53 protein-coding genes are annotated in these 57,671 nt (G+C 59.6%); 19 read left to right on the forward strand and 34 right to left on the reverse strand.

Going from position 1 to position 57,671, the window contains the following annotated elements; genetic code table 11:
* Nucleotides 1–100 precede the first annotated feature (100 nt).
* Entirely contained in the window at nucleotides 101–1,810 is a 1,710-nt protein-coding gene (recJ, locus tag IAI51_RS19855; protein ID WP_187679996.1) for a single-stranded-DNA-specific exonuclease RecJ, read from the reverse strand.
* 55 nt (nucleotides 1,811–1,865) lie between these two features.
* Nucleotides 1,866–2,408: a YaeQ family protein gene (locus tag IAI51_RS19860; protein ID WP_007908961.1), complete on the reverse strand. Its 543-nt coding sequence runs from the start codon at nucleotides 2,406–2,408 to the stop codon at nucleotides 1,866–1,868.
* Between the two features lie 146 nt (nucleotides 2,409–2,554).
* Between IAI51_RS19860 and IAI51_RS19865 the strand changes: the two genes are divergently transcribed.
* Nucleotides 2,555–3,754 carry a CaiB/BaiF CoA transferase family protein gene (locus tag IAI51_RS19865; RefSeq protein WP_187679997.1) on the forward strand — a complete coding sequence of 400 codons (1,200 nt, stop codon included), beginning with the start codon at nucleotides 2,555–2,557 and terminating at the stop codon, nucleotides 3,752–3,754.
* Complete coding sequence (locus IAI51_RS19870; RefSeq protein ID WP_187679998.1) at nucleotides 3,681–4,661, forward strand: TIGR02285 family protein; 981 nt, start codon at nucleotides 3,681–3,683, stop codon at nucleotides 4,659–4,661. The genes IAI51_RS19865 and IAI51_RS19870 overlap by 74 nt, the downstream gene beginning before the upstream one ends.
* Nucleotides 4,662–4,839: 178 nt before the next feature.
* Here IAI51_RS19870 and IAI51_RS19875 read toward each other — a convergent pair whose 3' ends face one another.
* The 13 genes from IAI51_RS19875 to ffh all read right to left on the reverse strand — a co-directional run bounded on the left by IAI51_RS19875 (nucleotide 4,840) and on the right by ffh (nucleotide 16,208).
* Nucleotides 4,840–5,121: a DUF3509 domain-containing protein gene (locus IAI51_RS19875; protein ID WP_187679999.1), complete on the reverse strand. Its 282-nt coding sequence runs from the start codon at nucleotides 5,119–5,121 to the stop codon at nucleotides 4,840–4,842.
* A gap of 164 nt (nucleotides 5,122–5,285) precedes the next feature.
* Nucleotides 5,286–5,693, reverse strand: a complete 408-nt coding sequence (locus tag IAI51_RS19880; protein ID WP_187680000.1) for a response regulator — start codon at nucleotides 5,691–5,693, stop codon at nucleotides 5,286–5,288.
* Nucleotides 5,694–5,810: 117 nt separating this feature from the next.
* Entirely contained in the window at nucleotides 5,811–7,184 is a 1,374-nt protein-coding gene (locus IAI51_RS19885; RefSeq protein WP_187680001.1) for a transporter substrate-binding domain-containing protein, read from the reverse strand.
* A gap of 120 nt (nucleotides 7,185–7,304) precedes the next feature.
* Complete coding sequence (gene thrC, locus IAI51_RS19890) at nucleotides 7,305–8,714, reverse strand: threonine synthase (protein ID WP_187680002.1); 1,410 nt, start codon at nucleotides 8,712–8,714, stop codon at nucleotides 7,305–7,307.
* A gap of 66 nt (nucleotides 8,715–8,780) precedes the next feature.
* On the reverse strand, nucleotides 8,781–10,085 hold the full coding sequence (locus tag IAI51_RS19895) for a homoserine dehydrogenase (protein WP_187680003.1): 1,305 nt from the start codon (nucleotides 10,083–10,085) through the stop codon (nucleotides 8,781–8,783).
* A 131-nt stretch (nucleotides 10,086–10,216) separates the two neighbouring features.
* Complete coding sequence (gene dsbC / locus IAI51_RS19900; protein WP_187680004.1) at nucleotides 10,217–10,948, reverse strand: bifunctional protein-disulfide isomerase/oxidoreductase DsbC; 732 nt, start codon at nucleotides 10,946–10,948, stop codon at nucleotides 10,217–10,219.
* A 163-nt stretch (nucleotides 10,949–11,111) separates the two neighbouring features.
* Nucleotides 11,112–12,008, reverse strand: a complete 897-nt coding sequence (gene xerD / locus IAI51_RS19905) for a site-specific tyrosine recombinase XerD (protein ID WP_187680005.1) — start codon at nucleotides 12,006–12,008, stop codon at nucleotides 11,112–11,114.
* Nucleotides 12,009–12,075: 67 nt separating this feature from the next.
* Nucleotides 12,076–12,489, reverse strand: a complete 414-nt coding sequence (locus IAI51_RS19910; RefSeq protein ID WP_187680006.1) for an acyl-CoA thioesterase — start codon at nucleotides 12,487–12,489, stop codon at nucleotides 12,076–12,078.
* A gap of 148 nt (nucleotides 12,490–12,637) precedes the next feature.
* Nucleotides 12,638–12,988, reverse strand: coding sequence for a 50S ribosomal protein L19 (rplS, locus tag IAI51_RS19915; RefSeq protein WP_003175895.1), 351 nt, complete (start codon nucleotides 12,986–12,988; stop codon nucleotides 12,638–12,640).
* A gap of 45 nt (nucleotides 12,989–13,033) precedes the next feature.
* Entirely contained in the window at nucleotides 13,034–13,786 is a 753-nt protein-coding gene (trmD, locus tag IAI51_RS19920; RefSeq protein WP_187680007.1) for a tRNA (guanosine(37)-N1)-methyltransferase TrmD, read from the reverse strand.
* A gap of 2 nt (nucleotides 13,787–13,788) precedes the next feature.
* Nucleotides 13,789–14,325 (reverse strand): ribosome maturation factor RimM, encoded by a 537-nt coding sequence (gene rimM, locus IAI51_RS19925; RefSeq protein WP_095191188.1) that lies wholly within the window; start codon nucleotides 14,323–14,325, stop codon nucleotides 13,789–13,791.
* A gap of 5 nt (nucleotides 14,326–14,330) precedes the next feature.
* A complete protein-coding gene (gene rpsP, locus IAI51_RS19930; protein ID WP_003185073.1) occupies nucleotides 14,331–14,582 on the reverse strand; it encodes a 30S ribosomal protein S16 in 252 nt (83 codons plus the stop codon).
* Nucleotides 14,583–14,831: 249 nt separating this feature from the next.
* The gene (gene ffh, locus IAI51_RS19935) at nucleotides 14,832–16,208 is read right to left on the reverse strand and encodes a signal recognition particle protein (RefSeq protein WP_008081630.1); all 1,377 of its coding nucleotides are present in this window, start codon (nucleotides 16,206–16,208) and stop codon (nucleotides 14,832–14,834) included.
* A 195-nt stretch (nucleotides 16,209–16,403) separates the two neighbouring features.
* Here ffh and IAI51_RS19940 point away from each other — a divergent pair, with 195 nt between their 5' ends.
* The 3 genes from IAI51_RS19940 to IAI51_RS19950 all read left to right on the forward strand — a co-directional run bounded on the left by IAI51_RS19940 (nucleotide 16,404) and on the right by IAI51_RS19950 (nucleotide 20,098).
* Nucleotides 16,404–17,216 (forward strand): inner membrane protein YpjD, encoded by an 813-nt coding sequence (locus IAI51_RS19940; RefSeq protein WP_187680008.1) that lies wholly within the window; start codon nucleotides 16,404–16,406, stop codon nucleotides 17,214–17,216.
* Nucleotides 17,217–17,229: 13 nt separating this feature from the next.
* Nucleotides 17,230–18,471, forward strand: a complete 1,242-nt coding sequence (locus IAI51_RS19945) for a transporter associated domain-containing protein (RefSeq protein WP_187680009.1) — start codon at nucleotides 17,230–17,232, stop codon at nucleotides 18,469–18,471.
* Nucleotides 18,472–18,781: 310 nt separating this feature from the next.
* The gene (locus IAI51_RS19950; RefSeq protein WP_187680010.1) at nucleotides 18,782–20,098 is read left to right on the forward strand and encodes an MFS transporter; all 1,317 of its coding nucleotides are present in this window, start codon (nucleotides 18,782–18,784) and stop codon (nucleotides 20,096–20,098) included.
* A 94-nt stretch (nucleotides 20,099–20,192) separates the two neighbouring features.
* Here IAI51_RS19950 and purT read toward each other — a convergent pair whose 3' ends face one another.
* From purT to IAI51_RS19975, 5 genes are all read right to left on the reverse strand, one after another.
* Entirely contained in the window at nucleotides 20,193–21,374 is a 1,182-nt protein-coding gene (gene purT / locus IAI51_RS19955) for a formate-dependent phosphoribosylglycinamide formyltransferase (RefSeq protein WP_187680011.1), read from the reverse strand.
* A gap of 100 nt (nucleotides 21,375–21,474) precedes the next feature.
* Complete coding sequence (locus IAI51_RS19960) at nucleotides 21,475–21,942, reverse strand: preQ0 transporter (RefSeq protein WP_187680012.1); 468 nt, start codon at nucleotides 21,940–21,942, stop codon at nucleotides 21,475–21,477.
* Nucleotides 21,943–22,170: 228 nt separating this feature from the next.
* Nucleotides 22,171–22,380 (reverse strand): DUF1289 domain-containing protein, encoded by a 210-nt coding sequence (locus IAI51_RS19965; RefSeq protein ID WP_187680013.1) that lies wholly within the window; start codon nucleotides 22,378–22,380, stop codon nucleotides 22,171–22,173.
* A complete protein-coding gene (locus IAI51_RS19970; protein ID WP_034154816.1) occupies nucleotides 22,377–22,901 on the reverse strand; it encodes a gamma carbonic anhydrase family protein in 525 nt (174 codons plus the stop codon). The genes IAI51_RS19965 and IAI51_RS19970 overlap by 4 nt, the downstream gene beginning before the upstream one ends.
* A gap of 48 nt (nucleotides 22,902–22,949) precedes the next feature.
* Nucleotides 22,950–23,549 carry a CoA pyrophosphatase gene (locus IAI51_RS19975; protein WP_187680014.1) on the reverse strand — a complete coding sequence of 200 codons (600 nt, stop codon included), beginning with the start codon at nucleotides 23,547–23,549 and terminating at the stop codon, nucleotides 22,950–22,952.
* Nucleotides 23,550–23,696: 147 nt separating this feature from the next.
* Between IAI51_RS19975 and IAI51_RS19980 the strand changes: the two genes are divergently transcribed.
* The 7 genes from IAI51_RS19980 to nagE all read left to right on the forward strand — a co-directional run bounded on the left by IAI51_RS19980 (nucleotide 23,697) and on the right by nagE (nucleotide 32,366).
* Nucleotides 23,697–24,248, forward strand: a complete 552-nt coding sequence (locus IAI51_RS19980; protein ID WP_187680015.1) for an NUDIX hydrolase — start codon at nucleotides 23,697–23,699, stop codon at nucleotides 24,246–24,248.
* Nucleotides 24,249–24,297: 49 nt separating this feature from the next.
* A complete protein-coding gene (locus tag IAI51_RS19985) occupies nucleotides 24,298–24,813 on the forward strand; it encodes a murein L,D-transpeptidase family protein (protein WP_187680016.1) in 516 nt (171 codons plus the stop codon).
* A 283-nt stretch (nucleotides 24,814–25,096) separates the two neighbouring features.
* Entirely contained in the window at nucleotides 25,097–25,828 is a 732-nt protein-coding gene (locus IAI51_RS19990) for a GntR family transcriptional regulator (protein WP_370872606.1), read from the forward strand.
* Nucleotides 25,829–25,860: 32 nt separating this feature from the next.
* Nucleotides 25,861–26,967 carry an N-acetylglucosamine-6-phosphate deacetylase gene (nagA, locus tag IAI51_RS19995; RefSeq protein WP_187680018.1) on the forward strand — a complete coding sequence of 369 codons (1,107 nt, stop codon included), beginning with the start codon at nucleotides 25,861–25,863 and terminating at the stop codon, nucleotides 26,965–26,967.
* Nucleotides 26,948–27,970 (forward strand): SIS domain-containing protein, encoded by a 1,023-nt coding sequence (locus IAI51_RS20000; protein WP_187680019.1) that lies wholly within the window; start codon nucleotides 26,948–26,950, stop codon nucleotides 27,968–27,970. The genes nagA and IAI51_RS20000 overlap by 20 nt, the downstream gene beginning before the upstream one ends.
* A 143-nt stretch (nucleotides 27,971–28,113) precedes the next feature.
* A complete protein-coding gene (gene ptsP, locus IAI51_RS20005; protein ID WP_187680020.1) occupies nucleotides 28,114–30,627 on the forward strand; it encodes a phosphoenolpyruvate--protein phosphotransferase in 2,514 nt (837 codons plus the stop codon).
* Nucleotides 30,628–30,650: 23 nt separating this feature from the next.
* On the forward strand, nucleotides 30,651–32,366 hold the full coding sequence (gene nagE, locus IAI51_RS20010) for an N-acetylglucosamine-specific PTS transporter subunit IIBC (protein WP_187680021.1): 1,716 nt from the start codon (nucleotides 30,651–30,653) through the stop codon (nucleotides 32,364–32,366).
* Nucleotides 32,367–32,443: 77 nt separating this feature from the next.
* Here the strand turns inward: nagE and IAI51_RS20015 are convergent, their stop codons facing one another.
* From IAI51_RS20015 to IAI51_RS20025, 3 genes are all read right to left on the reverse strand, one after another.
* Entirely contained in the window at nucleotides 32,444–32,896 is a 453-nt protein-coding gene (locus IAI51_RS20015) for a hypothetical protein (protein ID WP_187680022.1), read from the reverse strand.
* Entirely contained in the window at nucleotides 32,880–33,518 is a 639-nt protein-coding gene (locus IAI51_RS20020; RefSeq protein ID WP_187680023.1) for a DUF6036 family nucleotidyltransferase, read from the reverse strand. The genes IAI51_RS20015 and IAI51_RS20020 overlap by 17 nt, the downstream gene beginning before the upstream one ends.
* A gap of 260 nt (nucleotides 33,519–33,778) precedes the next feature.
* Nucleotides 33,779–34,138 carry a DUF6124 family protein gene (locus IAI51_RS20025; RefSeq protein WP_187680024.1) on the reverse strand — a complete coding sequence of 120 codons (360 nt, stop codon included), beginning with the start codon at nucleotides 34,136–34,138 and terminating at the stop codon, nucleotides 33,779–33,781.
* A 608-nt stretch (nucleotides 34,139–34,746) separates the two neighbouring features.
* On the opposite strand from IAI51_RS20025, the gene IAI51_RS20030 reads away from it, so the two are divergent.
* A complete protein-coding gene (locus IAI51_RS20030) occupies nucleotides 34,747–34,977 on the forward strand; it encodes a hypothetical protein (RefSeq protein WP_187680025.1) in 231 nt (76 codons plus the stop codon).
* Nucleotides 34,978–35,525: 548 nt separating this feature from the next.
* Here IAI51_RS20030 and IAI51_RS20035 read toward each other — a convergent pair.
* Nucleotides 35,526–35,837, reverse strand: coding sequence for a YqfO family protein (locus tag IAI51_RS20035; RefSeq protein ID WP_187680026.1), 312 nt, complete (start codon nucleotides 35,835–35,837; stop codon nucleotides 35,526–35,528).
* A 5-nt stretch (nucleotides 35,838–35,842) separates the two neighbouring features.
* On the reverse strand, nucleotides 35,843–39,739 hold the full coding sequence (purL, locus tag IAI51_RS20040; RefSeq protein ID WP_187680027.1) for a phosphoribosylformylglycinamidine synthase: 3,897 nt from the start codon (nucleotides 39,737–39,739) through the stop codon (nucleotides 35,843–35,845).
* 285 nt (nucleotides 39,740–40,024) lie between these two features.
* Here purL and mltF point away from each other — a divergent pair, with 285 nt between their 5' ends.
* Nucleotides 40,025–41,485, forward strand: coding sequence for a membrane-bound lytic murein transglycosylase MltF (gene mltF / locus IAI51_RS20045; protein WP_187680028.1), 1,461 nt, complete (start codon nucleotides 40,025–40,027; stop codon nucleotides 41,483–41,485).
* Between the two features lie 125 nt (nucleotides 41,486–41,610).
* Here the strand turns inward: mltF and pdxJ are convergent, their stop codons facing one another.
* The 8 genes from pdxJ to lptF form a co-directional block, all read right to left on the reverse strand.
* Nucleotides 41,611–42,354 carry a pyridoxine 5'-phosphate synthase gene (pdxJ, locus tag IAI51_RS20050; RefSeq protein ID WP_187680029.1) on the reverse strand — a complete coding sequence of 248 codons (744 nt, stop codon included), beginning with the start codon at nucleotides 42,352–42,354 and terminating at the stop codon, nucleotides 41,611–41,613.
* Between the two features lie 47 nt (nucleotides 42,355–42,401).
* Complete coding sequence (gene recO / locus IAI51_RS20055; RefSeq protein ID WP_187680030.1) at nucleotides 42,402–43,091, reverse strand: DNA repair protein RecO; 690 nt, start codon at nucleotides 43,089–43,091, stop codon at nucleotides 42,402–42,404.
* Nucleotides 43,092–43,211: 120 nt separating this feature from the next.
* Nucleotides 43,212–44,114, reverse strand: a complete 903-nt coding sequence (gene era, locus IAI51_RS20060) for a GTPase Era (protein ID WP_064586098.1) — start codon at nucleotides 44,112–44,114, stop codon at nucleotides 43,212–43,214.
* Nucleotides 44,107–44,796, reverse strand: a complete 690-nt coding sequence (rnc, locus tag IAI51_RS20065; protein WP_187680031.1) for a ribonuclease III — start codon at nucleotides 44,794–44,796, stop codon at nucleotides 44,107–44,109. Before rnc ends, era begins: the two co-directional genes overlap by 8 nt.
* A 181-nt stretch (nucleotides 44,797–44,977) precedes the next feature.
* On the reverse strand, nucleotides 44,978–45,832 hold the full coding sequence (gene lepB, locus IAI51_RS20070) for a signal peptidase I (RefSeq protein WP_187680032.1): 855 nt from the start codon (nucleotides 45,830–45,832) through the stop codon (nucleotides 44,978–44,980).
* Nucleotides 45,833–45,837: 5 nt separating this feature from the next.
* Complete coding sequence (lepA, locus tag IAI51_RS20075) at nucleotides 45,838–47,637, reverse strand: translation elongation factor 4 (protein WP_187680033.1); 1,800 nt, start codon at nucleotides 47,635–47,637, stop codon at nucleotides 45,838–45,840.
* A 172-nt stretch (nucleotides 47,638–47,809) separates the two neighbouring features.
* Complete coding sequence (lptG, locus tag IAI51_RS20080) at nucleotides 47,810–48,871, reverse strand: LPS export ABC transporter permease LptG (protein ID WP_187680034.1); 1,062 nt, start codon at nucleotides 48,869–48,871, stop codon at nucleotides 47,810–47,812.
* The gene (gene lptF, locus IAI51_RS20085) at nucleotides 48,864–49,985 is read right to left on the reverse strand and encodes an LPS export ABC transporter permease LptF (RefSeq protein WP_187680035.1); all 1,122 of its coding nucleotides are present in this window, start codon (nucleotides 49,983–49,985) and stop codon (nucleotides 48,864–48,866) included. Before lptF ends, lptG begins: the two co-directional genes overlap by 8 nt.
* A gap of 576 nt (nucleotides 49,986–50,561) precedes the next feature.
* Between lptF and IAI51_RS20090 the strand changes: the two genes are divergently transcribed.
* From IAI51_RS20090 to rlmF, 5 genes are all read left to right on the forward strand, one after another.
* Entirely contained in the window at nucleotides 50,562–52,052 is a 1,491-nt protein-coding gene (locus IAI51_RS20090; protein ID WP_187680036.1) for a leucyl aminopeptidase, read from the forward strand.
* Nucleotides 52,053–52,112: 60 nt separating this feature from the next.
* Nucleotides 52,113–52,541, forward strand: coding sequence for a DNA polymerase III subunit chi (locus IAI51_RS20095; protein ID WP_187680037.1), 429 nt, complete (start codon nucleotides 52,113–52,115; stop codon nucleotides 52,539–52,541).
* Between the two features lie 8 nt (nucleotides 52,542–52,549).
* Nucleotides 52,550–52,945 carry a DNA polymerase III subunit chi gene (locus IAI51_RS20100; protein WP_187680038.1) on the forward strand — a complete coding sequence of 132 codons (396 nt, stop codon included), beginning with the start codon at nucleotides 52,550–52,552 and terminating at the stop codon, nucleotides 52,943–52,945.
* Nucleotides 52,946–53,147: 202 nt separating this feature from the next.
* Nucleotides 53,148–55,994, forward strand: a complete 2,847-nt coding sequence (locus tag IAI51_RS20105) for a valine--tRNA ligase (RefSeq protein WP_187680039.1) — start codon at nucleotides 53,148–53,150, stop codon at nucleotides 55,992–55,994.
* Between the two features lie 132 nt (nucleotides 55,995–56,126).
* Complete coding sequence (gene rlmF, locus IAI51_RS20110) at nucleotides 56,127–57,146, forward strand: 23S rRNA (adenine(1618)-N(6))-methyltransferase RlmF (protein WP_187680040.1); 1,020 nt, start codon at nucleotides 56,127–56,129, stop codon at nucleotides 57,144–57,146.
* Between the two features lie 129 nt (nucleotides 57,147–57,275).
* On the opposite strand, the gene IAI51_RS20115 is transcribed toward rlmF, so the two are convergent.
* Complete coding sequence (locus tag IAI51_RS20115) at nucleotides 57,276–57,557, reverse strand: HU family DNA-binding protein (RefSeq protein ID WP_003221909.1); 282 nt, start codon at nucleotides 57,555–57,557, stop codon at nucleotides 57,276–57,278.
* Nucleotides 57,558–57,671: the final 114 nt, after the last annotated feature.

Raw genomic sequence — 57,671 nt, forward strand, 5'->3', positions numbered from 1 at the left:
GTTCAGAGTGATTCTGTGTGTGAAAGTCCGCCTTCGCGAGCAAGCTCACTCCCACAGGGACAACACCGGGCCTGTGGAAGCGAGCTTGCTCGCGAAGGGGTTAGCGCGGTTCGATGTGGGCAATCATCAGTTGCACGGTCTCGTTGCCCCGAAACTCGTTGACGTCGAGTTTGTAGGCCAGCTCGACCCACTTGATGGTCGGGTTCGGCCAGATATCGCGGTCGATGCCGAACGCGATGCCGTCGAGTTTCACCGAACCGCACTCGCTTTTCAGCACCACTTTCAAATGACGCTCGCCAACCACGCGCTGCTCGACCAACTGGAACACGCCGTGGAACAGCGGTTCCGGAAAGTGCTGCCCCCACGGTCCGGCGTGGCGCAGGGCGCGGGCTAGTTCGAGGTGAAACTCTTCAACCGCCAGCGTACCGTCCGAGAGCAAACGCCCGGTGAGGTCTTCTTCGCGAAGTTGCCTACGCACTTCGGCGTCAAATGCCTCGGCGAATAACGGAAAATTCTCTTGCGGCAAGGTCAGGCCTGCCGCCATCGCGTGGCCACCGTACTTGGCGATCAGGTTCGGATGTTGCGCCGCAACCACGCTCAAGGCATCACGAATATGGAAGCCCTGCACCGATCGCCCCGAGCCTTTGAGCAAGCCATCGCCAGCATCGGCGAAGGCAATGGTCGGACGGAAATAACGCTCTTTCATGCGCGAGGCGAGGATGCCGATAACACCCTGGTGCCACTCCGGATCGAACAGGCACAAACCGTACGGCATCGACTCGACGGGCAAATCCTTGAGCTGGGCCAGCGCTTCACGCTGCATGCCCTGCTCGATGGATTTGCGATCCTGGTTCATGCCGTCCAGTTGCGCGGCCATTTCCTGGGCCATATTGGCGTCGGCGGTGAGCAGGCATTCGATACCCAGACTCATGTCATCCAGACGTCCGGCGGCATTGAGCCGCGGGCCGACGATAAAGCCGAGATCCGTGGAGGTTATCCGCGCCGCGTCACGCTTTGCCACTTCAAGAATCGCCTTGATCCCCGGCCGCGCGCGCCCGGCACGAATGCGCTCAAGACCTTGGTGCACCAGAATGCGATTGTTGGCGTCGAGCGGCACCACGTCAGCCACGCTGCCCAATGCCACCAGATCAAGCAGCTCGCCGATGTTCGGTTGCGGTTTGCTCTCGTACCAGCCGAGGCTGCGCAGGCGCGCACGCAAGGCCATCAACACATAGAAAATAACCCCGACCCCGGCCAGCGCCTTGCTCGGAAACTCACAGCCCGGTTGGTTCGGATTGACCAGCGCATCGGCCGCCGGCAGTTCGTCGCCAGGCAAGTGGTGATCGGTGATCAGTACTTTGAGCCCATGACGCTTCGCGGCGGCAACGCCTTCGACGCTGGAGATGCCGTTGTCGACGGTGATCAGCAACTGCGGCTCGCGGGTCATGGCGACTTCGACGATTTCCGGGGTCAGGCCGTAGCCGTATTCAAAACGGTTCGGCACCAGATAATCGACGTGCGCCGCACCCAACAGACGCAGACCGAGCATGCCGACCGTACTGGCGGTGGCGCCGTCCGCGTCAAAGTCACCGACGATGAGGATGCGCTGACGTTGCTCCAGCGCCGTCACCAGCAGATCTACTGCCGCATCAATGCCCTTGAGTTGCTGGAACGGAATCAAGCGCGCCAGGCTCTTGTCCAGCTCCGCCTCGGACTGCACGCCCCGCGCCGCGTACAAACGGGTCAGCAGCGGTGGCAGATCACCGAGAAATGGCAGAGTGGCAGGCAGTTGGCGAGGTTCGATACGCATGGAGTGACGGAGGCTTCTATTGAATACGTGGGATTAATTCGGTGAACGCGCAGGATCAGCCGCGCTCACCTTGCAGCCATTGCAACTGGACTTCGTGCTGACCACGGTCGTCGGTGACGAAGATCGTCCCTTCGCTGATCATCACGTCCCACTTGATGACGCGAGGCATGTCCTTGGCCAGGGTTTCCAACACTTCTTGCGGGACCGCAGCGATGTTGACGTTTTTCAGGTTCTTGATCGCCGGGATGACCTTGGTTTCCCAGACGCGCAGGCTGCCGTAGGCCAGCAGGCTGGTGCGTTCGGTGCGGCGTGAGCACCAGGTCAGACGATCGGCGTCTGGCTGGCCGACTTCGATCCAGTGCAGAACACGGTCGTCTAGGCTTTTTTCCCACAGCGCCGGTTCATCCACGTCCGACAGACCACGGCCAAACGACAACTGCTCGTTGTACCAGAGGGCGTAGGCCAACAGCCGCACGGTCATGCGCTCTTCGGTCTCCGAAGGGTGACGGGCGATGGTCTGCTTGACGCTCTCGTAGACGCTGCGGTCGAGGTCGGTGAGGTTCAGTTCGAATTTGTACGTAGTGGACGGCTGGGCCATGAACGGGCTTCTTGATACAAGGAAAGTCGGCAAGTCTAACCGATGCCGTAGGCAATCATCGAATTGATGGCGATCAACTTTGCGCGCCTGACAGCCGGCTATGTTAAAACGCTGTATCCGCATAACCTTGTCCTACAGGATTCAGTATGCCGTTCGCCAACAAGCCGCTCAGCGGTGTGAAAGTCATTGAATTGGGTACGTTGATTGCCGGGCCGTTTGCCTCGCGCATTTGCGGCGAGTTCGGCGCCGAAGTGATCAAGATCGAATCGCCGGACGGCGGTGATCCCTTGCGCAAGTGGCGTAAGTTGTACGAAGGCACTTCGCTGTGGTGGTTCGTTCAGGCGCGCAACAAGAAATCGCTGACGCTGAACCTCAAACACCCCGAGGGTTTGGCAATCCTGAAAAAACTGCTCGCTGAAGCCGATATCCTGATCGAGAACTTCCGACCCGGCGTATTGGAGAAGCTCGGCCTGAGCTGGGAGATCCTGCACGCCTTGAACCCGAAACTGGTGATGGTGCGTCTGTCCGGTTTCGGTCAAACCGGGCCGATGAAGGATCAGCCAGGTTTTGGTGCCGTCGGCGAATCCATGGGCGGCTTGCGCTACATCACCGGGTTCGAGGATCGGCCACCGGTGCGCACCGGGATTTCCATCGGCGATTCGATTGCCGCGCTGTGGGGCGTGATCGGCGCGTTGATGGCGCTGCGTCATCGCGAGGTCAACGGCGGCTTGGGCCAAGTGGTCGATGTGGCGTTGTATGAAGCCATCTTCGCTATGATGGAAAGCATGGTGCCGGAGTTCGATGTGTTCGGTTTCATCCGCGAACGCACCGGCAACATCATGCCCGGCATCACGCCCTCCTCGATCCACACCAGCGCTGACGGCAAGCATGTGCAGATCGGCGCCAATGGCGATGCGATTTTCAAACGTTTCATGCAGGTGATAGGCCGCGACGATCTGGCCAACGACCCGACGCTGGCCAGCAACGACGGGCGCGATAGCCGCCGTGACGAGTTGTATGGCGTAATTGATCGCTGGGTCAATTCGCTGCCGCTGCAAACCGTGCTCGACCTGCTCAATCAGGCCGACGTGCCGGTCAGCCGGATCTTCAGCGCCGAGGACATGCTCACCGATCCGCAATACCTGGCCCGGGAAATGTTCCTGCACGCCAAGTTGCCGGACGGCAAGCCCTTCAAGATGCCGGGCATCGTGCCGAAACTCTCTGAGACACCGGGCTCGTCCGAATGGGTCGGGCCGCAGCTCGGTGAACACAATGCGCAGGTACTCCACGATCTTGGCTACGACGAACAGCAGATCACTCGACTGCGCGAAGACGGAGCCATTTGAACTGAAAAACCGACAGACATCAGCCGCCAACCGCGCCCATCACTGGTGGACGTGGCGCCTGTTCGGCTTGCTGTTTCTGCTGGGTTTGCCGGCTTGGGCGCAGGCGAAACCGACGCTGATCTGGTTACTGCGCGACATGCCGCCGCTGACGATTTTCGAAGGTCCTAAAAAGGGCCAGGGCGTCATCGATCACCTGATGCCGATGCTGATCGCCGGCATGCCGCAATACGAACACACACTGATGCGGGTCAACCGCGCCCGCGGCATGCAGATGCTTCACGAAGCCTCGTTCACCTGCGACCCATCGTTAATCTGGAGCAAAGAGCGCGCGCAATGGATCGCGTTTTCCATTCCTGCGTTTCGCGCTGTCAGCAACGGGCTGGTGGTGCGTCAGAAAGATCGCGACGTATTGGCGCGGTTTCTGGTGGACGGTGAAGTCGATCTGGCGGCGCTTTTGGCCGATGGCAAGGAAAAGGTCGGCGTCGTCGCGGAGCGCAGTTACGGTGAGCTCGTCGACAACCTGCTGCGCCAGGCACCAAAAGACGCACTCACACCGCATTACGGCAACGACGCCCTTAACAGCCTGCTGATGATGCAGCGTCTCGGACGGTTACAGGTAGTTCTGGGTTATTGGCCGGAAATCCGCTACCAGGCTCATCTGGCAAAAATTGCCGAAGACGAGCTGCTGTTTTATCCGATTCGGGGCAACGCTAAATACCTGTCGGGTTACATCGGATGTTCCGACACCCCACAAGGTCGCCAGGCGATCACCGAGATCAACCAACAGCTGCGTACCCTGCCCCACGATCAGTTGAACCAGCGCTATGCCGACTGGCTCGATCCCGACAGGCGTGAGGGTTACCTCGAACAGGCCCGGACGTTCTTCGAACAGCAGGCGGCGCAGTGAGCAAATTGCAGACAAAAGAAACCCCGAGAAGTGGGGAGACGACTCGGGGTTAAACGTGGCCTGTAAAAAAGACCAGTAGCAGCAAGCGACAAGCACCGGAGCACAATGCTTGATCCTGCTGTTACGGGGTCTGACTGACTCGGATGCAGGAAGGTTCCCACAAAAAACATTTCATTTTTCAAAGCGCCGGACGCTTGTCCAGGGCTGCATTGCGCAATGCTGCGATCACGCAGGGCTCCAAGCGCCCTTCGGCAATCAGGATGTCACGGTGCAAACCATCAACGACATCGGTCAGTTGACGCTTGTCGGTCAACTGCGCGTGATTGAATTGGCGTTCAACCACAATGGCGCCGCTGCTGTTCTTCAAGGTCACCAGGCATTCACCCTGGGCACCACTTGGGGACAACGAAACCTGATACGGGCTCAGAGCCTCACCGAGCAATAGACTGATACTTTCCATCTCGATCTCCACTCAATAGTCCGAAAACATTGTGTCTGGGGCGTGTCCACTGTAAATGACCACCGGCCCGAGAAGAAAGTTCTGCATTTCGGTTGCAAGCACTGCAGCGCCACCGGTCTGTCAGAGCATGCACGGCGAAGATGACAGAAAAATAACCACGCCCCTCAAACGCCAACAGGCTGCGTATGGGCGATCAGGTAGCTGTCCAGCAAACCTCTCATCAGCACCGCCGAGACCGGTGTTTGCAGACGCCCCAGCAGTCGCAACCGATGCTCGCGCAGCAATGAGTCCAGATCGTTCAGCAGACTCGGCGCGACCGCGCCCAAAAGGATCAGCGCACGCGCTTCTTGCTGCTCCGCCAGATGCTGGATCAGCGCCAGGCCATCGCCCCCTTTGAGTTGCGGATCGCAAATAGCGATGTCGACAGCGCCGCGATGCCCCAGTGAACACAGGGCCGATGCCAGCGACGGCGCCGTCAGTACGTCGTAGATGCCAATGGCATTGAGCATTTGATGCAATGCCATCAACTGGAACGGATTGGGTTCAAGAATCAGGACTTTAAGCGAGCGCATGGGCGACCTCTGAAGCGACAATCGCGGACTCTCACCGCAGTTGTCGTTCACTCTAGGGCAGCCGTCTTAAGCCTCCCATCAGAAAAGTAGTCACGTCGTATAGGAGATTTCCCAACTTCAATGCGGACATCTGCACCCGCTCTCCGTCCGGCGCTGAGTGATGTCCGTCCAGCCGCCCAGCAGGCCACGCAATTGGCCGTCGGCACTGTAAAAAGGCACCGTCCACTGATAGACCTCGCGCGGGCCGTTCTTGAACTGCAATTGCCGCTTGCTGAAACGCGACTTGCGCGTGCGCAGTTGCATCATGAACTCGTCGTGCAACATCAACGCCGTCGCTTCGGGTAACGCACCGACCTCGATCAACTGCCGCCCCTGCACCTGATCCAGTCGAACCGAAAGCGCCTCTTCATAGCTGCGGTTGCACATAATCAGACGCCCTTGCAGATCGCGGACGAACACCGGATCGGGCATGGAATCGATCAGTGCATGCTGAAACGCCAGTTGATCGCCAAGATCCTTTTCCGCCTCGCGCCGCAACTTGATCACCGCCGTCAGTCGCCGATTCCATATCAGCGACAACAAACCGAACACGCCGAGCCCGCCCATCATCCAGCAGCCCCATTCGATCATGCGCTGCCACATGGACGGCACAGGCGCCGGTGAAATGCCTTCAAGCCATTTCAGGCGAATGGCCCGCAACTCGGCGGCCGGAAACGCCTCCAGCGCCTTGTTGAGAATGCTCAGCAGCTCCGGCATGCCCTTGCGCACGGCCAGGTTATCGGCTTCCCACTTGCCTTCCACCAGGCCGCCCACCTTGAGCAACCCCAAAGGATAAAGCTGTGCACCAATCTCGTTTTCAATGGTCGCGTAGGCTTCGCCGCTCTCGACCAGAGCCCGGGCTTCGGCATAGGTCTTGACCGAACGTATCTCGATCGCCGGGAAGTCACGCCGAATCACATCCTCCAGCGCATGGCGGGCCGGCAGCACAACCACGCGCTTGGCCAATTGCTCGAAAGACTCCACCTGCGGCGATCCGGCGCGACCGACAAACACCCATCCGGCGCCACCGAATGCGTGGCTGAAATCCAGAAAAACCTTGCGCTCATCACTCACGGCCAGGGTAGTACTGATGTCCGCCGCCCCGCTCTCAAGGCGCTCCAGCATATGATCGGTGGAAAAAGATTCCTGATGCACAAATTGCAACCCGGTCATCGCGGTGAGGCGCTTGAGCACATCGTTGTTCAAACCGCTCCACTGCCCATGTTCGTCCTTGAACAGATACAACGGGTACTGCACCGACGCCACCGTCACCTTGGGGTTATCGCGAATCCATTGGCGCTCGTGCGCGTTCAGTTCCACGGACTGGACATTGAGTGCCACCCCTTCCTCATGCAGTGCCAGTTGCGCCGCCACACTGCCGCGCATCCATGCCAGCAACCCGAACACAAACAACCAGCCCAGTGCCGGTTTCAAACCTCTATAAAACAGCATTGCCACTTCCTTCGTGATCGACTCACCCGTCCTTCATGGGTGAAAACCCCAGCAGTGTGGCAGCAGAAACAAAAAAGCCCGTCAGGAGACGGGCTTCAAAATGTGACAGCTTTTAGCGGCTTAAAGCGGCTTGCCGCGGTTGCCATGCTGACTGACAAAGGCTTGTACGGCTTTCAGCTCATTTGGCAGAACGGTGCAGCGCTCGTTTCGCTCAAACAAATCAGAAAGATGTGCAGGTAGTGCGAGAGCTTTTCCTACACCGGCCTTTTCCACTGCATCCGGGAATTTCACCGGGTGTGCAGTGCCCAGAATCACCATCGGGATGTCCAGGCTGCGACGGCATTCGCGCGCGGCTCTGACGCCGATAGCCGTGTGCGGGTCGAGTACTTCACCGGTCTGTGCAAAGACGTCGGCGATGGTTTCACAGGTTTGCGCGTCATCCACGGCCAGCGAGTCGAACAGTTTGCGCGCTTCGGTCCAGCGTTCTTGCTCGACGCTGAAGCCGCCGCCCTGTTTGAACGAATCCATCAGACCGGCAATCGCTGCACCGTTGCGACCGTGCAGGTCGAACAACAGGCGCTCGAAGTTCGACGAGACCATGATGTCCATCGACGGCGACAGCGTGGCGTGCAGGGTTTCCTTGACGTACTGGTTGCCGCTCATGAAGCGGTGCAGGATGTCGTTGCGGTTAGTGGCGACGATCAGCTGATTGATCGGCAGGCCCATGTTGCGCGCCAGGTAACCGGCGAAGATGTCACCGAAGTTGCCGGTAGGCACCGAGAACGACACCGAACGCGCCGGACCGCCCAACTGCAGGGCTGCGTGGAAGTAGTAAACGATCTGGGCCATGATTCGCGCCCAGTTGATCGAGTTCACCGCCACCAGACGCGTGCCTTTGAGGAAGCTCTGGTCGGCGAAGCTGTTCTTGACCATTTCCTGGCAGTCATCGAAGTTGCCTTCGATGGCGATGTTATGGATGTTCTCGCCGAAAATCGTGGTCATCTGGCGACGCTGCACTTCGGACACACGGTTGTGCGGGTGCAGGATGAAGATGTCGACGTTTTCGCAGTGTTTGCAGCCTTCGATGGCGGCCGAACCGGTATCACCGGAGGTTGCACCGACAATCACCACGCGCTCGCCACGCTTTTCCAGCACGTAGTCGAGCAGACGACCGAGCAGTTGCAGGGCGAAGTCCTTGAACGCCAGGGTCGGGCCGTGGAACAGCTCCAGCACCCATTCGTTGCCGTTCAGTTGACGCAGTGGCGCCACGGCGCTGTGCGAGAACACACCGTAGGTTTCTTCAAGGATCTTCTTGAAATCGGCATCGGGAATGCTGCCGGTTACAAACGGGCGCATCACTCGGAAGGCCAACTCGTGATACGGCAGGCCGGCCCAGGAAGCGATTTCCTCCTGAGTGAAACGTGGCAGCACTTCCGGGACGTACAGACCGCCGTCGGAGGCAAGACCGGCCAGCAGGACATCTTCGAAATTCAGGGCCGGTGCCTGGCCGCGGGTACTGATGTAACGCATGACTGACTCCAATGGAGAGTGTTCGCAAAGCCGGGCCCGCGCACGGGCCCGGTGAACAATGGCGGCTTAGTTCAGGTGCTCGACGCGGATCCGTACAACCGGACCGTTCACGCCGGCCAGAGCTTCGAGGGCGGCGATTGCATCGTTGATGCGCTGTTCCACTACACGGTGGGTCAGCAAGATCATCGGCACCAGACCGTCGTGTTCCTCGACTTCCTTCTGCATGATCGACTCGATGTTGATGCCGCGCTCCGAGAGGATGCTCGCCACCTGAGCCAGTACGCCCGGATGGTCCTTGGCCTGGATGCGCAAGTAGTAAGCGCTTTCGCAGGCTTCGATCGGCAGGATCGGATGGGCCGACAGCGAGTCCGGCTGGAAAGCCAGATGCGGTACGCGGTTTTCCGGATCGGAGGTCATGGCGCGAACCACGTCCACCAGATCGGCGATCACCGACGAAGCTGTCGGCTCCATACCGGCACCGGCGCCGTAGAACAGGGTCGAACCGGCAGCGTCACCGTTGACCATCACCGCGTTCATCACACCGTTGACGTTGGCGATCAAACGATCGGCCGGAATCAGCGTCGGGTGTACGCGCAACTCGATGCCGGCATCAGTGATGCGCGCCACACCGAGGTGCTTGATGCGATAACCGAGCGCTTCGGCGTAGTTGACGTCAGCCGTGGTCAGCTTGGTGATGCCTTCGGTGTAAGCCTTGTCGAATTGCAGCGGAATGCCGAACGCGATCGAAGCCAGAATCGTCAGCTTGTGCGCCGCATCGATGCCTTCGACGTCGAACGTCGGATCGACTTCGGCGTAACCCAGAGCCTGAGCCTCGGCCAACACGTCTTCGAAGGTGCGACCCTTCTCGCGCATTTCGGTGAGGATGAAGTTGCCGGTGCCGTTGATGATCCCGGCGACCCAGTTGATGCGGTTGGCGGACAGGCCTTCACGGATCGCCTTGATCACCGGAATGCCACCGGCCACAGCCGCTTCGAACGCCACGATCACGCCTTTCTCGCGTGCCTTGGCGAAAATTTCATTACCGTGAACGGCAATCAGAGCCTTGTTCGCGGTGACCACATGCTTGCCATTCTCGATGGCCTTGAGTACCAGCTCGCGGGCAACGGTATAGCCGCCCACCAGCTCTATGACGATATCGATCTCAGGGTTCGTGGCCACTTCGAAGACATCGTTGGTAATCGCAATACCGGTCGTCTGGAACTGAGGCTTTGGCGTGCGCGTGGCAATTTGTGCCACTTCGATCCCACGCCCGGCACGACGAGCAATTTCCTCGGCGTTGCGCTGAAGTACGTTGAAGGTACCGCCACCGACGGTCCCTAACCCACAGATGCCTACTTTGACCGGATTCACTGTGAACTCCCCATAAAACGGCCGACTCAGGGTCGGCCGGAAAACAACCGCGTGCTCGCGGCTCTCTATTAATGGCCCGGCGATGTTGCTACCGGACCATGATCGTCAAAGCCTGACCGTGACGATGCGAATTACTTGGCGCCCAGCGCCAGTTTGGCGACTTGTGGCGCAGGCTGGTAGCCCGGAATGACTTGTCCGTCGGCCAAAACGATGGCCGGTGTACCGTTCACACCAATCGACTGCCCCAGAGCGAATTGTCTGGAAACCGGGTTCTCGCACTTGGCGGCCTTGATTTCCTTGCCATCGACCATTTTGTCCATGGCCGCTTTCTTGTCTTTCGAGCACCACACCGCTTGCAGTTGCTCGTCACCCGGCGAGCCGAGGCCCTGGCGCGGAAACGCAACATAACGCACTTCGATGCCACGCTTGTTCAGCTCCGGCACTTCGGCATGCAGCTTGTGGCAGTACGGGCAGGTGGTGTCGGTGAACACGGTGATGTGCGATTTGGTCTCGCCCACGGCCGGGTAAACCACGGTTTCGGCCACAGGGATGGCGTTGACCAGTTTGGAGATGCCCAGACGCTCGGTCTTCTCGGTCAGATTGACCGGTTTGCCGTCCTTGAGCTGGAACAGGTAACCCTGGACGATGTATTGGCCGTCGGCGCTGGCGTACAGCACGCGGCTGCCCTTGAGCTTGACTTCATACATGCCTGGCAACGGGCTGGCACTGATACTTTCTACCGGAACCTCGAGTTCGAGTTTTTCCAGGCTTTGACGAATCGCTTTGTCGGCCGCGTCATCGGCGACGGCAAAGGTACTGACCAACGCAATGGCTGCGGCGGCGAAAATCTGGGTCAGACGCATGAGAACTCCTGAAGGCGGACAAATGGATCGATCAGAACGCCAGTGCCGGAACACCGGGTCATAACCGTCCATCGTGCAAACCGGCAAAGCCTAACACATAAGGTCACGGTGGCCGAATGCGCCTGTCGCAAGAGACCACACCCTCTTCCTGCATGATCTTTGTTCAGCCACGCGGGTGATGTTTGGCATGCAGATCCTGCAACCGCGCCCGGGCGACGTGGGTGTAGATCTGCGTGGTCGACAGATCGCTATGCCCGAGCAGCATCTGCACCACGCGCAAGTCAGCGCCATGGTTGAGCAGATGCGTGGCAAATGCATGTCGCAAGGTGTGAGGTGACAGCGACTTGCCGATCCCGGCGACCTTGGCCTGATGCTTGATCCGGTGCCAGAAGGTCTGGCGGGTCATCTGTTCACCACGCTGGCTGGGGAACAGCACATCGCTGGGGCGCCCGCCAAGCAACTCGCCACGGCCGTCACGCATGTAGCGCTCGATCCAGACTATTGCCTCTTCGCCCATCGGCACCAGACGCTCCTTGCTGCCCTTGCCCATCACCCGCAATACGCCCTGGCGCAGGTTGACCTGTTCCAGCGTCAGGCTGACCAGTTCGGTCACACGCAAACCGCAGGCGTACAAGACTTCCAGCATGGCGCGATCACGCTGGCCGATGGCTTCGCTCAAGTCCGGTGCTTTCAACAACGCCTCGACGTCTGCTTCTGACAGCGATTTGGGCAGCGGCCTACCCAGTTGCGGCATATCGACGCGCAACGTCGGGTCGACGGTGATCAGCTTTTCCCGCAGCAGATACCGATAAAAGCCACGCACACCGGAAAGAAATCTCGCCGTGGAGCGCGGCTTGTAGTTCTGCTCCAGACGCCAGGCCAAGTGATCGAGGATCAGCTCGCGGCCGGCGTTGATCAGCTCAAGGTTCTTCTCCTGCAGCCAGCCGTTGAACAGCGCCAGATCGCTGCGATAGGCGCCACGCGTGTTGTCGGACAGGCCTTTCTCCAACCACAAGGCGTCGAGGAATTGGTCAATCAGTGGATGGTCAATGGCGGACATAGAGGCTCAAGTCAGGCAGCAACAGCTGGGGGGACAGTTTTTCACAGCGCACCCGATCACGGAACACTCAGGCGGAAAACCCTGGCAACACCGGCACCGGACGCTTGTCATCATCAATCGCGACAAAGCTGAACTGGCCATGAATCGCCTTCTCGCGACCATCGCAGCTCATGCTTTCAACAAACACTTCCACCTCGACCTTGAGGCTGGTGTTACCGACCTTGATCACCCGCCCGACCAGTTCGACAATGGAGCCGGCCGGGATCGCGTGGTTGAAGTCGATGCGGTCGGTGGACACGGTCACCAGCGGCAAACGGCAGAAACGTGTGGCGGTGATGAACGACACTTCGTCCATCCACGCCAGCGCAGTGCCGCCGAACAGGGTGTTGTGGTGGTTGGTGGTCGGCGGAAAGACGGCTTTGGTTACGCGAGTCACCGAGAGTTCGGTGCGGCGTTCGATTTCCTGGTCACGGATAGACATGTGAGATGACTCGTAAAAAGTAGACTGCAAATCGAAAACAAGATCAAAAGATCGCAGCCTTCGGCAGCTCCTACAGGATGGGGGCAGTTTATTGCAGGCAACAAAAAAGCAGCCCGTAGGCTGCTTTTTTCTGCATCGGAAGCTGGACTTAAGCCAGTTTTTCCTTGATGCGAGCTGCTTTACCCGACAGGTCGCGCAGGTAGTACAGCTTGGCTTTGCGTACGTCACCGCGACGTTTAACAGCCATGCTGTCGATCTGCGGGGAGTAGGTCTGGAAAGTACGCTCTACGCCGACACCGTTGGAGATCTTACGAACGGTGAATGCACTGTTCACGCCGCGGTTACGCTTGGCGATTACAACGCCTTCGAACGCTTGCAGACGGGAACGATCGCCTTCCTTCACTTTCACCTGAACGACAATGGTGTCGCCTGGGGCAAAGGTAGGGATTTCTTTGGTCATCTGCTCTGCTTCGAGTGCAAGGATGATTTTGTTGGTCATGCTGTGCTCCTAAGGTAAATCAACTGATCTACCATCGATACGTTGTTAACTATCGTCCCGCTCGCGGATGTATTCCTCGAGCAGCTTCTTCTCTTCTCCAGAAAGCGAGCGGCTTTCCAGAAGATCGGCGCGTCGTTCATAGGTCCTACCAAGGGACTGCTGTAAACGCCAACGCCGGATATGCGCGTGGTTGCCACTCAGCAACACGTCGGGTACACGCTGATCCGCATACACCTCAGGTCGGGTGTAGTGCGGGCAATCCAGCAGACCATCCGTAAAGGAATCTTCCTCGGCGGAGTCCGCATGCCCTAAAGCTCCAGGCAGCAGTCGTGTAACCGCATCAATCAGGACCATGGCCGGCAGCTCGCCGCCAGACAGTACATAGTCGCCAATCGACCACTCTTCATCGACATGAGCCTCAATAAAGCGCTCGTCAATGCCTTCATAGCGGCCGGCAATCAGGATCAATGCATCCGATTTTGCCAACTCGCGTACCGCCGACTGAGTCAGTTGACGGCCTTGGGGGGACAGGTAAATCACCTTCGCCGCCTCCCCGGCTGCTGCTTTGGCCTGAACCAGAGCATCTTCCAGGGGCTTGATCTTCATCACCATGCCCGGACCACCGCCAAACGGGCGATCGTCCACAGTGTGATGCCGATCCGTCGTGTAGTTCCGCGGATTCCAACAGGTCAGCTGCAAGAGCCCCTGTTTGACCGCACGACTGGTGATGCCGTAGTCGCCAATGGCGGAAAACATCTCGGGAAACAAACTGATCACTTCTACGCGCAAATTAGCCACGTTTAGAAGTCCGCATCCCAATCCACCTTCATCTCGCCCGCTGCGAGGTCGACTGCCAACACGCATTGCTCCGTATAGGGCAACAGGCGTTCGCGATCATCCAGGCTGCCAGCGCAAGGCTTGACTACCATTACATCATTGGCGCCGGTTTCCAGAAGATGATCGATTTTCCCGAGCAATTGCCCCAGTTGATCGATGACCTTCAGACCTTCCAGCTGGTACCAGTAGTACTCGCCTTCGGTCAATTCAGCGAACAGGTTGCGTGGCACGCAGATCTCGTAACCGGCCAGAAGACGAGCTTCTTCACGATCATCAAGACCCTTGAGCTTTGCGACCAGGAACTTATCGCTCCCGCGTCCACTGACCAGCTCGACCTGTTTGACATTGCCTTCGCGCTTGAGCGTCCAGGTTTTGTACTGCAACAGGTTTTCAGTCGGATCAGTAAAGGAATAAACCTTCACTTCGCCGCGAACGCCGTGAACAGAGTAGATTTTGCCAATAACGATCAAATCATCGGCAACAGCAGGCGTCGCGTTCATATTGCTCAGGCCGCAGCCTTGGCAGATTCCTTCAACAACTGAGCAACGCGCTCAGAAGGTTGTGCACCAACGCTCAGCCAGTAGGCAACGCGCTCTTGGTTCACGGACAGACGGATTTCCTGACCACGGGCAACAGGGTTGAAGAAACCAACCTGTTCTTTGTGGGAACCGTCACGCGGGTTGCGCGAGTCGGTTACGGTCAGGTGGTAAAACGGGCGCTTTTTGGAGCCGCCAAGGGCAAGACGGATTGTTAGCATGTGAACATCGTTCCTGTAGTCGGTGCTGCAAATCTAAATGCACAGCGGGCATGGGTGCCCGAAAGGCCGCATATTCTAAGGAATATCCGGACTTTTGCAAATGACTTTTTCCGGCGCCTATGGCATGCCGTGCAGATTTGCATATAGAGCCGTCGATGAAAACGGCCAGTCAGCTCCCGCCGAGTGCGGGTTTGCTGTTGATCCCGCATCCTTGCGGGGCCTGCGCCGGTGCGACGACCGGCCAGTTATTTACATTTTTGGCATCCCGCCGCCGGGCAACATACCGCCCATGCCGCGCATCATTTTCGCCATTCCGCCTTTGGCGGTGAATTTCTTCATCATCTTTTGCATCTGCTTGTGCTGCTTGATCAAGCGACCGATGTCCTGCACCTGAGTGCCGGAACCCATGGCGATCCGGCGCTTGCGCGAACCGCTGATCAGCTCAGGGTCGCGGCGCTCGGCCGGGGTCATGGAGTTGATGATGGCTTCCATCTGCTTGAATTGCTTCTCTGCGGCATTCTGGGCATTGCCCATTTGCGACAGGTTGACGCCGCCGATGCTCGGCAGTTTGTCCATGAGGCCGCCGAGGCCGCCCATGTTCTTCATCTGTTGCAGCTGATCGCGGAAGTCTTCGAGATCGAAGCCCTTGCCCTTCTTCAGCTTCTTGGCCAGTTTGTCGGCCTTGTCTTTGTCGAGGGTCGCTTCGGCCTGTTCGATCAGGCTGAGCACGTCGCCCATGCCGAGAATCCGCGAAGCGATACGCTCAGGGTGGAACGGATCGAGCGCTTCGCTCTTCTCGCCCATACCGATGAACTTGATCGGCTTGCCGGTGATGGCGCGCACCGACAGGGCGGCACCGCCACGGGCATCGCCGTCGACCTTGGTCAGGATCACACCGGTCAGCGGCAGTGCATCACCGAAGGCCTTGGCCGTGTTGGCCGCGTCCTGACCGGTCATGGCGTCAACCACGAAGAGGGTTTCTACCGGGTTGATCGCGGCGTGCAGCGCCTTGATCTCGCCCATCATCTCTTCGTCGATGTGCAGACGACCGGCGGTGTCGACGATGACCACATCAATAAACTTGAGCTTTGCTTCTTTTATAGCCGCAGTGGCGATGTCGACCGGCTTCTGGCTCAGGTCGGACGGGAAGAACGTCACGCCGATGTCGTTGGCCAGGGTTTCCAGCTGTTTAATAGCCGCGGGACGGTAGACGTCCGCCGACACGACCATGACCGACTTCTTCTTGCGCTCTTTAAGGAAGCGCGCAAGTTTGCCGGCGGTGGTGGTTTTACCGGCGCCCTGCAAACCGGCCATCAGAATCACGGCGGGTGGCACGGCGCTCAGGTTCAAGTCTTCGTTGGCCGCGCCCATCAGGCTTTCGAGTTCGGCCTGGACGATCTTCACGAACGCCTGGCCCGGCGTCAGGCTGCGCGACACCTCGGTGCCGACAGCGCGCTCCTTGACCGAATTGACGAAGTCCTTGACCACCGGCAGGGCGACGTCGGCTTCGAGCAACGCCATGCGCACTTCACGCAGGGTGTCTTTGATATTGTCTTCGGTCAGCTTCGCCTTGCCGGTGACATGGCGCAGCGTCTGCGAGAGACGGTCGGTTAAGTTTTCAAACATTGCGCGATCCTTTCAGGCCCTGTGTAGACCGGGATAATGGCGGCCCAGACCGGAATCAACATGTGCTCGGCGAGCCTGCGGCGTGGGCAGGTCGCGGATTATAGCGAAGACTGCGCCGGGCGGACACCTCGCACTTTCGTGGTGTGGCGGTTCTATGCCAAACTCAGCGCCTTTCGGGCTTGCCTAACAGGATTTATGCTCCCCTTGTCACCCAGTTTGCTGACCACACTCGCCGCCGCCCTTCTATATGCCGCTGCGACCCTTTATCAAGGCACTCGTCTGGCCACCGGCGCCAAGGCTAACAAGCGCCTGCTGGTTTCGCTCGGCGTCCTCGCCGTGCTGGCCCACAGCGCCAGCCTGCTCACCCACCTGCTGACGCCGATCGGTCTGGGCCTGGACTTTTTCAGCGCCGCCAGCCTGATTGCCGCCGCCGTGATTGCCCTGACATTGCTGGCGTGCTCGCGAATTCCGGTGGAAAACCTGCTGGTACTGCTGTTCCCGCTGGGCGCGGCCACCGTGCTGCTGGCGCAGTTTGCCCCGGCCGGCACCGTACAGATCATCGATGAAGAGCCGGGCATCCTCGCCCACATCCTGTTGTCGATCCTCGCCTACGGCATGTTCACCATAGCGGTGTTCCAGGCCTTGTTGCTGCTGGTGCAAGACCACCAACTCAAGCACAAGCACCCGTCCGGCCTGATCAAGAACTTCCCGCCGCTGCAAACCATGGAAAGCCTGCTATTCGGTTTCCTCTGGGCCGGCTGGACGCTGTTGTCGCTGTCGTTGATCTCCGGCTGGTTGTTCGTCGAGAACCTGTTCGCCCAGCATCTGGTCCATAAAACCTTACTGGCGTGCCTGGCCTGGATCGTCTTCAGCGTGCTGCTGTGGGGTCGTAATCGTCTCGGTTGGCGCGGCCACAAGGCGATTCGCTGGACTCTCGCCGGTTTCTGCCTGCTGATGTTGGCGTACTTCGGCAGCAAACTGGTTCGTGAATACATCCTGCATATCTGACGGGCGGCAATAAATGGACGGTTTGCCCATAGGGCCGATGCTCGCGGTATTTTTCCTGCTGATTTTATGGTCGGGGCTGTTTACCGCCGTCGAAATCGCGCAGCAGCATCTGCTCGCGCAACGCACCGCCTCGCGCGCCAGCGATAAACCGCTGGCGAAGCTGAGCTTCCCGCTCGACAGCCTGATCCTGTGCAACACCCTGTGCCGTGCGCTCGCCGTGGTGATTGCGACGCTGCTGGCGATTTTCCTCCGTGAAGAAAACGGTCCTTGGGCGGCGTCCCTGGGTGCCGGCGCAATACTGCTGGTGTTCACCGATTACTTTCCGCGCACCCTCGCCCAGCGTTATCCCGACGCCGTACTGGCATTCGGCAATACCCTGCTGGCCGTGCCGCTCAAGATCATTTATCCGCTTGCCTGGCTGTTCAGCCGGATCAGCGCTTTGCTGATGCGTCCGTTTGCGCGCAAAGCCCAAGTAGTGCAACAAAGCGAAGACGATGTGCAAGCTGATCGACATGACGATCCCGAACACCCGATTCGCCTGCACCCGGTCTCGGGTATTCACGCGCTGGACAACATTACGGTCAATGACATTCTGGTACCGCGCAGTGACGTCGACGGCATCAATCTCGACGACCCGATAGAAGACATCATCGAACAACTGCGCAACACCAAGCGCACGCGCCTGCCGGTGTTCCACAGCGACATCAATCAGGTCGAAGCGGTGCTCAATACCCGCCAGATCCGCCACCTGTTGAACGACGATAGCCTGACCCGCGAAGCGCTGCTGGCCGCCAGTTACGAGCCTTACTTCGTCCCGGAAAGCACGCCCCTGCAACTGCAACTGCTGAATTTCCATAAGCAGCAGCGGCGTTTGGGCATGGTGGTGGACGAGTACGGCGAAGTGCTCGGTATCGTCACTCTGGAAGACATTCTCGAAGAGATTGTCGGCGAATTCGAAAGCGAGCACAGCCTCGATAATCCGCACATTCATCCGCAGCCCGATGGCCGCATGGTGATTGACGGCACCGCCTCGATTCGCGAATTGAACAAATGCCTGGGTTGGCATTTGCCCAGCGATGGACCGAAAACCCTCAACGGGTTGGTGACAGAGGCGCTGGAAACCATTCCGGAGAGTGCGGTTTGCCTGAAGATCGGTCGATATCGCCTGGAGATTCTCGAAACCGAGGAGAACCGGGTAAGCAGGGTATTGATCTGGCATACGAGTTCGGTGCCCGCTGTGGTTCCTGCCAGGTAAAGATCAAAAGATCGTCCGAACGCGGCCGGAACCTTCGGCAGTTCCTACATTTGGAATGCGCCTGTAGGACCTGCCGAAGGTTGGGATCTTTTGCGCTTGTTCAATCGTTAGCCACCTTCCTATAATCGAGGCGCTTACCCAAGCGCCGCCGACCCTGTGCTTACCCAGCACTAAACAGGTCTCGACTGTTTCCGCATCACACCGACGACTGTTCCTACTCGAAACAGCGCTCGCGCCTCATCCCACATCCCTGGGTACTCCACCATAATAATTCGCTCCAACGGAGCATATGACTGTCAGGGATCACCGCATGACGACCAGTACCGCTTACAGCGACACCGCGCCTGCCCAGCCGACCAACTCCGCCACCCGCGTGGCCACGGCGAGCTTCATCGGCACGGCCATCGAGTTCTACGACTTCTACGTTTACGCCACGGCCGCCGCACTGGTGATCGGACCGGTGTTCTTTCCGCAGACCTCCGGCACCGCGCAGATGCTCTCGGCGTTTCTCACCTTCGGCATTGCCTTCCTTGCCCGCCCGCTAGGCTCGGCGCTGTTCGGCCATTTCGGTGATCGCATCGGACGTAAATCGACGCTGGTCGCTTCGCTGCTGTTGATGGGGGTTTGTACAACGCTGATTGGCGTGCTGCCGGGTTACGCCAGCATCGGGGCCTGGGCACCGATTCTGTTGTGCGTGCTGCGTTTCGGTCAGGGCCTGGGATTGGGCGGCGAATGGGCCGGAGCCGCATTGCTGGCCACGGAAAACGCGCCGAAGGGCAAGCGCGCGTGGTTCGGCATGTTCCCGCAGCTCGGCCCTTCGATTGGCTTTCTCGCGGCTAACGGCCTGTTCCTGACATTGGCCATGACGCTGAGCGACGAGCAGTTCCGCAGCTGGGGCTGGCGGATTCCTTTCCTGCTCAGCGCGGCACTGGTGATGGTCGGCCTGTACGTACGCCTGAAACTCCACGAAACCCCGGTATTCGCCAATGCCATCGCCCGTCAGGAGCGAGTGAAAGTGCCGCTGGTCGAGCTGTTCAGCCAGTATTGGGTACCGACGCTGCTGGGCGCGGCGGCGATGGTGGTGTGCTATGCGCTGTTCTATATCTCGACGGTGTTTTCCCTGAGCTACGGCGTGTCCACCCTCGGTTACAGCCGTGAGACGTTCCTTGGCCTGCTGTGCTTTGCCGTGCTGTTCATGGCAGCCGCGACACCGCTGTCGGCCTGGGCCAGTGACCGTTACGGGCGCAAACCGGTGCTGATCATCGGCGGCGTGCTGGCGATTCTGTCCGGATTCCTGATGGAACCGCTGCTGACTCATGGCTCGACCTGGGGCGTGGCGCTGTTCCTGTGCATCGAGCTGTTCTTGATGGGTGTGACATTCGCCCCGATGGGTGCGCTGTTGCCGGAGCTGTTTCCGACTCACGTGCGTTATACCGGCGCATCGGCAGCCTACAACCTCGGCGGCATTGTCGGAGCCTCGGCGGCGCCGTTCTTTGCGCAGAAACTGGTGGCGATGGGTGGTTTGAGTTATGTCGGCGGGTATGTGTCGGCGGCAGCGGTGCTGAGTGTGATTGCGGTGCTGTGCTTGAAGGAAACGAGGAATAACGATCTGAATCAGATTGCCTGACAGAAGATCAAAAGCTTCGCGAGCAGGCTCGCTCCCACATTTGGAATGCATTTCCCAGTGGGAGCGAGCCTGCTCGCGAATGCCGCGACTCGGTTTAGAGTTCTACGACAACAGCCTGAGCAGCGCGGGTCGCCTTGGCACGAGCGGCCTCGATCGACTCATCACGCGCCAATGCCACGCCCATGCGGCGCTGACCATTGACCTCAGGCTTGCCGAACAGACGCAGCGCGGTATCCGGCTCGCTCAGCGCAGCGCCAAGGTTGGCGAATGCCGTCTGGGTCGACTGACCTTCCACCAGAATAACCGCCGAAGCCGATGGCCCGAACTGACGGATCAGCGGCACTGGCAGGCCGAGAATGGCCCGAGCGTGCAAGGCGAACTGCGACAGATCCTGGGAAATCAGTGTGACCAGACCGGTATCATGCGGGCGCGGCGACACTTCGCTGAACCACACCTGATCACCTTTGATGAACAGCTCGACGCCAAACAGACCACGGCCGCCCAAAGCCTCGGTCACGGCTTTGGCAACGCGCTCGGATTCCGCCAGCGCAATCGGGCTCATGGCCTGTGGCTGCCAGGATTCCTGGTAATCGCCCTTCTCCTGGCGGTGACCCACTGGCGCGCAGAACGTGGTGCCACCCATATGGCGCACAGTCAGCAGAGTGATTTCGTAGTCGAAATCGATAAAGCCTTCGATGATCACCCGACCTTTGCCCGCGCGGCCGCCCTCTTGGGCGTAGTCCCAGGCCTTCTGCACGTCATCGTTGCTGCGCAGCAGGCTTTGGCCTTTGCCCGACGAACTCATCACCGGTTTCACGACACATGGGAAACCCAAGTCCTGAACGGCTTTGCTGTAGTCCTCGAAGGTGTCGGCAAAGTGGTACGGCGAGGTCGGCAGGTCCAGCTCTTCAGCGGCCAGACGACGGATGCCTTCGCGGTTCATGGTCAATTGCGCAGCGCGAGCGGTCGGGATCACGGTGAAGCCTTCAGCTTCCAGCTCGACCAGAGTGGCGGTGGCGATGGCTTCGATTTCCGGCACGATGAAGTGCGGTTTCTCGGCCTCGATGACTGCACGCAGGGCTGCGCCGTCGAGCATGTTGATCACGTGGCTGCGATGGGCGACTTGCATGGCCGGCGCGTTGGCGTAACGGTCGACGGCAATCACTTCAACGCCCAAGCGTTGCAGCTCGATCACCACTTCCTTGCCCAACTCACCACAGCCACACAGCAATACGCGGGTCGCGGTTGGCGACAATGGAGTTCCGATACGGGTCATCTCAGGTCCTCAAAGAAGCGGATCATCGAGGAAAGCAACGCCAGACGCGCTTTCCATGGGGAGAAAGCGCGGCATTTTACATGAACCCGAGGGTTTGGCTTCAGCTGGCGACGGCCTGTTTGCGATCACGCCAGGCCATGATCAGCCAGACGGCGGTGACGCCGGCAAATTTCGAGGCCAGCGCGGTGATGATCACGGGTGGTGTCAGCAGGTCGATCATGCCGAAAAAGATGAAGGTATCGAGGGGAATGCTCAGCGCCGAACTGATCCACAAACGGTCGCGCAACGGCCGCTTGGTGATGCTGAACACCAGCCAGTCGATGCACTCGGAGACCGCGAACGCCGTGGCGCTGGCCAGGGCAATGGACGGATCGGATGTGACGTATGACAACACCAGTGCCGCCAGCATCGCCACGATGGCGCCATGACCAAAGCGGGTTTGCACCATGTCGCGCAGCACGAACACCAAACCACCCCAGGCCGACCAGATGATGTCCAGGTGGGGTGCGGTGGAGAAGGCGAAGTTGATCAGCACGACGCTGCTGATGTAGGCGATGAGGAAAATCATGGGGGCGACCTGTCAGATTGGCGCACAGGTTACTTGACCGGCAGATCAAGAGCCACCCCCTCACCCCAGCCCTCTCCCCCAAGGGGGCGAGGGGGAAAGGGAGCAGATCGGGTGCGTTTCGAAACCTGAGTTCGACTCGGTATGCCAAGTCGGCGTATAGCGAAAGACACCTCGGTCAGTCCCCTCTCCCTCTGGGAGAGGGTTAGGGTGAGGGCATTTTCAAGTCGATCACGATTTCGAAGGGATCATCCAAACCAACCCACTCGCCTTCGCCCGCTCATGACACAACCCCAACACTGCCCGCCGCTCGTCATTGCTCATCCGGCTCCAACGGGTAATCTCCTCGACCGTCCGCTGGCAGCCCGTGCAAATATCATCCTCGTCCAGCGCACAGATATTCACGCACGGCGAGGCGACAGGTCGTTCGGTGGTCGTCATTCTTCCTGCTCAACCAGATCACGCGCATAACGCTGGGAGTTATGCACATAGTGCGCGGCGCTGGCTTCGAGCATCTTCTTCTGTGGCTCGGTCAGTTCTCGCACCACCTTGCCCGGCGAACCCATGACCAGTGAACCGTCGGGAATTTCCTTGCCTTCACCGATCAGCGAGTTCGCGCCAATGATGCAGTTTTTGCCGATCTTCGCGCCGTTGAGAATCACCGCGTTAATGCCGATCAGGCTGTAATCGCCGACTGTGCAGCCATGCAGCATGGCGTTGTGGCCAATGGTCACGCCGGTGCCGATGGTCAGCGGAAAACCCATGTCGGTGTGCATCACCGTGCCGTCTTGGACGTTGCTGTTCTTGCCGATCAGGATCAGTTCGTTGTCGCCGCGCAGCACCGCGTTGAACCAGACGTTGGCGCCCTCTTCCAGCTTGACCTTGCCCACCAGCACGGCGTTGGGGGCGACCCAGCTCTGTGGATGGGTTTCGACACGGGCGTCGCCCAAGCGGTATTTCATCTTGTTTTCCTCAGGGCTCACGATGAAGGGCCATTCGAGCGATGGCTTTCAGGTGTTGATAAAGCTTTTAGGGGGCTGATGCAGGCTGATTTTCGCGTCATAGAGCAGATTGATCAACTCGACGATCATGATCGCTGTCAGCCCCCAGATCTTGAATTCACCGTACCGATAGCTCGGCACATACCAACTGCGCCCCTGATAGTCGATGCGATGGGTGTGTTCGCGAGGGTCTTTGCGGAAGAATTCCAGTGGCACACTGAATACGGCAGCGATTTCCGCATCGTTGGCCAGATATTCGACAAAATCGGGGATCACGCCGACATAAGGCGTGACCTTTATACCGTGCAGGGAGATCAGCGGACTGAGCGGGCCGATCACTTCGACCAGTCCCGGCGGCAGGCCGATCTCTTCTTCGGCTTCGCGCAGGGCAGTGAAAATCAGATCGGGGTCTTCGGGATCGCGGCGTCCACCGGGGAAGGCGACTTCGCCGCCGTGAGTCGAGAGACCGCTGGCGCGCAGGGTCAATACCAGTTCCGGCTCGTCACTGCGGGTGATCGGCACCAGAACGGCGGCCTCGGGGAAACGTGTGTCGGTCTCCAGCGTGCGCGGTGTGTGGTTGCTTACCCGATGCAGTAGCTCGTCCAGCATGAGTGTTCTCGATCTGTGCCTTGCCCTGCATCATGCACCAATCATTGCGACCGCCCAAGCCCCTGAATCTTGCCGTGTCGCGAAACGACAACTTGCCGACCGGCACCGCTGCACGCCAAGATAGGCGCAGCATTCAGGAACCCCAGCATGAAATTTTGCAGCCAGTGCGGTAACCCGGTGACACAGCGCATTCCCGAAGGCGACTCGCGGCTGCGATTTGTCTGCGATAGCTGTCAGACCATTCACTATCAGAACCCCAATATCGTTGCCGGTTGCGTCGCGACATGGGGCACTCAAGTGTTGCTCTGCCGCCGCGCCATCGAACCGCGCCTCGGTTACTGGACGTTGCCCGCCGGATTCATGGAGAACGGCGAAACGATCGAGCAAGCCGCGACCCGCGAAACCGCCGAGGAAGCCTGCGCCCGGGTGCGTAACCTGAGCATCTATACCCTGATCGATGTGCCGCACATCAGCCAGGTGCATGTGTTCTTCCGCGCCGAACTGGTCGATCTGGATTTTGCCGCCGGCCCCGAAAGCCTGGAAGTACAACTATTCGACGAAGCCGACATCCCCTGGGACGAACTGGCTTTCCGCACGGTGGGCCGTACCCTAGAATGCTTCTTCGCTGACCGGCGCGCCGAGGTCTATCCGGTTCGTTCCGAATCGATTCCGCCGCTGGCCCAGCCTGCCATCACCTAAAAGCCTCTATAAATAAAATATCTGCGTCACTCCTTGGGGAATCGTTTCAATGCGCTGGTTGCTTGCCCTGTTTTGCCTGTCGTTCGTCACGGTCTCGCAAGCGTCATTCGTGACCACCGTGACGCCGTCGAATACTCCTCTCATCGAAAAAGTACTGGTGCTCAAATCGGCTCATCAACTGCAGTTGATCGTCGACGGCAAGCCACTCAAGACCTATCGCATCTCTCTGGGCAAGGGAGCAAAAAAAGGTCCGAAACTGATTGAAGGCGACAAGCGCACACCTGAAGGCTTCTATTGGATCGACTGGCGCAAGACCAGCGAAAAATTCAATCTGTCGATGCACATTTCTTACCCGAACATCAGCGATTCGGCGCGTGCCCGGCGTGAAGGCGTCGAGCCTGGCGGCATGATCATGATCCACGGCACGCCGGACTCGGAAGAAACGCCCGAAGATCTGTTCCACACCCTGGACTGGACCGACGGCTGCATCGCCATGCGCAACATGGACATGCGCGAAGTCTGGGGCTTGGTGCCGGACGGCACGATGATCGAGATTCGCCCTTAACGACCGACCTTTGGTCGCTCTCGAAAAAATAAATCAAAAGATCGCAGGCTGCGTCAGCGCCTACAGGGTTGATACCACTTCCCACTGTAGGAGCTGCCGCAGGCTGCGATCTTTTGCTTTTTAAAGCCACCCGCTAATACCACTTAAAACCACTCCCCCTAAAACCCGCCATTTCATTGGGCCAACGGCCATTTCCCTGCGTTGACATGGTATTCAAGTGGTATTAATTTCCGCCTCACAAGCGCGCCACAACAATCCTATACTCGCGCCGGAAATGACCTACATGAATGACCTCCACGTCCTACGCCCTGACGATTCCCAGCCGACGCCGCTGTACCTGCAACTGGCGCGCAACCTGGAAGCGGCGATTCATGCCGGGCAATGGAAAGCCGAACAGGCGATGCCATCCGAGCGCAATCTCAGCGAACAGTTGGGCATCTCCCGGGTGACAGCGCGCAAGGCACTGGAAGTTCTGCTCGATCAAGGTTTGATCCGTCGTTTGCAAGGTTCCGGCACCTTCATCACCCCACGTCTGGAGCAACCCCTCTCCCGCCTTTCCGGCTTCAGTGAAATGCTCCGCCTCAAGGGCTTCGTGCCCAGCTCACAGTGGCTGGAGCGGGAAATCACCTTGCCGACCCACGAAGAACTGATTCGCCTGAGCCTGTCGCCGAACGACAAGGTCGCGCGCATGAAGCGCCTGCGCAAAGCCGACGACACCGTGATGGCCATCGAGATGAGCACCTTGCCCGCCTCGATCATGCCCAAACCGCAAGCGGTGGGCGATTCGCTCTACGAATACCTCGACGGCATCGGCAAACCGATCGTCCGCGCCTTGCAGCACATCCAGGCGATCAACGCCTCGGACGAGTTCGCCGCGCTGGTCGGCATCGCCCCCGGCACCGCCATGCTGCTGATGACCCGGGTCGGCTATCTGGAAGACAACACGCCGATCGAAGTCACCGACACCTATTGCCGCAACGACTACTACGACTTTGTTGCAGAGCTGCGCCGCTAACCGGGCGCAGACGTCAAACAGCGAGAACCGAAATGTCTGAAGACAACATCCTCACCGCTCACGGCTGGGTTCGCGGCCGGCTGATTCACGAACACGGCAAAGTCGTGTCGATCGAAGGCGTGCCTTGCGATCCGGCGGACAACGACCTGCCTTATCTGCTGCCGGGCTTCATCGACCTGCACGTTCACGGCGGTGGCGGCAAAGACATCATGGAAGGCGCCAGCGCTTTCGAGACCATCACCAGAACCCACGTGCGCTTCGGCACCACTTCGCTGCTGGCCACCACCATGACCGCACCGAGTGCCGAGATTTCCAGCGTACTCAAGGCAGTCGGCGAATTCTGCGAACAGCGCCCGGCCAACAGTGCCCGAGTCCTGGGCGTGCACCTCGAAGGCCCCTACATCAACCCCGGCAAACTCGGCGCGCAACCAAACTTCGCCCACACCGCGTTGATGGCCGAAGTCGAAGAGTATCTGGCGTTGGCGCCGATCCGGGTCATCACCATCGCCCCGGAAATCGCCGGCCACGACGCTTTGATCCGTGAACTCAGCCGCCGTGGCATCCGCATGCAGATCGGCCACACCCTCGGCAGTTACGAGGAAGGTGTCGCAGCACTCGATGCCGGCGCCACCAGTTTCACCCATTTGTACAACGCCATGAGCCCGCTGCATCACCGCGAGCCGGGGATCGTCGGCGCGGCACTGGCCCACGCCAAGTACGCCGAGCTGATTCCGGATTTGCTCCACGTACACCCCGGCGCCATCCGCGTGGCCCTGCGCTCGATCCCGTGCCTGTATTGCGTCACCGACTCGACCGCCGCCGCTGGCATGCCCGACGGTGAATACAAGCTCGGCAGCCACACCGTGACCAAATGCCTGGGCGGCGTGCGCCTGCCCGACGGCACGCTGGCCGGCAGCACCCTGACCATGGATCAGGCCCTGCGCAACCTGGTGAAGATCGGTTTGCCCATCGCCGAAGCCTCGCAACGACTTTCGCAATTCCCCGCCGACTACCTCGGCATCACCGAACGCGGGCGCCTTGAACCAGGCGCCTGGGCCGACTGCGTGCGGCTGGATCGCTCACTCACACTGACCGCCGTCATGGTCGAAGGAGAAGACATTGACTTCAAAAATGCTTGAAGAGGCGCTGTCCTCGTTCGAGGCCGTGCAGGCCCAGCTGCAACAACTCGACCCGCAACTGATCGAGATCGCCGGGCGCCTGCGCCGTCAGCCGCCGCAAGTGGCGATGACCGTCGCGCGCGGCAGTTCCGACCACGCGGCGAGCTACTTCGCCTACCTGACCATGCAGCAGTTGGGCGTGCCGGTGGCGTCGTTGCCGATGTCGGTGGTGACCATGCAGCAGGCGCCGCTGAAGGTTAGCGGACAGGTCGCCTTCGCGTTCTCGCAGTCCGGTCAGAGCCCGGATCTGGTCAACAGTCTGCGTCTGCTGCGCAAGCGTGGGGCGCTCAGCGTTTCCATGGTCAACGCCGCCGACTCGCCGCTGGAAGCCGCGTGTGAATTCAGCGTGCCGCTGCTCGCCGGTACTGAAAGCAGCGTCGCCGCGACCAAGAGTTTCATCGCCACCCTCAGCGCCAGCGCTCGTCTGATCGCGCACTGGAAAGAGGACAACGAATTGCTGCAAGCCCATAACGCACTGCCCGAAGGCCTGCGCGAAGCGGCGCAACAGGACTGGAGCGTGGCCATTGATGCCCTGCGCGATTGCGAACGCCTGATGGTGATCGGTCGCGGTGCCGGTTTCGCCATCGCTCAGGAAGCGGCGCTGAAGTTCAAGGAAACCTCGGCGATCCAGGCCGAAGCCTTCAGCAGCGCCGAAGTCCGTCACGGCCCGATGGCGCTGATCGACGAACACTACCCGCTGCTGGTCTTCGCACCACGCGGCGCCGAACAGGCCGGGCTGTTGAGTCTGGCGGCGGAAATGCGCCAACGCGGCGCCCGCGTCTTGCTGGCCGCGCCGGACGATGTGAGCGAACGCGACCTGACCCTGAGCCGCGCCGAACACCCGGTCCTCGACCCGATTCTGGCGATCCAGAGTTTCTACGTGATGGCTGCAGGCCTGGCCGTAGCCCGAGGCATGGACCCGGATCAGCCGCGCCACTTGAGCAAAGTGACCCGCACGCACTGACCACCGATGAGCGACATGTAGGAGCTGCCGAAGGCTGCGATCTTTTGATTTTGACCTTCCGAAAAACAAGATCAAAAGATCGCAGCCTGCGGCAGCTCCTACAAACGGACACCGAACCGAGTTTTAACTGATGAGACCGAGCCATGCACAACAACAATAAAGAGCTGACCCTCAGCGCCCCGCTCAGCGGCCCGGTGCTCACGCTCGCCAAAGTCCCGGACGCGGTGTTCGCCAGCGGCGCGATGGGCGATGGCATTGCCATCGACCCGTTGAACGACACCCTGTATTCGCCGTGTGCCGGGGTGATCATCCATGTCGCGCGTACCGGTCACGCCCTCACCGTGCGTGCCGACAATGGCGCGGAAATCCTCCTGCACCTGGGTCTCGACACCGTTGAATTGAACGGCGAAGGCTTCTCGATGCTGGTCAAGGAAGGTTTGCGCGTCACCCAGGGTCAGCCGCTGTTGCGCTATGACCTGGACAAGGTCGGCCAGCAGTGCAAAAGCCTGGTCAGCTTGTTGATCCTGACCAACAGCCAGGATTTTCAAGTGCGGCCAATCACCCTCAAAGCAGTGAAGGTTGGCGAGCCGTTGTTGCACATCATCGCGCGCCACAGTGCGGCGACCAACGCTGAAGAACTCGGCGGGCCTGAGGTTCACGGGCATGTGCTGGTCGCTCATCGCGGCGGTTTGCATGCCCGCCCCGCCGCGCTGATTCGCCAGACCGCACAAGGCTTCAAGAGCCAGTCGCAGCTGCACTTCGCCGGCAAAACGGCGCCGTGCAACAGCCTGATCGGGTTGATGGGGCTGGCGGTCGGCGAGCAGGACGAAGTACAAGTCAGTTGTCAGGGTCCGGACGCAGAAGCCGCGCTGCAAGCCTTGCTCACGGCTTTGGCCACCGCCCTGCCGGACGATCATCACGCAAGCGCCCCGGTCAGCGCAGCACCGCGCAAACGCCCGGCCGAGGCTGGCGTGTTGCATGGCGTGTGCGCTGCGCCGGGATTGATCGGTGGGCCGCTGTTTCGTTTGAACGCAATCAACTTGCCGGCGGATGCGGGCAATCATGCTCCGCTTGAGCAACTGGAAAAACTTGAAGCCGCGCTGAATCAGGTACGCAGCGAAATCGACGGCACCCTCGCCCAGGCGAAAAAGCACAAAAACACCGACGAAGAAGCAATCTTCGCCGCACACATGGCGCTGCTGGAAGACCCGGCCCTGCTCGACGCTGCGCAACAATTCATCGAGCAAGGCACTGCCGCGACTCACGCCTGGAGCCAGTCGATTGATGTGCAGTGCGAAGTGCTCCAGCAAACCGGCAGCGCGCTGCTGGCCGAACGCGCCAACGACCTGCGCGACCTCAAGCAACGCGTGCTGCGTGCCCTGCTCGGCGAAGCCTGGCATTACGACGTGCCGGCCGGCGCCATTGTCGCCGCGCATGAACTGACCCCGTCGGATCTGCTGCAACTCAGCGCCCAAGGTGTCGCCGGGTTGTGCATGGCCGAGGGCGGCGCGACCTCCCACGTAGCGATTCTGGCGCGGGGCAAAGGTTTGCCGTGCATGGTTGCTTTGGGTTCGGCATTGCTTGAACAACCACAAGGCCAAGCGGTGGTGCTCGACGCCGATAACGGTCGCCTTGAACTGACACCCAATGCAGAACGACTGGCCGAAGTTCAACAAGCGCAAATCGATCGCCAGCAACGCCGCGACGCGCAACAAGCCAAGGCGCACCTGCCGGCCGAAACACGCAATGGCGTGGCCATCGAAGTGGTCGCCAACGTCGCCTCCAGCGCTGAAGCAACGGACGCCTTTGCCAACGGTGCCGACGGCGTCGGTCTGCTGCGCACCGAATTCCTGTTCGTCGATCGCCAGACCGCGCCAGACGTCGAAGAACAGCGCGCCGCCTATCAAGCCGTCATCGATGCGATGGGCGACAAGTCAGTGATCATCCGCACCATCGACGTTGGCGGCGACAAACAACTCGACTACCTGCCACTGCCCGCCGAAGCCAACCCGGTGCTCGGCTTGCGCGGTATTCGTCTGGCTCAGGCCCGCCCGGAAATTCTCGATCAGCAACTGCGCGCGCTGCTGCAAGTCAGCCCGTTGCAGCGTTGCCGAATCCTGTTGCCGATGGTCACCGAAGTCGACGAATTGCTGCACATTCGCGAACGCGTCGATGCGTTGTGCCTGGAACTGAACATCACACAACGCCCGGAAATCGGCGTGATGATCGAAGTCCCGGCCGCCGCACTGCAAGCCGAACAACTGGCCGAGCACGCAGACTTCCTGTCGATCGGCACAAACGATCTCTCCCAATACACCCTCGCCATGGATCGCGACCACGCCGGCCTCGCCGCACGAGTCGACGCTTTGCACCCGGCGCTGCTGCGCCTGATCGCCATGACCTGCGAAGGCGCGGCGGTGCACAAACGGTGGGTCGGCGTGTGCGGTGCGTTGGCCTCTGATCCACTGGCAACGCCGGTATTGATCGGCCTCGGCGTAACCGAACTGTCGGTCAGCCCGGTGCAGATCGGTGAAATCAAGGATCGCGTGCGCCAGTTGCACGAAGCCGAATGCCAACGCCTCGCCCGTGACCTGCTCAAGCTGAGCAGCGCTGCGGCGGTGCGTCACGCCTGCCATCAACAATGGCCTCTGCGCTAATAACAACAAGAAGGAGAACCGCCATGTACCAACTCTTCATCGAAGGCCTGCAACGCCTCGGCCGCGCGCTGATGCTGCCGATCGCGATCCTGCCGATTGCCGGTCTGCTGCTGCGTCTGGGTGACACCGACCTGCTCAACATCGCGATCATTCACGATGCCGGCCAAGTGATCTTCGCCAACCTGGCGATGATCTTCGCCATCGGCATCGCCGTCGGCTTCGCCAAGGACAACAACGGCACCGCAGGCCTGGCCGGGGTGATCGGTTATCTGGTGATGATCTCCACCCTCAAAGTGCTCGACGCGAGCATCAACATGGGCATGCTCGCCGGCATTGTCAGCGGCCTGATGGCCGGCGCGCTGTACAACCGCTTCAAGGACATCAAACTGCCTGAGTATCTGGCGTTCTTCGGTGGCCGGCGGTTTGTGCCGATTGTCACGGGTTTCGCCGCAGTCGGCCTGGGCGTGGTGTTCGGCTACATCTGGCCGCCGATCCAGCACGGCATCAACAGCTTCGGCGCCCTGATGATGGAAAGCGGCAGCCTCGGTGCCTTCGTCTTCGGCGTGTTCAACCGCCTGCTGATCGTCACCGGCCTGCACCATATCCTCAACAACATGGCGTGGTTCGTGTTCGGCAACTTCACCGATCCGACTACTGGCGCACTGGTGACCGGCGACCTGTCGCGCTACTTCGCTGGCGATCCGAAGGGTGGCCAGTTCATGACCGGCATGTTCCCGATGATGATCTTCGGCCTCCCCGCCGCGTGCCTGGCGATGTATCGCAACGCGCTGCCGGAGCGGCGCAAGGTCATGGGCGGGATCTTCCTGTCGATGGCCCTGACTTCATTCCTGACCGGCGTGACCGAGCCGATTGAATTCGCCTTCATGTTTCTGGCGCCACTGCTGTTCCTGCTGCACGCGCTGCTGACCGGGTTGTCGATGGCGATCACCAATGCGCTGAACATCCATTTGGGCTTTACGTTTTCTGGCGGGTTTATCGACATGGTGCTGGGCTGGGGCAAGTCCACCAACGGCTGGCTGGTGGTCCCTGTCGGGCTGGCGTACGCGGTTGTGTATTACGTGGTGTTTGATTTCTGTATTCGTCGCTTCAATCTGAAAACGCCGGGGCGTGAGGATGTGGCGACCGCTGAGAAAGCCGTCCTCACCGAAAACCAACGAGCCGGGGCCTACATCAAAGCCCTCGGTGGTGCAGAGAACCTTGTGACTGTCGGTGCCTGCACCACGCGGTTGCGACTGGAAATGGTCGATCGCAACAAAGCATCCGATGCAGATCTGAAAGCGCTCGGCGCAATGGCAGTCGTGCGCCCGGGCAAGGGTGGCAGTTTGCAAGTTGTGGTCGGGCCGATGGCTGACAGCATTGCAGATGAGATTCGCCTGGCGATGCCGGCGTTGGGGCGTGCGGTTCTTGCTGAGCCTGTTGCCGTTGCCGATGAACCGAAAGCGGTTGTGGTCGCAGGCTCCGAAGCTCAGCAATGGCTGAATGCGCTGGGCGGCGGCGACAACGTGCTGCAACTCGATTGCATCGCCATGAGCCGGATTCGCTTGCTGCTGGCGGATGGCAAGGCGCTGTCTGAGGCGCAGTTGAAAGAGCTGGGTTGTCAGGGTGTCAGCCAGTTGGAGGGTGGGGTCTGGCATTTGTTGGTGGGGGATAAGGCGGCGAGTTTGAGTGGGGCGATTGAGGCGCTGGTCAGTCGCAGTGAGGTCAGTGCCAAGGTCTGAGCCTTTACATCAGGCTCTACTCGAAACAACTGATACAAAAAACCCGGCGTTGGCCGGGTTTTTCATGCAGCTCAAGTTCAGGACATTCTTGCGCGCTGTTCCGCCTCGTAATGCCGAGTCTGGTACGGCATGAGCGCCTGAACCTTCAAACCCAGACTTTCCGTCAAACCCCAAGCAACCGCCAACTCGTCGCGACGATTGCGTAATAAAACAGCGGGTTGAGAAACGACGTGTTGCTTGGGTGTTTTGGCGGCGAAAAGCTCGAGTGCATGGAGCGTTTCCGACACGCGGCTATCCGATACACATGCGAAACGAGTAAATCGCTCCAGTAGATAAGCCGCTCGGCGCAGCTCGACTTCATCGCTGTGAAATTTGAGAAATGTTGATATCTCACTCTCAAGATCGGATGTTGAATACCAGACCTCTTTGGCTGCATTGACCAGCGCTGTCCCATCGGCTTGATCCAGCGGTCTTCTGACCAACGTATCCAATGCCGAAGAGAGGACATGATCATCAAGAGAGTTGGACATCTGGTTCCTCCAGGTAGTCCTGCAAGATATTGGTGAGCACTGAGGCAGGTTGCTCTTTGTTGCCAACATATACATCAATTGCTTGCAATGCCAGACACCGGAAATCACTCGCCAGAATGAAACCGGCCCTAAGAAGCGCCTTGATGTCCGCAACGTCGTGATCGGTAGCCCTGCCAAGTTTTGTAATTGCAATATCCACCGGAGCAGCGATGTGAATCTGGAGCGGGGACGTCTCCGGAAACTCAGTCATGGGAATACTTCGCGCCCAGTAGTCTTCATGGATCAGGCCAAAACTTGTGTTGTACTGAAGGTCGTAGTTCAGCTCCATCACTCGAGCGGAGCGTTCGTCGATAAAAGGCTCCGGAAATTGAGCAAGAAGCGCTTGAAGGTCGAACCCTGGCGGAAGGCAAGCTTCATAAATCTCCGCATCGACATCCACGGAAACACGATGATTTGTGTAGAGATGTACGGCGCAACCACCAAAGACGATGATTTTGACTGCACCCGGATCGGCATTTTCCTGCGTCAATTCTGCTTCGACTGATTTGAACATCGAAACCAATGCCTTTCCCAAGGCAGTATTCGCGTTGATGCGGGGAGTGACCACAGGTAGCAATTCCATTTTTGAACCTCAAAGTCATGTCGATGGCTCACGCGATACAGCCTGTTACCCAGCTCGCTGTTTGCCAGAGACAGATCAAGGTATGGATGCGACTTCCGAGGGACAACCTGAAAGATTGGTAGGAAAATTCCCGAGTTTGCTGACGCTCTGAAACTCGTCTGACGCCTGTCAGTGCCTCATCGCTGGCAAGCCGGCTCCCACAAGGGAATGCGTTTCAAATGTGGGAGCCAGCCTGCTGGCGATGAACGATGACGCGGTCGTCAGGTTTGTGGGTCGACTCGATCCAGTGCCCGGCTGACAGCCAGTTCGGCGAGCATGACGATTTGCTGGATGCCTAATACCGTGCTGCGCTGAGAACCGCTTAGCTCATTGGCAAAGTTGCTGGCGGCGGTGCTTGCCGAGGCTAATGACTCACAGGCGTGGGCGAGCAGGCTTTCGGTATCGACTTCGGGGCAGACCATGAACATGGAGCTCGGTCGGCGCGGCTTTGCGGGTTCGGGGCACAGGTAGAAGTCGAGAGCGCGTTTGATGGCTTCGCGGTTTCGGGCCTGGTCTTCGGCACGGAGGGCTTCTTCGAGTGGGGTTTTGGTTTCGGGTGGATCGGGTGCGATTTTAGTCATGGATCGGTCCTTGCTGTTTCGAGCCATCCAAATACCGTTTCTCACGCGGCGAATTGGGTGGCAGCTATGTGCGAGGTGAGAAACCGGGCAAAGACCAGCAAACCTCCGGCCGGACCGAAGTCCGCCCGCACATAGCCGCCATAACAATGCAGCAGCGAATTAGCTGGCGGCAATTATGGGACTACTGGCGCTGGAATGACACTTACCCGAGTTCTCACACCCGATCACTGAACATTCAGTGACAGCCAAAGACTAGAGATCCGACGTCCGACGGACAACCTGAAAACCTTGTGGGAAGGTTCTGGTGATCTCACATCGAGTTAAACAACGCGAATCGCCTCCCTCGTGTAGGAGCTGCCGAAGGCTGCGATCTTTTGACTTTGACGTTTCAACATCAAAAGCAGGATCAACAGATCGCAGCCTTCGGCAGCTCCTACACGTGAGCCGGTGCATTCAGGAATGAAATCGCCCCCACATTGTCGGCACTGTCAACTGTCAGGTCTGACAGTTGACCGCCTCGACCGACGTTATTACGTTGACTGAATCAGGCAGTTTTTATGTCGTAGCCTCGATAACCCTGCACTTAATTCATAAAGGATGGCTGCGACATGGCTGACAAAATGACGGACGAACAACAACTAAAGCATCTGATAGAAACCTACAAATCTCTGGACGCAAACAAGGACGGAGTCCTTACTTTCGAAGAGTTCGCCAACGGCGCCGAAGGCTTTGAAAAAATGATGCGACTTTGGGTTTGGGATGAATACAACAAGGACAGAAACCGCAACCTGACCCTGGAAGAGTATCTGGCCAACCAAAACGCAAAACCTGCCGAATAGCTTTGTCACTCCAGAATCGCCATCGCTGGCAAGCTCCCACAGTTTTGATTTGCACACCTACCCTGCGGCAAAGCCGCCCCACTCAACAGGATGAGCGTTAGCTCGGCTGCAGCTCTTGATCTTGATCCACAGGCCCCGTCGGCAGGCTGAGTGGAGGGATTCATCCGGGGGGGTAGGCGCGCAGCGCCGTTCGACGAAGTCGAACTCATCGAGAGGAGGTGCAGCGAAGCAAACCGGAGGCGATGCCCCCGGATGAAACCCGGAGCGAAGGAACCCCGAGCGTTAGCGAGTGGGCCGAACGTTGGGGCACAGACCTTTGGTTACTTTGGGGCGTTTGCCAAAGTGACTCGCTGTAAGAGCGAAACCGCCAGCGGCAGCACCCGAAGAAATGGATATTCACCCAGTCAGCCAGAACATGGTCGCCTGTCAGGGCGCCATCGCCAGCAGGCTGGCTCCCACATTTGAATGAGCTAACCCCTCAAATCGGGGGCAACAAAAAACCCGCTGAAATCACTCTCAGCGGGTTTTTCATTCCAGCGGCAGAAAGATCAGAAATCCTCCAGCCGCCACACTTCATAAGCCGGCGTCTCATACGGATGACTGAGCTTCAACGCCGCCACAACAGCAACGATCAACTCATCCGCCACCACAAGCTCAACCTTCCATTCCTCAACCCGCTCGACCTGCCCTGCTTGCCCAATAAACGGCTGACTGCCATCCAAAGGCCGAAACTGGCCAGACCCAAGCACCTGCCAAGCACAGTGGTCATAGTCACCGATCCGCCCACCACCGGCAGCGAACACAGCCCCTTTGACCACCTCGACATGACTGTCAGGAACAAAAAACCCAAGCTTGTACACGACGCTTAGTTAACCCACACACGAGCATTACGGAACATACGCATCCAAGGTGCGTCCTCGTTCCAGTCTTCCGAACGCCACGAGTTTTGCACCGCGCGGAACACACGCTCCGGGTGCGGCATCATGATCGTCACACGGCCATCACGGCTGGTGAGACCAGTAATCCCGCGCGGCGAACCGTTCGGGTTGGCCGGATACGATTCAGTGACCTTGCCATGGTTGTCGACGAAACGCATCGCCACACAACCGGACAGATCCGCTTCCAGCAATGCTTCTTCGCTGGAGAACTCGGCATGACCTTCACCGTGAGCGATGGCGATCGGCATACGCGAACCGGCCATGCCCTGCAGGAAGATCGAGTTCGACTCCTGAACCTGAACCATCGCCACACGCGCTTCGAACTGCTCGGAGCGGTTGCGCACGAAGTGCGGCCAGAACTCGCTGCCCGGGATCAGCTCGTGCAGGTTGGACATCATCTGGCAACCGTTGCACACGCCGAGGGTGAAACTGTCGTTGCGCTCGAAGAAGCCCTGGAACGCATCGCGGGCGCGGCTGTTGAACAGTGCAGACTTGGCCCAGCCCTCACCGGCGCCGAGTACGTCGCCGTAGGAGAAACCACCGCACGCCACCAGACCTTTGAACTCGTTCAGATCGACACGGCCGGCCAGAATATCGCTCATGTGCACGTCGATCGCGTTGAAACCGGCGCGGTCGAACGCGGCCGCCATTTCCACCTGACCGTTGACGCCCTGCTCACGCAGCACGGCAACCTGTGGGCGAATGCCTTTCTTGATGTAAGGCGCAGCGACGTCCTGGTTGACGTCGTAGCTGAGCTTGACGCTCAGGCCCGGATTGTCTTCTTCCAGCAGCACGTCGAACTCTTGCTCGGCGCAGTCGGCGTTGTCGCGCAGACGCTGGATCTGGTAGCTGGTTTCAGCCCACTGACGTTGCAGCAGACGACGCTGGCCTTCGAACACGGTGTCACCGTTGAAGGTGATGTTGATCTGGCCATTGTTCATCGGCTGACCGATCACCGAAACGCAGTCGCCCAGACCGGCAGCGCTGAACTGCGCGAGGATATCTGGCGTGGCGTCCTGACGAACCTGAATCACCGCACCCAGTTCTTCGTTGAACAGGATGGCGGCGATTTCGGCCGAGGATTCGGCAACGCTGTCGAGGTTCAGGCTCAGACCGCAGTGGCCGGCGAAGGCCATTTCCACCACGGACGTCAGCAGACCACCGTCGGAGCGGTCGTGGTAAGCCAGCAGGTGACCGTCGGCGTTAAGGCCTTGAATCACTGCGAAGAAGGCTTTCAGGTCTTCTGCGTCATCGACGTCCGGCGCGTGTTTGCCGAGCTTGCCGTGAACCTGAGCGAGGATCGAGGCGCCCATACGGTTCTGGCCGCGACCGAGGTCGATCAGGATCAGGTCGGTGGTGCCCTTGTCCATGCGCAGTTCCGGGGTCAGGGTCTGACGGATGTCAGCCACTGGCGCGAAACCGGTCACGATCAGCGACATCGGCGAGGTCACGGTTTTTTCTTCGCCGTTGTCATTCCAGCGGGTGGCCATGGACATCGAGTCCTTGCCGACCGGAATGGTGATGCCCAGCTCAGGGCACAGCTCCATGCCGACCGCTTTCACGGTGTCGTACAGACGCGCGTCTTCGCCCGGGTGGCCGGCAGCAGACATCCAGTTCGCCGACAGTTTGATGTCGGAGAGCTTGTTGATGCGCGAAGCGGCAATGTTGGTCAGGGTTTCGCCGATGGCCATGCGGCCCGACGCCGGGGCGTCCAGCAGTGCCAGCGGAGTACGCTCGCCCATCGCCATCGCTTCACCGGTGTAAACGTCGAAACTGGTGGCGGTGACGGCAACGTCAGCCACCGGAACCTGCCATGGGCCGACCATTTGGTCACGGGCCACAAGGCCGGTGATGGTGCGGTCGCCAATGGTGATCAGGAAGCTCTTGCTCGCCACGGCCGGGTGATGCAAAACGCGCTCGATGCTTTCAGTGATGTCGAGGTTCGACGGATCGAAGTCATCGCCCAGCTCGGCTTCACGAACCACCGAACGGTGCATGCGTGGCGCCTTGCCCAGCAACACTTCCAGTGGCATGTCCACCGGGTTGTTGCCGAAGTGGCTGTCGGTCACGGTCAGTTGCGGCTCGGCGGTGGCTTCACCGACGACGGCAAACGGGCAACGCTCACGTTCGCAGATCGCCTGGAAGCGCTCGAAGTCTTCCGGGCCAACGGCCAGAACGTAACGCTCCTGGGATTCGTTGGACCAGATTTCGTGCGGGGCCATGCCCGGCTCGTCGTTTGGAATGTTGCGCAGTTCGAAACGACCACCGCGGTCGCCGTCGTTGACCAGTTCCGGGAAAGCGTTGGACAGACCGCCCGCGCCAACGTCGTGGATGAAGCTGATCGGGTTCTTGTCACCCAGTTGCCAGCAACGGTCGATGACTTCCTGGCAACGACGCTCCATTTCAGGGTTTTCACGCTGCACGGAAGCGAAGTCCAGATCCGCCGAGCTGGTGCCGGTGGCCATGGAGGAAGCGGCGCCGCCACCCAGACCGATCAGCATCGCCGGGCCACCGAGCACGATCAGCTTGGAGCCAACGACGATCTCGCCTTTCTTGACGTGTTCTTCGCGGATGTTGCCCATGCCGCCGGCCAACATGATCGGCTTGTGGTAACCGCGAACTTCGTCACCGTGCGGGGTGGTGATCGATTGTTCGAAGGTACGGAAGTAGCCGGTCAGGGCCGGACGACCGAATTCGTTGTTGAACGCGGCACCGCCCAGCGGACCTTCGATCATGATGTCCAGCGCAGTGACGATGCGCTCAGGCTTGCCGTACGGCACTTCCCACGGCTGTTCGAAGCCAGGGATTTGCAGGTTGGACACGGTGAAACCGGTCAGGCCAGCCTTTGGCTTGGCGCCACGACCGGTTGCACCTTCGTCGCGGATCTCGCCACCGGAACCGGTGGATGCGCCCGGGAACGGGGCAATCGCGGTCGGGTGGTTGTGGGTTTCAACCTTCATCAGGATGTGCACCGGCTCCTGCACCGCGCCGTACTGGCGGGTTTCAGGGTTCGGGAAGAAACGGCCGGCAACGTTGCCGACGATCACCGAGGCGTTGTCCTTATAAGCCGAAAGAACGCCTTCGCTGTGCATCACGTAGGTGTTCTTGATCATGCCGAACAGGCTTTTTTCCTGGTTCTCACCATCAATATCCCAACTGGCGTTGAAGATCTTGTGGCGGCAGTGCTCGGAGTTGGCCTGAGCGAACATCATCAGTTCGATGTCGTGCGGATTACGCTTGAGGCCATTGAAGGCATCGACCAGATAGTCGATCTCGTCTTCGGCCAGGGCCAGGCCCAGCTCGGTGTTGGCCTTTTCCAGCGCGGCGCGACCGCCGCCGAGGATGTCGATCGCGGTCAGCGGCTTCGGTTCGGCGTGGCTGAACAGACCGGCAGCCTGTTCGAGGTTGGCCAGAACGATCTGGGTCATGCGGTCATGCAGGACATCGGCAATCTGCTGCGCTTCGGCTTCGCTGAACTGACCGGCCACGTAGAACGCGATACCGCGCTCCAGACGCTGGATCTTGCTCAGGCCGCAGTTGCGGGCGATGTCGCTGGCCTTGCTCGACCATGGCGAGATGGTGCCGAAACGCGGCAACACCAGGAACAGACGGCCGGTCGGCTCTTGAACCGGAACGCTTGGACCGTACTTCAGAAGGCGCGCAAGCACCTGCTGTTCGTCGCCGGTCAGGACGCCGGTGACTTCGGCGAAGTGAGCGAATTCAGCATACAAGCCACTGACAGCCGGAACCTTCTGGCTCAGTTGCTCAAGGAGTTTGCTGTGGCGAAAGGCAGAAAGGGCAGGAGCGCCGCGCAGGATCAACATCTTCGGGACAGCCTCGGGAAGGGGTGTGCTTTGAGGCCGTGCATTCTAGCCTAAACCGCCTTCAACATCACCCGAAACGCTACGCACGGTTGCACTCGCATGTCGATCTGTGTTTCTGATTCGTGAGTCAAATTTAACCGGCCTGTGAAGACGGCTTATTTTTACTGTAACAAAATGCCCTTCGGCCCCATTTCTGCGGGGTTTTGTCCGGTTTTGTGATCTCTAGCAGACCTGCCCTGCGCTGTCGAGATATGGCGCCCGCAGTCCTTTGCGTATACTGCGCAAATGTTTTTCCCAACGGCTTTGCGTCCGCGGTACGCCAAATGGCTGATCGCAACCGGACTCTTCCTGATGCTCGGTGGCTGTGTTGATAAACCCAACACACTCGAGCGCGTAAAGGAGGATGGTGTGCTGCGGGTGATTACCCGAAACAGCCCCGCCACCTACTTTCAGGATCGCAGCGGTGAAACCGGCTTCGAATACGAGCTGGTGAAGCGCTTCGCCGACGATTTGGGTGTAGAACTCAAAATCGAAACTGCCGACAACCTCGACGACCTCTTCAACCAGATCGGCAAGCCGAACGGCCCGGTACTGGCCGCCGCAGGCCTGGTCAGCAGCGAACAACGCAAGACGCAGGTGCGGTTCTCCCACTCCTACCTCGAAGTCACCCCGCAGATCATCTATCGCAATGGCCAGTCACGGCCGACCGACGCTGGTGATCTGGTCGGCAAGAAGATCATGGTGCTCAAGGGCAGCACCCATGCCGAGCAACTGGCCGAGCTGAAAAAGAAAAACCCGGGCATCGAGTACGAAGAATCTGACGCCGTTGAGGTGGTCGACTTGCTGCGCATGGTCGACGAAGGCCAGATCGACCTGACGCTGGTCGACTCCAACGAAGTGGCGATGAACCAGGTGTACTTCACCAACATTCGCGTGGCCTTCGACCTCGGCGATGCGCGCAGCCAGAGCTGGGCGGTGGGCCCGGGCGAAGACAACAGCCTTCTCAACGAGATCAACAGCTATCTCGACAAGGTGCAGAAAAATGGCACCCTGCAACGCCTCAAAGACCGCTATTACGGGCATGTCGACGTCCTCGGCTACATGGGCGCCACCACGTTCGCCCAGCACTTGCAGCAGCGCCTGCCCAAGTACGAACAACACTTCAAGAGTTACGCCAAGAAAGAGAAAGTCGACTGGCGTCTACTGGCTGCCATCGGTTATCAGGAATCGCTGTGGCAACCGACAGTCACCTCGAAAACCGGCGTGCGCGGCTTGATGATGCTGACCCAGAACACCGCTCGGGCGATGGGCGTGTCCAATCGCCTCGATCCGAAGCAGAGCATCATGGGCGGCGCCAAGTACCTGGCCTATATGAAGGATCAGCTCGACGATTCGATCAAGGAGCCGGATCGCACCTGGTTTGCTCTGGCCGCCTATAACGTCGGCAGCGGCCATCTGGACGACGCGCGCAAACTGACCGCCAAGGAAGGGTTGAACCCGGACAAGTGGCTGGACGTGAAGAAGATCCTGCCGCGCCTGTCGCAGAAGCAGTGGTACAGCAAGACCCGCTACGGCTACGCCCGGGGCGGCGAGCCGGTGCATTTCGTGGCGAACATCCGTCGTTATTACGACATCCTCACCTGGGTAACCCAACCGCAGCTTGAAGGCGATCAAGTGGCCGAGGGCAATCTGCATGTGCCGGCTATCGACAAGTCGAAACCCGCTCAAGAACCTGCTCCCCTGTAACAGACACCCCAAATCCAATGTAGGAGTGAGCCTGCTCGCGATAGCGGTATGTCAGCCAATTTAATGTTGTCTGATACACCGCTATCTCGAGCAGGCTCACTCCTACAGGGTTTTTTTGTTGATGCTTAGGCCTTGGCAGCTGCCAGAATCAGCGCTTTCATCTCGGACACCGCAGACTTGAAGCCAACGAACAACGCATGCGCCACCAGCGCATGACCGATGTTCAGTTCGTTGATGCCCTTGATCGCCGCGACGGCTTCGACGTTGTGGTAGTGCAGGCCATGGCCGGCGTTGACGATCAGGCCCTGAGCCAGACCAAACGCTACACCGTCCGCCACACGCTTCAATTCTTCAGCGACTTCGGTCGGGGTCTCGGCGTCGGCATAACGCCCGGTGTGCAGTTCGATGGCCGGCGCACCAACACGCTTCGAGGCAGCAATCTGGCGCTCGTCGGCATCGATGAACAGCGACACTTCGCTGCCGATCTTCGACAGACGCTCGACCGCAGCCTTGATCCGCGCTTCCTGCCCCGCGACATCCAGACCGCCTTCGGTGGTCAGTTCCTGACGGGTTTCCGGGACCAGGCAGATGTGCGCCGGACGGATGAGCTCGGCGAACGCCATCATTTCTTCGGTGACGCCCATTTCGAAGTTCATGCGGGTTTGCAGCACATCCTTGAGCAAGAGCACGTCGCGCTCCTGAATGTGGCGGCGGTCTTCACGCAAGTGCACGGTGATGCCGTCGGCGCCCGCCTCTTCCGCGTCCAGCGCCGCCTTGACCGGATCCGGGTAGCGCGTGCCACGGGCCTGACGCAGGGTGGCGACGTGGTCGATGTTCACGCCAAGAAGAATGCGATTGCTGGTGGTCACGGATGCGCTCCTGAATTTAGAGATTCGGCGCACAGCATACGGGGTGATCAGGGCTTGCGAAACAGTTCGCGACTGACAAGCGGACGACCGCCCAGGTGAACAGCCAAGGCTTGACGCATCAGACGTTTGGCGGCTGAGAGTGCGCCGGGGGCTGACCAGTCGGCTTCGGCCATGGCCAACAATTCAACACCGTTGAACAGGCCAGGTTGCAGCAGGTAAACGCGCTCAAGGCCAGCGTCCACTTGCAGACGATAGAGACCGTCCGGTGCCACCGCTTCGCCGTGGATATCGGTGTTCATGGAAAAGCCATAACCGAGATCATCCAGCAGGCGCCATTCGAAGGAGCGCAACAAGGGCTCCAGCGGCCGACCTTCGGCCAGGGCCAGCAAGGTCGCGGCGTAGTGATCGAACACCGCCGGATGCGGATCTTCGGCGGGTAGCAAACGGATCAACAGCTCATTGAGGTAGAGACCACTGAACAACGCCTCGCCGACCATCCACGTCGCGTTACCGGCACTTTCCATGCGCCCGACATTCTTCAACTCGCCCTTGCCGCGAAACTCGACTTCCAGCGGCACGAATGGCCGCGCCAACGTTCCGGCCTTGCCCCGCGCACTGCGCAACACCGCCCGCAGCCGACCTTGCGGCGTGAGGAAGTCCACCAACGCGCTGGTTTCGCGGTAGGCGCGAGAGTGCAGGACGTAGGCGGGTTGGGCGGGAGGTGGGCTTTGCGACATGAGCGCTTTTTCTCGGTCGGAGATTGCAAAAAAGATCGCAGCCTTCGGCAGCTCCTACAGGTTTACACAATCCACTGTAGGAGCTGCCGAAGGCTGCGATCTTTTGATCTTTTGAGCCGCTTACAGGTCGCCGTAACCCAGCGAACGCAGCGCACGCTCGTCGTCGGACCAACCGCCCTTCACCTTGACCCACAGGTTGAGCATGATCTTGGAGTCAAACAGCAACTCCATGTCCTTGCGCGCTTCGGTGCCGATGCGTTTGATGCGCTCGCCCTTGTCGCCAATGATGATCTTCTTCTGGCCATCACGTTCGACGAGAATCAGCGCATGGATATGCAGGGTTTTGCCCTGCTGCTTGAACTCTTCGATCTCGACGGTGATCTGGTACGGCAGCTCGGCGCCCATCTGGCGCATGATTTTTTCGCGCACCAGTTCAGCGGCGAGGAAACGGCTGCTGCGGTCGGTGATCTGGTCTTCCGGGAAGAAGTGATCGTTTTCCGGCAGGTGATCGGCAATCACCTTTTCCAGCGCCTCAAGGTTGTGCCCGTGCTGCGCGGAGATAGGGATGATCTGCGCGTTCGGCAGCTGTTCCTGCAACCAGCTCAGGTGCGGCATCAATTCGGCTTTGTCTTCGATGCGGTCGGTCTTGTTCAGCGCGACGATCAGCGGGCCGGTCACGTACTGCACGCGCTCCAGCACCATCTGGTCTTCTTCGGTCCACTTGGTGCGATCGACCACGAAGATCACCACGTCGACATCTTTCAACGCCGCCGAAGCGGTCTTGTTCATGTAACGGTTGAGAGCCTTTTCGCCACCCTTGTGCATGCCGGGGGTGTCGACATAGATCGCCTGCACGTCACCCTCGGTCTTGATCCCGAGCATGTTGTGACGGGTGGTCTGCGGCTTGCGCGAGGTGATCGCCAGTTTCTGGCCAAGGATATGGTTCAGCAGCGTGGACTTGCCCACGTTGGGACGGCCGACGATGGCAACGTAGCCACAGCGAGTTGCGTTTGTATCAGTCATTGCCATTCTCCACGCCCAGGGCAATCAGTGCTGCGGCGGCCGCTACCTGTTCGGCAATACGACGACTCACACCCTGACCTCGGCTTTTTTCATTCAGTAAGACAACTTCGCACTCGACGAAGAAGGTTCGGCAGTGCGGCTCGCCCTGGATATCTACCACCTCGTAACGAGGCAACTCGCAACCGCGCGATTGCAGATGTTCCTGCAGACGGGTCTTGGGATCCTTGTTGGTGTCCACCAGCGTCAGGCCTTCGAACTCGCCGGCCAGCCAGGCCAGGACGCGCTCGCGGGCCATGTCCATGCCCGCGTCGAGGTAGATCGCACCGATCAACGCCTCAAGGGCATCGGCCAGAATCGATTCGCGACGGAAACCGCCGCTTTTCAGTTCACCGGAACCCAGACGCAGGTAATCACCCAGGTCGAAACCACGCGCCAGTACGGCCAGGGTCTCACCTTTCACCAGGCGTGCGCGCAAACGCGACAACTGGCCTTCGCGAGCCAGCGGGAAGCGATCGAACAACGCCTCGCCAGCGACGAAGTTGAGGATGGCATCGCCGAGAAATTCCAGGCGTTCGTTGTTGCGCCCGGCAAAACTGCGGTGCGTGAGGGCCAGGACCATGAGTTCCTGATCCTTGAAGGTGTAACCGAGCTGACGCTCGAGACGGCTTAAAGAGGCGCTCACGGTTTACCCACGCTGAGATCAAAGCTGGATTCCACCGCCATCGCCGGGATACGGCGCAGGCCTGGGACAATTAACGCTGTGTTCAAAAATTACGTCCTGAATATCGTGGCTTCATGCCCTGGAGTCGATTGTAGCGACTCCAGAAATGCATTCGGCGCTGTGTTCAACAGCGCCGTGGTGATTACTTGATCAGGCCAACCCGCGAGAAATTCGGCAGGTGGCTGAGTTTCGGTTCCGGCCAGCTCATCCAGACCGCGAAGGCCTTGCCGACGATATTCCGGTCGGGAACCATGCCCAGCAGATCCTTGGGAATGTTGGGATCATCCCAGTAGCGACTGTCGTTCGAGTTGTCGCGGTTGTCGCCCATCATGAAGAAGTGCCCGGCCGGCACGGTCCAGGTATGGTCCGGCGTGGCGCGGTAACGGCTCATTTCCTTGCGGATCAGGTGCTCGGCAGCGCCGAGTTTTTCCTTGTAGAGCTCTGCGCTGCCCAGCGTGCCCGGCTCGGAACCGACCATTTGCTCGGCAATCGACTCACCGTTGACGAACAGACGCTTGTCAGCGGTGTAACGCACCGTGTCGCCCGGCAGACCGACCACACGCTTGATGTAGTTGACGTTCGGGTCGCTCGGGTAGCGGAAGACCATCACATCGCCGCGCTGCGGATCACCGACTTCGATGATTTTCTTGTCGATCACCGGCAGGCGGATCCCGTAAGAAAACTTGTTCACCAGAATGAAGTCGCCGACGTCCAGGGTCGGTTTCATCGAGCCGGACGGAATCTGGAACGGCTCCACCAGGAACGAACGCAGCACCAACACGATGAACAACACCGGGAAGAACGACTTGCCGTATTCGACCAGCAGCGGCTCTTTGTTCAGCTTCTCGACCACCACGACGTCGGGCTGGCTGACACTGCCTTGATAAGAGGCAATGGCAGCACGCCGGCGGGGCGCCAGAATCAGCAGATCGAGCAACGCCAACAGGCCGCAGACGAACACGGCGATGACCAGCAACAGCGGGAAATTTAGCGACATAGGACCTAACTATCCAACCTGAGCACTGCAAGAAAGGCTTCTTGTGGAATTTCCACGTTGCCGACCTGCTTCATGCGTTTCTTACCGGCCTTTTGCTTCTCGAGCAGTTTCTTCTTACGGCTGACGTCACCACCGTAGCATTTGGCCAATACGTTCTTTCTGAGAGCCTTGACGGTTGTCCGGGCGACAATCTGACCGCCAATGGCGGCCTGGATGGCCACGTCGAACATCTGACGAGGAATCAGTTCTTTCATCTTCTCGGTCAACTGGCGACCTTTGAAGTGCGAGTTATCACGATGCACGATCAACGCCAGAGCATCGACCTTGTCGCCGTTGATCAGCACGTCCAGTTTCACCAGATTAGCCGATTGATAACGATCGAAATGGTAATCCAGCGAAGCATAGCCGCGGCTGGTGGATTTGAGACGGTCGAAGAAGTCCAGAACCACTTCGTTCATCGGCAAGTCGTAAGTGACTTGCACCTGATTGCCGAGGAACAGCATGTCGACTTGAACGCCGCGTTTCTCGATGCACAGGGTGATGACGTTGCCCAAGTGTTCTTGCGGCACCAGGATATTGGCGCGCACAATCGGCTCGCGCATGTCTTCGACGGCCGAGACATCCGGAAGCTTGGACGGGTTATCGACGTAAATCGTTTCACCGGTTTTCAGCACCAGTTCGAAGATTACCGTCGGCGCCGTGGTGATCAGGTCCAGGTCGTATTCGCGCTCGAGGCGCTCCTGGATGATTTCCATGTGCAGCATGCCGAGGAAGCCGCAACGGAAGCCGAAGCCCAAGGCGTCGGAACTTTCCGGGGTGTACTGCAGCGACGAGTCGTTCAGGGTCAGCTTCTGCAGCGCTTCGCGGAAATCTTCGAAGTCGTCGGAGCTGACCGGGAACAGACCGGCGTAAACCTGTGGCTGAATGCGCTTGAAGCCCGGCAGTACCGGAACATCCGGGGTCGAGCTCAGGGTCAGGGTGTCACCGACCGGCGCACCGTGAATGTCCTTGATGCTGGCGATGATGAAGCCCACTTCGCCGGCCTTGAGGTCTACGGTGGCGGTGTGTTTCGGATTGAAAACACCGACGCTGTCGACCAGATGGATCTTGCCGGTGGATTTCACCAGGATCTTGTCACCCTTCTTCACGCGGCCGTGACGCACGCGCACCAGGGAGACAACGCCCAGGTAGTTGTCGAACCATGAGTCGATGATCAACGCTTGCAGCGGATCTTCGATATTGCCGGTTGGCGCAGGAATGGTGTGCACCAGACGCTCAAGCACTTCGTCGACACCCAGGCCGGTCTTGGCGCTGCAGGTGACGGCGTCAGTGGCGTCGATGCCGATGATCTTTTCGATTTCGTCTTTGACGCGATCAGGATCAGCCTGTGGCAGGTCGATCTTGTTCAGGACCGGCATGACCTCAAGGCCCTGCTCAATCGCGGTGTAGCAGTTGGCCACGGACTGGGCTTCGACGCCCTGACCGGCATCGACCACCAGCAAGGCACCTTCGCACGCAGCCAGGGAACGGCTGACTTCATAGGTGAAGTCTACGTGGCCCGGGGTGTCAATGAAGTTCAGCTGGTAGGTGACGCCATCTTTGGCTTTGTAATAAAGGGTAACGCTGTGGGCCTTGATGGTGATCCCGCGCTCACGCTCAAGATCCATGGAATCCAGTACCTGGGCTTCCATTTCACGCTCGGCCAGGCCGCCGCACATCTGGATGAAGCGATCGGCCAGCGTCGACTTGCCATGGTCAATGTGGGCGATGATGGAGAAATTGCGGATATGACTCAAATCACTCACGGATCAACACTCAAAAAGGCTGCAGGCATGGCCCGCCGAAAAATAGCCGGGAATTGTACCTGATACACGGCGCAAGCGTCACGTTCGCCTGTCACCCGGATTGCATGCAAAAACGCCCCGATCGGTTGATCGAGGCGTTTCCGGGGCTAAGCAGAGGATGAAAGCTTGTTCATCAACCGGCTCGTCTAAGCAGCCAGACACCTGCCAGCGCGCAGACACCGGCCGGCACCAGCACCGCAAACAGCGGCGAGAAACCGAACACCAGGCTCGACGGACCGAGCAAATCCTGGACGATGCGGAAGGTGAAGCCGACCAGCACACCGGTGAACACACGCTGGCCGAGGGTTACCGAACGCAGCGGGCCGAAGATGAAGGAAATCGCCATCAACACCAGTGCAGCAGTGACTAACGGCTGCAACACCTTGACCCAAAATGCCAGCCAGTAACGGCCGTTGCTCAGGCCCTGCTCCGACAGATAGTGGATGTAGCCCCAAAGTCCGCTGATCGACAGCGATTCCGGGGCCATCACCACAGTGCTCAGCAGTTGCGGGCTCAAGGCCACGTCCCAACGCTCGCTCGGCGTGTTAACGACTTCGGTGCTGCGCTCATGGAACAAAGTGGTGGCCACGTCGGTGAGCTGCCATTGAGTGCCATCGAACTCGGCCTTCTTGGCGAAGCTGGAGCTCAGCAGATGGCGCTCCTTGTCGAAGTGATAGCGAGTCACGCCATACAACAGGCCGTTGGGTTGCACGGCGTTGATGTGGATGAATTCTTCACCCTGACGGTGCCACATACCGTGCTTGGCGCTTTGCGCGTCGCCGCTGCCCTGGGCCAGCGAGCGATTGGCCTGGGCCATGCTTTCGGTGGCCGGGGCGACGTATTCGCCAATCAGCACCCCTGCGAGCATCAGCACCAGCATCGGCTTCATCACCGCCCAGACGATCCGGCCGATCGACACGCCAGCGGCGCGCATGACGGTCAGTTCGCTGCTGCTGGCCAGACTGCCCAGGCCGATCAGGCAGCCAATCAACGCGGCCATCGGCAACATTTCGTAGAGCCGGCGCGGCGCGGTCAGCAGGACGAAACTCAGCACGTCTACCAATGTGTAGGTTTCGCTGACGTCACCCATCTCATCGATAAAGGCGAACAGGGTCGCCAGACCGAGAATGATTGCCAGCACGGCAATGATTGCCATGAACACGCTGCTGCCGATGTAGCGGTCGAGTTTAACCACGGGCCACCTCCAGCGCAGCAGCGCGACGGCTGGCCATCTTCAGACGCAGCGGCTCCCAATACAGCAGGCCGAGGCCGATGACCAGGAAGATCGCATGCACCCACCACAAGCCGAGCGCCGGTGGAATCTTGCCTTTTTCAAGGGCGCCGCGGGCGGCAATCAGGATGGTCAGGTAAGCCATATAAAGAAGAATCGCCGGCAGCAGCTTGAGGAAACGCCCTTGACGCGGGTTGACTCGCGACAGCGGTACCGCCATCAGGGTCACGATGAACACCAGCAACGGCAGGGAAATACGCCATTGCAGTTCGGTTTTGGAGCGGATGTCGTCACTGCCCAGCAGAGACGAAGTCGGCATGGCGTCACGATCGGTGACTTCTTCGCTGACGTCCGGCTTGGGCAGCAGCACACCATAGTTTTCGTAGTGAATGGCGCGGTAATCAGCCTGACCCGGACTGCCGTCATAGCGATAACCATTGTCGAGAATCAGGTAGCGATTGCCGTCGGGGCGGACTTCCTGACGGCCCTTTTCGGCCACAAGCACGGAAATCCCGCGATCCTTCTGATCGGCGCCGAGGTTCTTCTGCGAGATGAACACGCCGCCCAGGTTGACGCGATCGTCGCTCAACGTTTCGGTGTAGGTCACTCGGGTGCCGTCACGCAGGGCCTGGAAGCGACCCGGTTCGAGGGTATCGAACTCGGTCAGGGCGTCTTGCTTGTTCAGCAGCAACTGGAACTGATTGGCACCCTGCGGGGCCAGGCCCAGGCTCAGCCATGCCACGACCAGTGCCACCAGCGTTGCCGGAAACAGGGTCATGCGAAACAGCTTCTGCTGACTCATGCCGGTGGCCGAGAGCACGGTCATTTCGCTTTCCAGGTACAGGCGACCGTAGGCCAGCAGGATCCCGAGGAACAGACCCAGCGGCAGAATCAGCTGCAGGAAGCCCGGCAGACGAAAGCCCATGATCAGGAACAGCGAACCCGGATCGAGCTGGCCGGCAGCGGCCTGAGCGAGGTATTTGATGAAGCGACCGCTCATGATGATGACCAGCAACACCGCACTCACGGCGCTGAGGGTCAACAGGACTTCGCGGGACAGATAACGGAAGACGATCAAACCAGACACTCCAGGGTTGTCAGGCTAAGGCGGCCAAACAAGCAAACACATCGACCGGCCCGCAACGCAGAGCCGTCGAAAAAAGATGCGGCATTATCCTGTGATTGAGGGCGCCTGTCACTGCGCACACTCATCCTCGCACGCAATCCGTTGAAGATCGTACAACCTAGGGGGCGTTCTCAATTAGTTTTCACACCGCGCCGGGTCTGCTGTTGTGCAGGGCAAGGCGCGAGAAGCGTGGTTTGGTCATTCCAAATAAGCTTCGAGCAACGCAGCCCTGCACAACAGCAGGCCCGGCCCTTCGGGTTGTGCCTTAAAGCCGGCCAGTCTGCGTTGCAGGCCTTGGAAAGGGAACAACCATTCCCAGCGGCCTGCGCCTTGCCTGGCTGGCTTTAAGGCGACAACGCTGTGTGAAAACTAATTGAGAATGCTCCCTAGGGTTGTCAGGCGCGGGGAGCGAGGTTCAAACTGCGGCCCTTGTCGCAGGCTTTGGCCTGCGCCTCTTCTATCTATAAGCAGGCGACTGCGGACACCGTCGAACGCCTGCGTGTTGACCATTCATTCAGGGATCCGGACATGGAACTGGTTGTAAAAAGCGTTAGCCCAGAAACGTTGAAAACCGCCACCCTGGTGGTTGCCGTCGGCGAAGGCCGCAAACTCGGTGTCGCCGCCAAACAGGTCGACGAGCTGAGCGGTGGCGCGATCAGCGCCGTACTCAAGCGTGGCGATCTGGCCGGCAAGGTTGGTCAAAGCCTGCTGCTGCACAGCCTGCCAAACCTCAAAGCCGAGCGCGTGCTGCTGGTCGGCGTAGGCAAGGACGAGGAACTGGGCGACCGTCCGTTCCGCAAAATCGTTGCCGGCATCCTGAACACCCTCAAAGGCCTGGGCGGCAGCGATGCCGTGCTGGCACTGGATGAAGTCATCGTCAAGGGCCGCGACAGTTACGGCAAGACCCGCCTGCTGGCAGAAACCCTGGTGGACGGCGAATACACCTTCGACCAGTTCAAGAGCCAGAAGGCCGAACCGCGCGCCCTGAAGAAAATCACCCTGCTGACCATCAAGGCTGCACAAGCCGAAGTTCAGCGCGCCGTGAATCACGCTACCGCGATTGCCAATGGCATGGCCTTCACCCGTGATCTGGGCAACCTGCCGCCGAACATCTGCCACCCGACTTTCCTTGGCGAACAAGCCAAGAACCTCGGCAAAGAGTTCAAGGATCTGAAAGTCGAAGTGCTCGACGAGAAGAAGATCAAGTCGCTGGGCATGGGCTCGTTCTATGCCGTTGGCCAAGGCAGCGAACAACCGCCGCGCCTGATCGTCATGCAATACAACGGTGGCAAGAAATCCGAGAAGCCATACGCACTGGTTGGTAAAGGCATCACCTTCGACACGGGCGGCATCAGCCTGAAGCCGGGCGCCGGCATGGACGAAATGAAGTACGACATGGGCGGCGCTGCCAGTGTGTTCGGCACCCTGCGTGCGGTCCTCGAACTGAAGCTGCCGATCAATCTGGTGTGCATCCTCGCCTGCGCAGAAAACATGCCGAGCGGCAATGCGACCCGTCCGGGCGACATCGTCACCACCATGAGTGGCCAGACTGTGGAAATCCTCAACACCGACGCCGAAGGCCGTCTGGTGCTGTGCGATGCCCTGACCTACTCCGAGCGCTTCAAGCCACAAGCGGTGATCGACATCGCCACCCTGACCGGCGCTTGCGTCGTAGCACTGGGTGCCCACACCTCGGGCCTGCTGGGCAACAACGACGAACTGATCGGCCAACTGCTCAGCGCCGGCAAGGCTGCTGATGACCGCGCCTGGCAACTGCCGCTGTTCGATGAGTACCAGGAACAGCTGGACAGCCCGTTCGCCGATATCGCCAACATTGGCGGGCCGAAGGCCGGCACCATCACCGCCGCATGCTTCCTGTCGCGCTTCACCAAGAACCTCAACTGGGCGCACCTGGACATCGCGGGCACCGCGTGGACCAGCGGCGGCAAGGACAAGGGCGCCACTGGCCGTCCGGTGCCACTGCTGACCCAGTACCTGCTGGATCGCGCCAAAGCCTGAAACCGATGACTGCGGGCGGCGCTTCTTTTTTGAGGCGCCGCTTTCAGCTCAGGAACCGCAATGACCAAAGTCGACTTCTATATCCTGCCCAGCGCCGATCCCTCGGCACGCCTGGACTTTGCCTGCAAGCTCACCGAGAAAGCCTGGCGCATGGGCCACCGCATCTACCTGCATTGCAGCGATGCCGCTCAGCGCGAAGATCTCGATGCTCGGCTGTGGGCGTTCAAGGGCGAAAGCTTCGTGCCCCACGGCCCCGCCGACAGTGAACCCGAGGGGTTGATTGTGTTGGGGGTGGGCGATGACTGCGGTCAGCATCAGGATTTACTGGTCAATCTCGACCTGAAAGTCCCGGCCTTCGCCAACAAATTCGCCCGCGTGGCGGAAGTGGTGGTGGAAGATCCGACCATTCGCGCGGCTGCGCGGGAGAGTTTCCGTTTCTACCGCGAACAGGGCTATCCTCTGCAAGATCACCGTTTACAGCGACTCTGAGCACTCCAATGGACACTCCGAAACCGCAGCAAAAGTCCGCACACCTGCTGGACGATCTCGAATCGATCCGCCAGTTGCTCGGCGATGACAACCTGCAACCGCCACTGCTGACCGACACGGTCGATGACGGTGAACAGGAACAGATTCCGATGTTGTTCGATTCGGTCGGCGCCGAGGCGCCCGCCGTCGAGCCGCCACCGGCTCCGCCCCCGACGCCTGCCGCGCAACCTGCTGCGACCGTCGATAAAGGCCCGGACGCCCTGCTGCACCTGGACAGCGAACTGCGCGCCGCCGCGCAATTGATCATGCAAGACGTGATCGACGACTTCGCGCCGCACATCGAAACTGAAATCAAACGCCGCCTCGATGCGCGGATGGAACGGTTGCTCAGCCAGTACGAATAACCCCCACGATCCCCTGCAGGAGCTGCCGCAGGCTGCGATCTTTTGATCTTGACCTTAAAAAACAAAGTCAAAAGATCGCAGCCTTCGGCAGCTCCTACAGAAAGCTTGCGTCCACCCGCCCTTCCCCCGCTCGCCCTCGGCCCCATGCCCCGCTATACTTCCCGGCTTTTCCTGAATAAATGCCAATAGGGTCCCGCCGCGCATGGATAAGACCTACCAGCCGCACGCCATTGAAACTTCCTGGTACAACACCTGGGAGTCCGAGAACTATTTCGCACCGCAAGGCGCGGGCGATTCCTACACCATCATGATCCCGCCGCCGAACGTCACCGGCAGCCTGCACATGGGTCACGGTTTCAACAACGCGATCATGGACGCCCTGATCCGTTTCCGCCGCATGCAGGGTCGCAACACCCTGTGGCAGCCAGGTACCGACCACGCCGGTATCGCTACGCAGATGCTGGTGGAGCGTCAACTGGAAGCCCAGGGCCAGAACCGCCACGATCTGGGCCGCGAAAAATTCCTCGAAAAAGTCTGGGAATGGAAAGATCAGTCCGGTGGCAACATCAGCCGTCAGATCCGCCGCCTCGGCTCGTCCGTGGACTGGAGCCGCGAGCGCTTCACCATGGACGACGGCCTCTCGGAAGCCGTTAAAGAAGCCTTCGTGCGTCTGCACGAGGACGGCCTGATCTATCGCGGCAAGCGTCTGGTCAACTGGGACACCAAGCTGCACACGGCGATTTCCGACCTCGAAGTGGAAAACCACGACGAGAAGGGTTTCCTGTGGAACCTGAAGTACCCGCTGGCTGACGGCGCGAAAACCGCCGAAGGCAACGATTTCCTGATCGTCGCGACCACCCGTCCGGAAACCATGCTCGGCGATTCCGCCGTGGCCGTTAACCCGAACGACGAGCGCTACAAAGCCCTGATCGGCAAGTTTGTCGAACTGCCACTGGTTGGCCGTCGCATCCCGATCATCGCCGACGATTACTGCGATCCTGAATTCGGCACCGGTTGCGTGAAAATCACCCCGGCCCACGATTTCAACGACTACGAAGTCGGCAAGCGCCACAACCTGCCGCTGCTGAACATCTTTGACAAGAACGCCAACGTGCTGCCAGCCGCCCAGGTGTTCAACCTCGACGGCACGCTGAACGACAGCATCGACGGCAAGATCCCGGCCGAGTACGCCGGCCTTGAGCGCTTCGAAGCGCGCAAGCAGATCGTCGCTGCGTTCGACGCTGCCGGCCTGCTGGTCAGCGTCGACGATCACAACCTGAAAGTGCCGAAAGGCGATCGCTCCGGCACCATCATCGAGCCGTGGCTGACCGACCAATGGTACGTCTCCACCAAGCCGTTGGCCGAGCCTGCGATTGCTGCCGTTGAAGATGGCCGCATCCAGTTCGTGCCGAAACAGTACGAAAACATGTACTTCTCGTGGATGCGCGACATCCAGGATTGGTGCATCAGCCGTCAGCTGTGGTGGGGCCACCGGATTCCGGCCTGGTACGACGAGTCGGGCAAGGTCTATGTCGGCCGTGATGAAGCCGAAGTACGTGCCAAGCACAACCTCGGCCCGGACGTTGCGCTGCAACAGGACAACGACGTACTCGACACGTGGTTCAGTTCCGGTCTGTGGACGTTCTCCACCCTCGGCTGGCCTGAGCAGACCGAGTTCCTGAAGAAATTCCACTCCACCGACGTGCTGGTGACCGGTTTCGACATTATCTTCTTCTGGGTTGCCCGGATGATCATGCTGACGATGCACCTGATCAAGAACGAGGACGGCACGCCGCAGGTTCCGTTCAAGACTGTTTATGTGCACGGTCTGGTACGTGATGGCCAGGGCCAGAAGATGTCCAAGTCCAAGGGCAACGTCCTTGACCCGCTGGACATCATCGACGGCATCGAGCTGGAAGAACTGGTGCAAAAACGCACCTCCGGCATGATGCAGCCGAAACTGGCGAAGAAGATCGAGAAGCAGACCCGCGACGAGTTCGCCGACGGCATCGCCAGTTACGGTACCGACGCCCTGCGCTTCACTTTCTGCTCGCTGGCGTCCACCGGTCGCGACATCAAGTTCGATATGGGCCGCGTCGAAGGCTATCGCAACTTCTGCAACAAGATCTGGAACGCTGCGCGTTATGTTCTGGACAAGGGCGAAGACTGCGGCCAGAACGGCGAAGCCTACGAGCTGTCGCTGGCGGATCGCTGGATCATCTCGCAGCTGCAACGCACCGAAGCCGAAGTGACCCGTCAACTGGATCAGTTCCGTTTCGACCTCGCCGCGCAAGCGCTGTACGAGTTCATCTGGAACCAGTACTGCGACTGGTACCTGGAGCTGTCCAAGCCTGTGCTGTGGGACGAAAACGCCCCGGTTGAGCGTCAGCGTGGCACCCGCCGCACGCTGGTTCGCGTACTGGAAGTGGCGCTGCGCCTGGCGCATCCGTTCATGCCGTTCATCACTGAAGAAATCTGGCAGCGCATCGCGCCGCTGGCCGGTATTCAGGGCAAGACGATCATGCTGCAAGCGTGGCCAGTGGCCAACGAAGAGCGCATCGATCCGGCGGCTGAAGACGACATCGAATGGCTCAAAGAGCTGATGCTCGGCACGCGTAACATCCGTGGCGAAATGAACATTGGCCCGGGCAAGCCCCTGCCGATCTACCTGAAGAACGTCAGCGCCGAAGACCAGCGTCGCCTGACCGAGAACGAAGCACTGCTGAAGAAGCTGGCGCGTCTGGAATCGATCACCGTTCTGGCTGCTGGCGAAGAAGCACCGCTGTCCGCCACCGCGCTGGTTGGCGAGATGGAAGTGCTGGTGCCGATGGCCGGCCTGATCGACAAGGGCGCCGAACTGGCGCGTCTGGACAAGGAAATTCTGCGTCTGCAGGGTGAAGTCCAGCGTGTTGGCGGCAAGCTGTTCAACGCCGGTTTCGTTGACAAGGCCCCGGCCGAAGTCATCGAGAAGGAACGCGCCAAACTGGCCGAGGCTGAACAGGCCCTGGGCAAACTGGCCGAGCAGCACGCGCGGATTTCCAGCCTGTAAGGGCAAGCCGCAATGAAAAAGGGAGGCCCGCAACGGCTTCCCTTTTTTGTGCCTGAAACACCATCCGGCGTATACGTCGCCAATGTGGGACAATACCCGCCACTTTCAGCCATACCCGAATCGACCACGCCCATGAACGCCCCCCGCACACCCAAACCTGCGCGCAAGAAGCCTGACTCCACGTCCCCGGCCAAAGCCGTTGAGCCGCGTGAAAAGGCCAGCCTGCACCCGCGCAATCGCCATCAGGGTCGCTACGACTTCCCGGCGCTGATCAAAACCACGCCAGAACTGGCGAAGTTTGTGATCACCAACCCGTACGGCAAGGAAAGCATCGACTTCGCCAGTCCCGATGCGGTGCGCGTGTTCAACCGGGCGCTGCTCAAGGCGTTCTATGGCATCCAACATTGGGATATTCCGGCGGACTACCTCTGCCCGCCGGTACCGGGCCGTGCCGATTACGTGCACTTCCTCGCGGATCTGCTGGCCAGCATGAACGACGGCAAGGTGCCACGCGGCGCGATCGTCAACGTGCTGGACATCGGCATGGGCGCCAATTGCGTTTACCCGCTGATCGGCAACAGCGAATACCGCTGGCACTTCCTCGGCTCGGAGATCGACCCGACCGCCGTGGCTGCCGCCAGAGCCATCGTTCAGTCCAACGATCTGAGCAAAGTTATCCAGCTGCGCCAGCAAGAAAATCGCAAGCACATCCTGATCGGTTTGCTGGAGCCGGGCGAACGCTTTGACCTGACCATGTGCAACCCGCCGTTCCACGCCTCGATGGATGAAGCGACCAAGGGCAGCGAGCGCAAATGGCGCGCACTGGGCCGCGCCGACCCGAAACGCAAACTGCCGGTGCTGAACTTCGGTGGCCAGTCGGCCGAACTGTGGTGCGAGGGCGGCGAAGCACGTTTCGTGACGCAACTGATCGCCGAGAGCGCGAACTTCCAGCACAAGGTGCTGTGGTTCAGCACGCTGGTGTCTAAAGCCTCGAACCTGCCCGCCATTGAGATCGCGCTGAAAAAGGCCGGCGTGCTGGAAAGCCAGGTGGTTGAGATGTCTCAGGGACAGAAACAAAGCCGCTTCGTCGCCTGGACCTTCCAGACCAAGTCCGAGCAGCAGATCTGGCGTCGCGAGCGCTGGGTTCGCTAACACACAGCAGATCCCCTGTAGGAGTGAGCCTGCTCGCTCCTACAAAGGTTCAGGGTGCACAGCCAAATCGCAGACACAAAAAAACCGTGCCCGGATCGCTCCGGAGCACGGTTTTTTTATCGCTGCGTCTTACTTGTTCACAGCGTCGGTCAGGCCTTTGGCCACAACCAGCTTGATCACTTTCTTTGCAGGGATTTCGATGGCAGCGCCAGTCGAAGGGTTACGGCCAGTGCGGGCAGGACGCTCGGTCACTTTCAGCTTGCCGATACCTGGCAAGGTGATTTCGCCGCCGTTTTCCAGCTGATCGGCAACGATTTGGCCCAGTTGGTCCAGAGCGTTACGCGCGGTGGTTTTCGGCGCGTCGATAGCTTCAGCGATGTCGGCGATCAGTTGGTCTTTAGTAAGAGCCATGTAGTGTTCCTTCCCTATCAAATTCATATGGATTGCAGAGTGCAGTGTCAGCCATCGAGCCCGATCTTCTGGATCTGGCACCCTCGGCGATAACCACGACGAGTCGGGGTTATA

This window comes from Pseudomonas sp. N40(2020) (assembly GCF_014472415.1).
GTDB lineage: Bacteria > Pseudomonadota > Gammaproteobacteria > Pseudomonadales > Pseudomonadaceae > Aquipseudomonas.

Bases quoted from the DNA above. Each gene is read 5' to 3' on its own strand.
- IAI51_RS19940 (WP_187680008.1), top strand. From the start codon at position 16,404: ATGCTCCCCTTGTCACCCAGTTTGCTGACCACACTCGCCGCCGCCCTT.
- ptsP (WP_187680020.1), top strand. From the start codon at position 28,114: ATGCACAACAACAATAAAGAGCTGACCCTCAGCGCCCCGCTCAGCGGC.
- IAI51_RS19910 (WP_187680006.1), bottom strand. From the start codon at position 12,489: ATGTCTATCCGTGACCAGGAAATCGAACGCCGCACCGAACTCTCGGTG.
- IAI51_RS20020 (WP_187680023.1), bottom strand. From the start codon at position 33,518: ATGGAATTGCTACCTGTGGTCACTCCCCGCATCAACGCGAATACTGCC.
- IAI51_RS19865 (WP_187679997.1), top strand. From the start codon at position 2,555: ATGCCGTTCGCCAACAAGCCGCTCAGCGGTGTGAAAGTCATTGAATTG.
- IAI51_RS19870 (WP_187679998.1), top strand. From the start codon at position 3,681: ATGCGCAGGTACTCCACGATCTTGGCTACGACGAACAGCAGATCACTC.
- IAI51_RS19965 (WP_187680013.1), bottom strand. From the start codon at position 22,380: ATGACGACCACCGAACGACCTGTCGCCTCGCCGTGCGTGAATATCTGT.
- IAI51_RS20025 (WP_187680024.1), bottom strand. From the start codon at position 34,138: ATGACTAAAATCGCACCCGATCCACCCGAAACCAAAACCCCACTCGAA.
- era (WP_064586098.1), bottom strand. From the start codon at position 44,114: ATGACTGATACAAACGCAACTCGCTGTGGCTACGTTGCCATCGTCGGC.
- recJ (WP_187679996.1), bottom strand. From the start codon at position 1,810: ATGCGTATCGAACCTCGCCAACTGCCTGCCACTCTGCCATTTCTCGGT.
- IAI51_RS20090 (WP_187680036.1), top strand. From the start codon at position 50,562: ATGGAACTGGTTGTAAAAAGCGTTAGCCCAGAAACGTTGAAAACCGCC.
- IAI51_RS19990 (WP_370872606.1), top strand. From the start codon at position 25,097: ATGAATGACCTCCACGTCCTACGCCCTGACGATTCCCAGCCGACGCCG.
- lepB (WP_187680032.1), bottom strand. From the start codon at position 45,832: ATGTCGCTAAATTTCCCGCTGTTGCTGGTCATCGCCGTGTTCGTCTGC.
- recO (WP_187680030.1), bottom strand. From the start codon at position 43,091: ATGTCGCAAAGCCCACCTCCCGCCCAACCCGCCTACGTCCTGCACTCT.
- mltF (WP_187680028.1), top strand. From the start codon at position 40,025: ATGTTTTTCCCAACGGCTTTGCGTCCGCGGTACGCCAAATGGCTGATC.
- IAI51_RS19960 (WP_187680012.1), bottom strand. From the start codon at position 21,942: ATGATTTTCCTCATCGCCTACATCAGCAGCGTCGTGCTGATCAACTTC.
- IAI51_RS20015 (WP_187680022.1), bottom strand. From the start codon at position 32,896: ATGTCCAACTCTCTTGATGATCATGTCCTCTCTTCGGCATTGGATACG.
- rpsP (WP_003185073.1), bottom strand. From the start codon at position 14,582: ATGCTAACAATCCGTCTTGCCCTTGGCGGCTCCAAAAAGCGCCCGTTT.
- IAI51_RS19985 (WP_187680016.1), top strand. From the start codon at position 24,298: ATGCGCTGGTTGCTTGCCCTGTTTTGCCTGTCGTTCGTCACGGTCTCG.
- purL (WP_187680027.1), bottom strand. From the start codon at position 39,739: ATGTTGATCCTGCGCGGCGCTCCTGCCCTTTCTGCCTTTCGCCACAGC.
- dsbC (WP_187680004.1), bottom strand. From the start codon at position 10,948: ATGCGTCTGACCCAGATTTTCGCCGCCGCAGCCATTGCGTTGGTCAGT.
- IAI51_RS20095 (WP_187680037.1), top strand. From the start codon at position 52,113: ATGACCAAAGTCGACTTCTATATCCTGCCCAGCGCCGATCCCTCGGCA.
- IAI51_RS19860 (WP_007908961.1), bottom strand. From the start codon at position 2,408: ATGGCCCAGCCGTCCACTACGTACAAATTCGAACTGAACCTCACCGAC.
- IAI51_RS20100 (WP_187680038.1), top strand. From the start codon at position 52,550: ATGGACACTCCGAAACCGCAGCAAAAGTCCGCACACCTGCTGGACGAT.
- nagE (WP_187680021.1), top strand. From the start codon at position 30,651: ATGTACCAACTCTTCATCGAAGGCCTGCAACGCCTCGGCCGCGCGCTG.
- xerD (WP_187680005.1), bottom strand. From the start codon at position 12,008: ATGTCCGCCATTGACCATCCACTGATTGACCAATTCCTCGACGCCTTG.
- IAI51_RS19980 (WP_187680015.1), top strand. From the start codon at position 23,697: ATGAAATTTTGCAGCCAGTGCGGTAACCCGGTGACACAGCGCATTCCC.
- IAI51_RS19950 (WP_187680010.1), top strand. From the start codon at position 18,782: ATGACGACCAGTACCGCTTACAGCGACACCGCGCCTGCCCAGCCGACC.
- purT (WP_187680011.1), bottom strand. From the start codon at position 21,374: ATGACCCGTATCGGAACTCCATTGTCGCCAACCGCGACCCGCGTATTG.
- IAI51_RS20030 (WP_187680025.1), top strand. From the start codon at position 34,747: ATGGCTGACAAAATGACGGACGAACAACAACTAAAGCATCTGATAGAA.
- rplS (WP_003175895.1), bottom strand. From the start codon at position 12,988: ATGACCAACAAAATCATCCTTGCACTCGAAGCAGAGCAGATGACCAAA.
- IAI51_RS19885 (WP_187680001.1), bottom strand. From the start codon at position 7,184: ATGCTGTTTTATAGAGGTTTGAAACCGGCACTGGGCTGGTTGTTTGTG.
- nagA (WP_187680018.1), top strand. From the start codon at position 25,861: ATGTCTGAAGACAACATCCTCACCGCTCACGGCTGGGTTCGCGGCCGG.
- IAI51_RS19970 (WP_034154816.1), bottom strand. From the start codon at position 22,901: ATGAAATACCGCTTGGGCGACGCCCGTGTCGAAACCCATCCACAGAGC.
- ffh (WP_008081630.1), bottom strand. From the start codon at position 16,208: ATGTTTGAAAACTTAACCGACCGTCTCTCGCAGACGCTGCGCCATGTC.
- IAI51_RS19945 (WP_187680009.1), top strand. From the start codon at position 17,230: ATGGACGGTTTGCCCATAGGGCCGATGCTCGCGGTATTTTTCCTGCTG.
- rimM (WP_095191188.1), bottom strand. From the start codon at position 14,325: ATGAACGCGACGCCTGCTGTTGCCGATGATTTGATCGTTATTGGCAAA.
- IAI51_RS19975 (WP_187680014.1), bottom strand. From the start codon at position 23,549: ATGCTGGACGAGCTACTGCATCGGGTAAGCAACCACACACCGCGCACG.
- IAI51_RS19875 (WP_187679999.1), bottom strand. From the start codon at position 5,121: ATGGAAAGTATCAGTCTATTGCTCGGTGAGGCTCTGAGCCCGTATCAG.
- thrC (WP_187680002.1), bottom strand. From the start codon at position 8,714: ATGCGTTACATCAGTACCCGCGGCCAGGCACCGGCCCTGAATTTCGAA.
- IAI51_RS20115 (WP_003221909.1), bottom strand. From the start codon at position 57,557: ATGGCTCTTACTAAAGACCAACTGATCGCCGACATCGCTGAAGCTATC.
- IAI51_RS19880 (WP_187680000.1), bottom strand. From the start codon at position 5,693: ATGCGCTCGCTTAAAGTCCTGATTCTTGAACCCAATCCGTTCCAGTTG.
- rlmF (WP_187680040.1), top strand. From the start codon at position 56,127: ATGAACGCCCCCCGCACACCCAAACCTGCGCGCAAGAAGCCTGACTCC.
- IAI51_RS20105 (WP_187680039.1), top strand. From the start codon at position 53,148: ATGGATAAGACCTACCAGCCGCACGCCATTGAAACTTCCTGGTACAAC.